Here is a 57671-nt window from a genome sequence, read left to right as displayed (position 1 = left end):
CGTACGGGCCGGAGTGCGCCGCACGCGCGGCCGACGCCGCTCAGGCCGTGGCGGCGGGCGCGCGCAGCAGCCGCAGCGAGCGCCCGGCCAGCAGCGTCGCGCCCTGCGGACAGGGCTCGCCGCCGCCCTCGACGGCGGTGTCGACCACCGTCTCGTACGCCTCCTCCGGCGCGGCCCAGGGCTCGCCGGGGAGGGTGAACAACACCGGTTCGTGACCGGCGTTGAGCAGCAGCAGGAAGCTGTCGTCCAGCGTCGGCCGCCCGGCCTCGTCCCGTTCGGACATCGCGGTGCCGGACAGCAGCATGCCCAGGCAGGCGGTCGGGGCGAACCAGTCGGCCTCGGTCATCTCCTTGCCCAGCGGCGTGAACCAGGCGAGGTCCGGCTGGCCGCCCGGAGCGGCGGCCCGGCCGGAGAAGAACGCCCGCTGCCGCAGCACCGGGTGGGCCCGGCGCAGCCGGATCAGCCGGGCGGTCAGCTCGCACAGCCCGCGCCAGCGGGGATCCGCCAGGAGCGACCAGTCCAGCCAGCCGAGCTCGTTGTCCTGGCAGTAGGCGTTGTTGTTGCCGCCCTGGGTGCGGCCCAGCTCGTCCCCGGCGGTGAGCATGGGGACGCCGGTGGAGAGCAGCAGCGTGGCCAGCAGGTTGCGCAGTTGGCGCAGCCGCAGGGCGTTCACCTCCGGGTCGGTGGTCTCGCCCTCGACGCCGTGGTTCCAGGACCGGTTGTCGTCGGTGCCGTCCCGGTTGGCCTCGCCGTTGGCCTCGTTGTGCTTGCGGTCGTAGCTGACCAGGTCGCGCAGCGTGAAACCGTCGTGCGCGGTCACGTAGTTGACGGAGGCGTACGGGCGGCGGCCGCCGCGCTGGTAGAGGTCGGAGGAGCCGGACAGCCGGTAGCCCAGCTCGCGCACGTCCGGGCGGGCGCCGCGCCAGAAGTCCCGCACGGTGTCCCGGTACTTGTCGTTCCACTCGGCCCACAGCGGGGGGAAGCCGCCGACCTGGTAGCCGCCCGGGCCGACGTCCCAGGGCTCGGCGATCAGCTTCACCCGGCTGAGCAGCGGGTCCTGGGAGACGGCAGCGAGGAAGGGGTGGTCCATGTCGACCCCGTCGGTGCCGCGGGCGAGGGCGGCGGCGAGGTCGAAGCGGAAGCCGTCCACGCCCATCTCGGTGACCCAGTACCGCAGCGAGTCGGTGACCAGCCGGACCACCTGCGGGCGGCGGGTGTCCAGGGTGTTGCCGCAGCCGGTGAAGTCGGCGTAGCCGCGCGGGCGGTGCGGGGCCGGGCGGTAGTAGGCGGTGTTGTCGATGCCGCGCAGCGAGAGCATCGGGCCGAGTTCGGCGCCCTCCGCGGTGTGGTTGAACACCACGTCGAGGATCACCTCGATCCCGGCGGCGTGCAGGGCGCGGACCATCCGCTTGAACTCGCCGACCTGGCCGCCGCGCGAGCCGGCCGCCGAGTAGCCGGCGTGCGGGGCGAAGTAGCCGATCGTGTTGTAGCCCCAGTAGTTGACCAGGCCGCGCGACTGGAGGTGGTCCTCGCTGGCGTACTGGTGCACCGGCAGCAGCTCGACGGCGGTCACGCCGAGGCGGGTCAGGTGGGCGACGGCGGCCGGGTGGGCCAGGCCCGCGTAGGTGCCGCGGAGCTCCGGCGGGACGTCGGGGTGGCGCATGGTGAAGCCGCGCACGTGCAGTTCGTAGAGCACCGTCTCGGCCCACGGGGTCTTCGGGCGGTGGTCGTCGTACCAGTCGTCGTCATCGTGGACGACCACGGATCTGGGCACATAGCGGGCGGAGTCGCGGTTGTCCCGGACGGTGTCGGCGACGTCCGCCTCCGGCCAGTTGCGGACGGCGGCGCAGACCGCGTCGTGGCTGGTGTAACAGCCGTCCACGGCACGGGCGTACGGGTCGAGCAGCAGCTTCGCCGGGTTCCAGCGGGCGCCGGTCCACGGGTCCCACCGGCCGTGCACGCGGAAGCCGTACCGGCTGCCGGGGCGGACGCCGGGCAGGAAGCCGTGCCAGGTCTGGAAGTCCTGCTCGGTGAGGCGGTGCCGGGCCTCCCGGCCGTCCTCGTCGAACAGGCAGAGGTCGACCGCCTCGGCGCCGGCCGCCCAGAGCGCGAAGTTGGTTCCCTGGCGGCCCTGTTGGTCGGTCCGGAAGCGGGCGCCGAGCGGCTGCCAGCTGCCGGGCCACGGTGGCTCGGCGGTGTCCCCGCCGGGCGGCCGCACTCCGGCTTCCAGCTCCTGCCCTGACGCCATGGCCGCACCCTCCCTGGACGGGGTGTCCCGGACCCCGTTCACTTCCTCTTTCCCGGATTGCGCAGATCGGAAGCGGCTGAACGGGGGCTTACCGGCGGATGGCGGCCGATGGATGGGGGGATTTCGCGCGGCTGCGCGTGTCCCCGCCGCGATTGCCCTCGTTGTTCCCGGTATCGGGCGTTCCCGCCACCGGACGTTCCTGGCATCGGGCGTCCCCGGTGGCGGAGGCTCCCGGTACCGGACCTTCCCGGTACCGGACGTGGACAGTGGGAGGCCCCGGAATGCGGCGCCGAGGACGGGTGTGGGCGCGGCGGGCGGCGGCGGTGGCCTGGGGCCTCGCCGTCCTGACGGGGTGCGGCGGCTCCCCGGCGGCCCCCGCGCAGGACGCCGCCGGGCCCGGGGCGCACACCCCGCCCCCGCCGCCGTCCCGGGCGGTCGTCACGGCGCTGCCCGCCGACGGCGCCCAGGACGTGCCGCCGGAGGGCCCGGTCCGGGTGACGGCGGCGCAGGGCCGGCTGGTCACCGTCCGGCTGGCCGACACCAAGGGCACCGAGGTTCCCGGCACGATCGCCCCGGACGGCGCCGCCTGGACGCCCGACGGCCCGCTGCCGCTGGGCACCGCGTACACCCTGGACGCCGTCGCCGAGGACGACCAGGGCCAACGGGCGGCCCAGCACTCGGCGTTCTCCACGATGGCCCGGGCGCACACCTTCGTCGCCTTCTTCACCCCGGAGGACGGCTCCACCGTCGGTGTCGGCATGCCGGTGTCGTTGCGCTTCAGCCGGCCGATTACGGACCGGGCGGCGGTGGAGAAGGCCGTCCAGGTGAGCGCCGACCCGCCCGTCCCGGTGGCCGCGCACTGGTTCGGCAACCAGCGGCTGGACGTCCGCCCGCAGCAGTACTGGGCGGCGGGCACCAAGGTGACGGTGGCGCTGCGGCTGAAGGACGTGCAGGGCGCGCCGGGCGAGTTCGGGACCCAGACCAAGGACCTGCACTTCACCGTCGGCCGGGCCCAGGTCTCCACCGTCGACCTGGACGCGCACACCCTGACCGTCCGGGCCGGGCAGGGCGGCAAGGTGGTGCGGGTGCTCAAGGTGTCCGGCGGCAGCCGTGACCACTCCACCTACCGGGGCGTCATGGTGGTGTCGGAGAAGTACAAGGTGACCCGGATGAACTCGCAGACCGTCGGGATGGGCGACGAGTACGACATCAAGGACGTGCCGCACGCGATGCGGCTGACCAACTCCGGCACCTTCGTGCACGGCAACTACTGGGCGGACCCCGGGGTGTTCGGCGCCGCCAACACCAGCCACGGCTGCATCGGCCTGGCCGACGCCAAGGGCGGAGCGAGCAAGGACTCCCCGGCGGGCTGGCTGTTCGAGCACACCATCCCGGGGGACGTGCTGGAGGCGAAGGCCTCCGCGGGGGACTTCGTGCCGCCACAGAACGGCCTCAACGGCTGGAACATGCCGTGGGAGCAGTGGGTGGCGGGCAGCGCCCTCGGGCCGGTTGCCGGGCCCACGGCCGGGCCCACGACCGGGCCCGCCTCCAGCCCCGTCGCGCAGTAGTCGATCTTCACCGCCGATTCACCCCCGATCCACCCACCTCCCCCCGGGACCCGCTCAGACGGCCCGGCTATCCTGCTCCGGCGTGCGCCCTGGTCCGGCGCGAAAGATCGGCGTCCGGTGCAACTCATGGGGGCACTCAACGCGTCGAGAGAGTGAATACCGGGAGGGGAGAAACCGTGAAGACGGGGAAGACGGCCGACGCCGCGATACGTACCACCAGCCGTTACGGGCGCAGGGGTGCGATGGCGTTGGTCATGGGCGGGGTGCTGCTGCTCACCGCGGCCTGCGGCGACGACAAGGGCGGAACGGGCGGCGGGGGCGACAACGCGGCGCCCGCGGCGACGGCGGGTGCGGGCGGGACGGCGGCCCCGGCGGGCGCGTCGGGCGAGCCGAAGGCCTCCGCCGCGGTGCTGGCCGTCGAGCCGAAGGACGGCGCCCAGGACGTCGCACCGAGCAACGCGTTGCAGGTGTCCGTCTCGAACGGCAAGCTCACCACGGTCGAGGTGACCGACAAGAACGGCAAGCCGGTCGACGGGGCGATCACTCCGGACGGCATCGGCTGGAAGCCCGCCGCCGCGCTCACCGTCGGCATGGCGTACAAGGTGAACGCGCAGGCCAAGGACGCCGACGGCCTGGTGACCGCGTCCACCACGACGTTCACCACGCTGACGCCGGACAAGAAGGTCTCCACCAACGACAACATCAGCGACGGCGCCACCTACGGCGTCGGCATGATCGTCTCGGTGAACTTCAGCAAGACCGTCAAGAACAAGGACGCCGTCCTCAAGGGCATCACCTTCGAGACGAACAACGGCACCGAGGTGAAGGGCCACTGGTTCGGCGACAACCGGCTGGACTTCCGCCCGGCCGAGTACTGGAAGCCGGACACCAAGGTCACCATCAAGTACCGGCTGAAGAGCGTCGAGGTCGCCCCGGGCGTCTACGGCGACGTGGACAAGGACGAGCCGTTCACCATCGGCCGCTCCCAGATCGCCACCGCCGACGCCAAGGCGCACCAGATGACGATCGAGCGGGGCGGCAAGAGCACCACCGTGCCGGTCACCATGGGCGCGGAGGCGACGCCGTCCTGGAGCGGGACGATGGTGATCATGTCCAAGGAGAAGGTCACCCGGATGAACTCGCAGACCGTCGGCCTCGGCGGCGAGTACGACATCCAGGACGTGCCGCACGCGATGCGGCTGACCACCTCCGGCACCTTCGTGCACGGCAACTACTGGTCCAACGCGACCAATCCGTTCGGCAGGACCAACGCCAGCCACGGCTGCGTCGCGATGGTGGACGAGAAGGGCGGCAGCGACACCTCCGTCGCGGGCAAGTTCTTCAACGACTCGATGATCGGCGACGTGGTCAAGGTCGTGAACAGCAAGGAGAAGACCGTCGCGCCCTCCAACGGGCTGGGCGGCTGGAACATCGCCTGGGCGAACTGGTAGATCCTGCCCGCCGACTGACCGGATAGTCCCGGTTCGTCGGCGCGGTGCGGACGAGCGGCCCGATCCTCACCCGTTGGGGTCGGGCCGTTCGCGTTCTCGGAGCGCACCGGGCCCCGAATGGCGCAACCTTTCCGGAGGCCGGCGCGTGTAGTGGTCGAGCCCGTCGTGTGCGCGGGGTTCTGTGCGGGGTTCCGGGTCGTGGGGTTCCGGGTCGTGGGGTTTCGGCCCGCGGGTTTCGGTTCGTGGGGTTCGGTTCGTGGGGTTTCTGAGGGAGGGATCGACGTTGAGGTCGATACGCAGAGTGGTGGCCGTCGGTCTGGTGGGCGGCGCGATGGCGCTGACGGCCGCGTGCGGCGGCGGGAGTGGCGGGAGCGGTAGCGGGGGCGGGAACGCGGCCAAGGCGGACCTGGGGGCCGGAGCGGCCGCCGGAACGGCCTCCCCGGGCGCCGCGGCGGCGAGCAGCGCGGCGCCGAAGGTGTCGCAGGCCGTGGTGAACATCGAGCCCAAGCCCGGCACGGTGGACGTCGCGCCCGACGCGCTCAAGGTCGGTGCGACCGGCGGCAAGCTCACCACCGTCAAGGTCAGTGACAAGACCGGCGCGGAGGTGCCCGGCACCATCGCCGCCGACGGCTCCAGCTGGACCCCGTCGGCGGGCCTCGCCGTGGGCAGCACCTACCAGGTCAGCGCGATGGCCGCGGACGCCAACGGCGTGGTCGCCAGCGCGGACAGCAACTTCTCCACGCTGACGCCGACGGCCCTCGCCAAGGCCGCCGACAACGTGGACAACAACGCGACGTACGGCGTCGGCATGATCGTCTCGGTGAACTTCAGCAAGGACGTCAAGAACAAGGACGTCGTCGCGAAGGGCATCACCTTCGAGACCGACAACGGCACCGTGGTCAAGGGCCACTGGTTCGGCAACCGCCGGCTGGACTTCCGCCCCGAGCAGTACTGGAAGTCCGGCACCAAGGTGACCGTGCACTACCGCCTCAAGAGCGTCGAGATCGCCCCTGGGGTGTACGGCACCGACCGGGACGAGCCCTTCACGATCGGGCGATCTCAGATTTCGACGGTTGACGCCGCCGCGCACAGGATGACCGTCGAACTCGACGGCAAACCGTCGGACATCGACATCACCTCCGGCTCGCCCGAACACCCGACCTGGAACGGCACGATGGTCGTCATGTCCAAGGAGGGCGTGGTGCGGATGCAGTCCAGCACCCTCCCCGGCATGAGCGGCTCCCCGTACGACCTCCAGGTGCCGCACTCGATGCGGCTCACCGACAGCGGCACCTACCTGCACGGCAATTACTGGAGCAAGCTCATCGGTGAGGACAACGTCAGCCACGGCTGCGTCGCCCTCAAGGACGTCGAGGGCGGCGGCGAATCCACCTCGATGGGCAAGTTCTACGCCGGCTCGCTCGTCGGCGACGTGGTGGTCGTGAAGAACTCCACCAAGAAGGAGACCCTCGACCCGGCGAACGGCCTGAGTGGCTGGAACGTGCCCTGGAGCGCCTGGTAGGCCGACCGGTAGCCGCCCTGGTCGGGGCGGTTCCGTGGCAACCCGGGATTGACAGCGGACGCGCCCCGGGTTGCCTGCTCCCCACCCTCTCCCCACCCTCTCCCGACCCCTTCCGGGCCCCCTCCAGGCCCCCGCCTGGCACTCTCCGCGGGGTCTCCTTGCACGCGGCATATGCCGACTCGGAGGAGATCGTTTGCTCATTGTCCGTACGCGGCCGCTTGCGTTCCGCAATGATGGACCGCATGGCGGGTTGGGGCGAAACAGATCAGTCATCAGTTCCCGGGGCCGGATTGGTCGCCGAGGCGTCGTGGATCGATGTCCAGGACGCGCTGGCGGCGCTGGAGCGGCTCAGCTCGGAGGAACTGGAGGAGATGTATTGCGGCAGGCTGAGCGATCAGTCCGTGCCGAACGAGGTGCGACTGCCGTCCCGGCCGGAGACCGGCCCGGTGGCCCGCCGACTGGTGCTGTCGGTCCTGGAGTCCTGGGACCTCCACCAGCACCTGGAGGCCGGTGAGTTACTCACCAGCGAGCTGGTCTCCAACGCCGTCCGGCACGCCGCCGGACGCACCATCGGACTCCAGGTGATCCGCAAGCCGGGCTGGCTCCGCGTCGAGGTCCGCGACTCCTCCCGGGCGCTGCCCTGCATGATCCTCGCCGAGCCGAAGCCGGTGACCGAGCGGGGGCGGGGCCTGCGGGTCATCGACGACCTGGCCGACCGCTGGGGCGCCGACCTGCTGCCGCGCGGCAAGGGCGTCTGGTTCGAGCTGAAGGTCCGCGAGCGACACTGACCGTTTCGGGCTTTCCCGGGTCTTTCTCGGTCTTCCGGGCTGTCCGGGTCTTTTCCGGCTGTCCGGGTCTTCCGGGTCTTCCCGGGAAAACGCGCAGGGCCCCCGAAGTCGCCGTGGTCCGGCGGATGGGGGCCCCTGCAAGTCATCGCGCCGACCAAGGGGGTGCGTGCCGTGCGATGGGCGTCGGCCGTGCCAGGTCGGGCCAGCCGAAGTCTCCACGCCCAGGCCGGCGTGCTGTGCCGCCCGCCGTTGGGCTGCTTCGACTATCGCACGGATCTCAGCATGTGGGCAAACCAGGTGACTTGGATTGAAAGGTTTGTAACCTAGTTCACCTTTGGATTTTGCATAGGTTCACGCTGTTGCCTGTGAATATTCACCATCCTTGCCGTCGGGCCTCCGGTGTTTCGTCGCCCGGCCGCCAATTCCTCCGTGCACCCCACCACGCCGGAACTGCCGGGTAGCATCAGGCCCGTGGACCTGTACTGGCACGTCGTACTGCCACCGCTCAGCGCCTGATCGGGCGCACACGCCGGTGGCTCGAGCCCCGCGCTCCCTGCTGCGGCCCCTTCGGCCGTCAGGGGGCCGCCGTGTGCGCCCGGTGCGAAACCAACTCCCCTGACGGTCTTCGACGACGGAAGTTCACGACTGTGCCGAACCGCACCTCCACGCCCGCGCCCACCCGGCCCACCACCACCCCCACCGCCCGCCGCACCAGCCCGCTCGGCGGGCCGGTCCCGATCCTGGTCGCCGCACTGCTGTGGGGCACCACCGGGACGGCCAGCTCCCTCGCACCCGACGGCGCCCCTTCGGCGGGCATCGGCGCCGCCGCGCTGGTCCTCGGCGGACTCCTCCTCTTCCTCTCCACCCGCAGCGCCCGCGCGCTGCCCCGGGCCTGCGGCCGCCGGGAGCGGTGGCAACTCGCCGTCGGCGCCGTCGCGGTGGTCGGCTACCCGGTCACCTTCTACCCGGCGGTGACCCGCGCCGGGGTGGCGGTGGCCACCGTGATCGCACTGGGCAGTGCCCCCGTCTTCGCCGGCCTGCTCGGCTGGCTCACCCGGCAGGGGCGGCCGAGCGGCCGGTGGGCCGGTGCCACGGTGACGGCGGTCGTCGGCTGCGCCGTCCTGGTGCTGGGCCCCGAACTCACCGGCGACGGCGCGGCGGTGGACGCCGTGGGGGTGGCGCTGGCCGCGCTCTCCGGCCTCTCGTACGCCGTGTACTCGCTCGTCGGCGGGAGGCTCATCTCGCGCGGGCACCCGTCCGCCGGGGTGATGGGGGCGATGTTCGGCGCGGCCGCGCTGCTCGTCCTGCCGGTGCTGTTCCTCGGCGACCTGCGGTGGCTCGCCTCGCCGCGCGGCGCGGCGGTGGTGCTCCACCTCGCGGTGATCACCACCTTCCTCGCCTACCGCCTCTTCGGCCACGGGCTGCGCCGCACCTCCGCCCAGACCGCCACCACCCTCACCCTCGCCGAACCCGCCGTCGCCGCCCTCCTCGGCGTCGCCGTCCTCGGCGAACGCCTCCCCGCCGCCTCCTGGTGCGGCCTCGCCATCCTCGCCGCGGGCCTCGCCGTCCTCACCGTGCCCGTGGGCACCCGCCGCCGCTGACCTGCGGGTGCCCCCACGCGCAGGAAGTCGGACGGGCCGACTTCCTGCGCGGGTGCCGCTGGTCGGCGGTGCCTAGTGACCGGCCACCCGGCCCTCCGGTGCGGCCCTCCGGCGCCGCCCTCTGATCGCCGATGCCGTTCGGCGGTCGGCGGGCCAGCACGCCGTGCTTCACCCGCTCTTGCGTCGAACCGCTTGCCGCCGGGCGCCCCGCTTGGTGGGCTTGACCGCGTGGAGGAGACCACGGACGGCCGACCGCAGGCGACGTACGACCGCAGGCGACGTACGACCGCATCGGGGTCGGCTACCGCGCCATCCGCCGGCCCGATCCCCGACTGCACGCCCCGATCGGTGCCGCCCTCCAGAGGGCCCGGTCGGTGGTGAACGTCGGTGCGGGCGCCGGATCCTACGAGCCCGAGGGCGCCACCGTCACCGCAGTCGACCCCTCCCAGGTCATGCTCGACCAGCACCCGGGGCACCGGAAGGTCAAGGCCGGAGCCGAGCGACTGCCCTTCCCGGACGGCTCCTTCGATGCGGCGATGGCCGTCATGACCGTCCACCACTGGCCGGATCCCGAACGGGGCCTCGCGGAGCCGCGGCGGGTCGCCCGGCGGCAGGTCGTCTTCACCTGGGACCCGGCCCACCGTCCGCAACTATGGCTGCTGGAGGAGTACCTGCCCGAGATCCGGGAGCTGGAGGAGAGCCGCTTCACGCCGCTGGCCCAGGTCGTCGACGCGCTGGACGCGCACACGGTGCTGCCCTTCCCCGTCCCGCACGATTTCACGGACGGTTACCAGATCGCCTACTGGCGGCGGCCCGAGTTCTACCTCGACCCGGTCGTCCGGCCGGCTCGACCTTCGCCCAGTTGCCGCTCGCAGTGGTGCGGCCGGCGATCGCCCGCTTGCGCGCCGACCTCGAATCCGGCGCCTGGCACCGCCGCCATGCCGAACTCCTCGACCAGGAGCACATGGACTACGGGTACCGGCTGCTCATCGTGGGGGTGCTCTCCTCGGAGTAGGAAGTCGGACGGGCCGACTTTCTGCGCGCGAGGCTGGATAGCGCGTTCGCGCGGGGCCGGAGAAAATATATCGACCGGTCTACATAGGGTGCGTTCGTGGAGGGTTGGGGCGCACAGGAAGTCGGCGGGGCCGACTTCCTGCGCAGGAGGTGCGTGGGGGTGCACCGAAGAGATAGACCGGTCTGCATATTCCGCACCTGGAATGTAGACCGGTCTACATAATTTCCTCCACCTGGGGGCCGGGTCGCGCTCGGATGCCCAGGCGCGCTCAGATGCCGAGGTGGGTGGCGATGCCGGTGAGGACGCAGTCGAGGCCGGTCTCGAACTGCCAGGTGGGGTCGTCCTTGCGGGTGGCCTCGTGGAGGTAGCGCTGGTAGGTGGGGTAGCGGCCGGTGTCCATCAGGAAGGACATCCGGGGGGCGAGGCCGGCGCGGGTCTCGTCACCGTCGGACCAGCCGTGCTCGCGCTGGAGGATGCGCAGGGCGAGCTCGGCGGCGACGGAGCCGTGGACGTAGCCGGTGACGGTGCGGAAGACCGCCATGGTGGTGTCGGCGTCCAGGCCGTGGTCGGCGAGGGCGGCGAAGGCGCGTTCGGGGATGGCGAGCTGGTTGGGGGTGAGGGGGACGGCGCCGGCGCGGACGACCCACGGGTGGGCCAGGTTCATGGCGCGCAGGTGGAGCGCCAGGGTGCGCATGGTGTCGCGCCAGCCGCTGGAGGGAGTGTCCAGGGAGAGTTCGCCGTAGACGAAGTCGACCATCAGGTCGATGAGTTCGTCCTTGCCGGAGACGTACCGGTAGGCGGCCATCGGGGCGACGCCGAGGGTGGTGGCGAGTCGGCGCATGGTGACGGCGTCGAGGCCTTCGGCGTCGGCGATCGCGATCGCGGCCTCGGCGATCCGCTGCGGGGTGAGGGTGGTGCGCGGCGCGGGGGCCGGGCGGGCGAGGCGCTCCCAGAGCGAGGCCTGGGGCTTGGTCTGGTCGTCGTCCCCGGTGGGGGCCTGCTGGGCGGGCATGACGGCGGGCTCCTTCCGGCTGGGGTTCCCACCGTACCACCGGCGTGTACGGCGTATCGGGAGTAGACGGCGTACGCGCCGATGTGTACGTTGCATCCGGAAGATACGTTGTACACATCGTCCCGGAGGGGGATGTTCATGGCCAAGGACGTTTCGGAGAAGAGCCTGAAGGTCGCGGTCGTCGTCGGCAGCACTCGGAGCGGCCGGTTCGCGCCCGTCGTCGCCGACTGGCTGCTCGGCCACCTCGGCGCGCGCGGCGACATGACCGCCGACCTGATCGATCTGGTCGAGACCCCGCTGCCGACCACCTTCCCGTCCTTCGGTGGTGAACTGGAGCCGGGCGCAGCCGAGTTGCTCGCTGCCGTCACGCCCCGGCTGGAGGCTGCCGACGCCTTCGTGGTCGTCACACCCGAGTACAACCACAGCTTCCCGGCCCCGCTGAAGAACGCCATCGACTGGCACAACAGCCAGTGGCACGGCAAGCCGGTCGGCTTCGTCTCCTACGGCGGCCTCTCCGGCGGTCTGCGCGCCGTCGAGCAACTGCGAGTGGTGCTCGCCGAGTTGAACGCCATGACGATTCGCAACACGGTCAGCTTCCACGGCGCCGCCCAGTGCTTCGGCGTCGACGGCAAGCCGCTCGACCCGGCCGCCGACGCCGCCGCCAAGGCCATGCTCGACCAACTCGCCTGGTGGGCGGAGGCGTTGCGGGACGCCCGGCGCGTCCGCCCGTTCGCGGCCTGAGCAGGCGCCTCGGGACGCCCCGGAACGCCGAGAGCCCCCGGACGGGTCCGGGGGCTCAGGCGACAGCGGGTGTGATCAGCACTCGATGACGTTGACGGCGAGGCCGCCGCGCGAGGTCTCCTTGTACTTGATCTTCATGTCGGCGCCGGTCTCCTTCATCGTCTTGATCGCCTTGTCGAGCGAGACGTGGTGCCGGCCGTCGCCGCGCAGGGCCATCCGGGCGGCGGTGACGGCCTTGACGGAGGCCATGCCGTTGCGCTCGATGCAGGGGATCTGGACGAGCCCGCCGACCGGGTCGCAGGTGAGGCCGAGGTTGTGCTCGATGCCGATCTCGGCGGCGTTCTCGACCTGTTCGGGGGTGCCGCCGAGGACCTCGGCGAGGCCGCCGGCGGCCATCGAGCAGGCGGAGCCGACCTCGCCCTGGCAGCCGACCTCGGCGCCGGAGATGGAGGCGTTCTCCTTGAAGAGCATGCCGATGGCGCCGGCCGCGAGGAGGAAGCGGACGATGCCGTCCTCGTCGGCGCCCGGGATGAAGTTCAGGTAGTAGTGCAGGACGGCGGGGATGATCCCGGCCGCGCCGTTGGTCGGAGCGGTGACCACCCGGCGGCCGGAGGCGTTCTCCTCGTTGACCGCCATCGCGTAGAGGGTCACCCACTCCATCGCGTTGGCCGGGCCGATGCCCTCGGCGCGCATCGCGCGGGCGGCGGCGGCGGCGCGGCGGCGGACCTTGAGGCCACCGGGCAGGATCCCCTCGCGGGACATGCCGGCCCGCACGCACTCCTGCATGACCTGCCAGATCTCCAGCAGCCCGGTCCGGATCTCCTCCTCGGAGCGCCAGGCCTTCTCGTTCTCCAGCATCAGGCCGGAGATCGACAGCCCGGTCTCCCGGGTGAGCCGCAGCAGCTCCTCGCCGGTGCGGAAGGGGTAGCGCAGCGCGGTGTCGTCGGGCTTGACCCGGTCCGCGCCGATGGCGTCCTCGTCGACGACGAAGCCGCCGCCGACCGAGTAGTAGGTCTTCTCCAGCAGCGTGGAGCCGTCCGCCGCGTACGCCCAGATGGTCATGCCGTTGGCGTGGTACGGCAGCGAGCGGCGGCGGTGCAGGACCACCTGGGTGCCCGGGTCGAAGTCGATGGGGTGGGTGCCGAGGAGGTTGAGCCGCTTCTCGGTGGTGATCCGCTCGACGTCCTTGTCCGCCTGGTCGACGTCGACCGTGCGGGGGGAGTTGTTCTCCAGGCCGAGCAGGACGGCCTTCGGGGTGCCGTGGCCGTGGCCGGTGGCGCCCAGCGAGCCGTACAGCTCGGCGCGCACGCTCGCCACCTCGGCGAGCAGGTCCTCGGACCGCAGGCGCCGGGCGAACATCCGGGCGGCACGCATCGGGCCGACGGTGTGGGAGCTCGACGGGCCGATGCCGATGGAGAAGAGGTCGAAGACGCTGAGGGCCACGGGGGACGTCCTTGTCTGTCTCGTGGAAGGACTGGCGGGCGGGGGACGACACGGGTCGGGGCACCGCGCGCACTGTCCAGTGTGCGCGGTCCCCCGGGATCCCAGGTGCCGTGGCGGGGTGAGGCCGGTCACCCCGCCCGAACGATCACCGCGGTGATCAGAGGTTCGGGTAGAGCGGGTACTTCTCGGCCAGCGCGGTGACGCGGGCCTTGAGCGCGGTGGCGGCGTCCTCGTCGAAGGCGGGCTTGAGCGCCTCGGCGATGATGTCGGCGACCTCGCGGAAGTCCTCGGCCTGGAAGCCGCGGGTGGCGAGCGCGGGGGTGCCGATGCGCAGGCCGGAGGTGACCATCGGCGGCCGCGGGTCGTTCGGGACGGCGTTGCGGTTGACCGTGATGCCGACCTCGTGCAGGCGGTCCTCGGCCTGCTGGCCGTCGAGCTGGCTGTTGCGCAGGTCGACCAGGACCAGGTGCACGTCGGTGCCGCCGGACAGCACCGAGGCGCCGGCCTCGGCGACGTCGGCCTGGAGCAGGCGCTCGGCGAGGATCTTGGCGCCCTCCAGGGTGCGCTGCTGGCGCTCCTTGAACTCCTCGGACGCGGCGACCTTGAAGGCGACGGCCTTGCCGGCGATCACGTGCTCCAGCGGGCCGCCCTGCTGGCCGGGGAACACCGCGGAGTTGATCTTCTTGGCGTACTCGGCCTTGGACAGGATGACACCGCCGCGCGGGCCGCCCAGGGTCTTGTGGGTGGTGGTGGTGACCACGTCCGCGTACGGCACCGGGTTGGGGTGCAGGCCGGCGGCGACCAGGCCGGCGAAGTGCGCCATGTCCACCATCAGCAGCGCGCCGACCTCGTCGGCGACCCGGCGGAACGCGGCGAAGTCCAGCTGGCGCGGGTAGGCGGACCAGCCGGCGATGATCAGCTTCGGCTGGTGCTCCTTGGCCAGGCGCTCGACCTCGGCCATGTCGACCTGGCCGGTCTTCTCGTCCACGTGGTACGCGGCCACGTTGTAGAGCTTGCCGGAGAAGTTGATCTTCATGCCGTGGGTCAGGTGACCGCCGTGGGCCAGGTCCAGGCCCAGGATGGTGTCGCCCGGCTTGATCAGCGCGAACATCGCGGCGGCGTTGGCCTGCGCGCCCGAGTGCGGCTGGACGTTGGCGTGCTCGGCGCCGAACAGGGCCTTGATGCGGTCGATCGCGATCTGCTCGACCACGTCGACGTGCTCGCAGCCGCCGTAGTAGCGGCGGCCGGGGTAGCCCTCGGCGTACTTGTTGGTGAGCACCGAGCCCTGGGCCTCCATGACCGCCACCGGGGCGAAGTTCTCGGAGGCGATCATCTCCAGGGTGGTCTGCTGGCGGTGCAGCTCGGCGTCGACCGCGGCGGCGATCTCCGGGTCGAGGGAGTGCAGGGACTGGTTCAGAACCGTCATGGTGTGGTCTTCCCGGGAGGAGAGAGACGGGAGCGGAGAAGGGGGGAGCCTGGCGGGGCGGCCGCCGCGCTGCGACCGCCCCGTCACGAGCGGGTCAGCCGCCGATGAAGGCGGTGTACTCGTCCGCGCTGAGCAGCTCGTCGGTGGACTCCACCTGGACCTTGAACAGCCAGCCGCCCTCGAACGGGGCGCTGTTGACCAGGCTGTTGTCGTCCAGGACGTCCTGGTTGATCTCGACGATCTTCCCGGTCACCGGGGAGAACAGGTCGCTGACCGACTTGGTGGACTCCAGCTCGCCACAGGACTCGCCCGCGGTCACGTCGGCGCCGACCTCGGGCAGCTGCACGTAGACGATGTCACCGAGCGCGTCGGCCGCGTGGGCGGTGATGCCGACCGTGGAGACACCGCCCTCGACGGCGGTCAGCCACTCGTGCTCCTTGGTGTACTGCAGGTGCTGGGGGTTGCTCATGGCGTCATTCTCCAGGATGGGAAGCGGGTACGACGAAGCGGGCCGCCGCACGGACGGCTTCGACGCGGATCAGGCGTGGTTCGGTCATGGGCCAGGCCTGGTTCGGGCATGGGCCAGGCCTGGATCAGGCGTGGCTCAAGCCCGGGTCGGGCATGGTGCAGGCCCGGGTCCACGGGGTCTACGGGGTCTACGGGGAGGGCGGGGCCTCAGCGGCCGCGCTTGTAGAACGGCAGCGCCACGACCTCGACCGGCTCGTGCTTGCCGCGCACGTCCACCGCGACGGCGGTGCCGGGGGCGGCGTGGGCCGCGTCCACGTAGGCGATCGCGATCGGCCGGCCCAGGGTCGGGGACGGGGCGCCCGAGGTGATCCGGCCGATCGGGGCGCCGTCGGCGGAGACCACGGTGTACTCGGCGCGCGGGACGCGCTTGCCCTCGGAGACCAGGCCGACCAGCACCCGCGGCGGGTTGGCCTCGGCCTCGGCGGCGGCCTTCTCCAGCGCCTTGCGGCCGACGAAGGTGCCCTCGTTGGTGGTCTTGTCGAAGCGCACGACCCGGCCCAGGCCCGCGTCGAACGGGGTCAGGTCGGTGGAGAGCTCGTGCCCGTACAGCGGCATGCCGGCCTCCAGGCGCAGCGTGTCGCGGCACGACAGGCCGCACGGGACCAGGCCGCGGCCCTCGCCGGCGGCGGTCAGCGCCTGCCAGACCCCCTCGGCGTCGCCCGGGTTGCAGAAGATCTCGAAGCCGTCCTCGCCGGTGTAGCCGGTCCGGGCGAGCAGCACGTCGCGGCCGGCGACCTGGGCCGGGAGGATCGCGTAGTACTTCAGGCCGGGCAGGTCGGCGTCGGTGGTCCCGGCCAGGATCGCGGTGGCCTCCGGGCCCTGGACGGCGATCAGCGCGTAGGTGTCGCGGTCGTCCGTGACGACGGCGTCGAAGCCCTTGGCGCGGGCGATCAGCTCGTCCAGCACCAGCTGGGCGTTGGAGGCGTTGGCGACGACCAGGAAGGCGTCCTCGCGCAGGCGGTAGACGATCAGGTCGTCCAGGATGCCGCCGTCCTCGGCGCAGATCATGGTGTAGCGGGCGCGCAGCACGCCCAGCGCGGAGACGAAGCCGACCAGCGCGTGGTCCAGCATCTCGCCGGCCTGCTGGCCGGTGACGGTGATCTCGCCCATGTGGGAGAGGTCGAACAGTCCGGCCCGGGTGCGGACGGCGAGGTGTTCCTCGCGCTCGCTGCCGTAGCGCAGCGGCATGTCCCAGCCGGCGAAGTCGGTCATGGTCGCGCCGAGGGCGCGGTGCAGCGCGTCGAGCGCGGTGAGGCGGAGGGACGACATGGCCTGGAACTCCTCGGTCTGGGCACTCATGGGTGCACGCGCCGGAACCGGACCCGCTCGGGGGCCGACCCTGCGCGCGGGCATGCGGCGGCGTGGGTCTCCCCATCTGTCGTCGAACCTGAGAGCTTCACCGCCCACCTGCCCGCAGCTGTTTCCAGCATCCAGGACAGCATGGTGGCTTGCACCGTGGGTGGGCGCGCGACAGGGCCGTGCGCCACTTTCCAGATGTGCCTAACCCGTGCGGTAAGGGGGCCTGAGAGATTCCGGGGAGGAGTTGCTCCTTCGGCGCCGGCTGTGCCGCCTGACGGGGCACTCCGGGCTCTCCCGCGCGGGTTCGAGCGGCCGGTATGGAGTTGTCGGTCCGCCGGCGCGCCGCGCCGTCGAACGCGCACATCATGGCACGTCCGCGCCGACGACGGGAGAGGGGACCCGGTCACACCGCGCCACCGCGAACCGGCGCCCCCGGGGCGTGCGCCCTAGACTGCTGCGCGTCGGCGCAGCAGAGGGCGGCCGACCGGCAGAGGGCGGATCAGGCGCGCATGGGGTACCCGGTGGAGCAGCAGCAGGGGTGGGGCGGGCCGGAGTCGGCGCCGCCGGGCGGCGGGTGGCCGGCCAACGAGCTGGAGCAGGTGCTGACCGCCGCGCTGGGCGATCCGGGTGCGACGCCGCGGGTGATCGAGGTGCTGGCCCGCAGCCAGGTGTGGATCCCGCTGCCGGCCGGCGGCGACCCGCGGGGGCCCGCGCTGGACCTGCCGACCATCGAGCTGGCCGGCGAGCCGTACGTGCCGGTGTTCTCCTCGCAGGAGGTGTTCCTGCGGCAGGCGCCGGGGATGGCCTTCGCGGTGGCGCCGGTCTGGGAGTTCGCCCGCGGGCTGCCGCTGGGCGTGGGCATCGCGGTCAACCCGGAGGCGGCGGTGGGCATCCCGGTGCCGCCGCAGGGTGTGGCGGAGCTGCGGCGCGGCCCGCGCGAGGAGCGCCTGGCCGACCAGGAGCAGAGCCAGAGTCAGAACCAGAACCAGAACCAGAACCAGGGACAGGGCCCGGAGGCGCCGACCGGTGGCCGGGTGGCGCTGCGCGAGCCGGTGCCGGGGGAGGACCCGGAGCACTTCCTGGCCGCCTGCCGGGCCGAACTGTCCGCCCTGCCCGGAGTGTTGACCGCGCGCCGGGCGCTCGCCAGCATCGAGGGCGAGCCGACCGTGATGTTCGTGGGCGTCCAGCTGGACCAGACGGCCCCGGCCGACCCGGGTGCGGTGAACGAGGCGCTCGGCCGCGCGCTGGGAACCGCGCCGCTGCCGGGGGGCGTCCACCTCGTACTGCTCGATCTCGCCGATGACCCGGTGGTCGAGTGGCTGCTCACCCGGGTACTCCCTTTCTACGCGCGGGGTTGAGCGGGGTTCGTATCGGAGGCACGTCGCCGTGGCGGTGGCCGGTGCCGCGCCATAGGGTGCGTGCAGACGGCCGACGGGTCGGCAGGCTTGAGGAAAGAGGCGCGGCGAGGTGGGCGCATGAGTGCGGGAGCGGTAGCGGGCGGTGCACCGGGGCCCTGGGGCCAGGCACCCGCCGGGCGCCCCGGAGCGGATCCGGGCGCGCTGGAGCGCGCCCTGCGCGAGGTCGCGCCGGAGCGCTACGAGGCGTACGAGCAACTGCTGCACGCACTGGCCGACGGCCAGGTCTGGATGCTGCTGTGGCACGGTGCGCCGGGCAGCGCTGACGCCCAGTACGGGAACATGGAGATCAGCGGCCACGGCTACGCGCCGGCCGTCACCTCGTCCGAGCAGTTGGCGTCGTCCGGCTGGGCGCGGGCCCACGAGGTCATCTCCGGGCGGGAGATCGCCGCTTCGCTGTACCGGACCCGCTGGGGCCTGTGGCTCAACCCGCACGCGCCCGGCGGCGGGGTCGGGGTGCCCTGGGCGGACCTGCGGCGGATCGCCGCGGGCCTGGAGCGGCTGCCGGCCGGGCCGTTGAAGCTGAGCGAGCCGCAGCTGAACGCCCAGCCGTTCTTCGCGCTGCTGGAGCGGCAGGCCGGTGAGGTGCGCGCGGTGCGGGCGCTGCGCCGGGCCTGGGTGCAGCCGGCCGTGGGGGAGCCGTACCTGGCGATCGGCCTGGAGCTGTACGAGAGTTCACCGCCGGCGGTGGAGGCCGTGCGGGCGCTGATGCAGCGGGCGATCGCGGTGGCCCCGGAGGGGCTGGCGGTGTCCACGGTGGCGATGGCGGACGAGTACGACCCGGTGGCGCTGTGGATGCGGGCCCATTCGCGCCCGTTCTTCGACCGGGAGGCGGGGCGGCCGCCGACCGGCCCGTACCCGCCGGTGCCGCCTCCGCCGTACCCCGCGCAGCAGGGGCCGGGCTACGGCTACGGCACGCAGCAGCCCGCGCAGGGCTGGACCGGGCAGCCGCAGCAGCCGTGGCTCGGATACCCGGGGCGCTGACAACCAAAACCTTTTTCCAGAAGCCGACTTGATCTTGCATCAGGTCGGCTTCGGTGCTTTCCGGACGAACTTCCGGCCGTTACCGTCGATCATCTTGACATGCCAGTTACAGCCGTGTGAAGAGGGATATGCCGAAGACGGAGGAGGTGCATGCGCACAGATCACAGTTGGGCATCTGTCGGTTGTCAGGGCTGGCGCAAGCCAGTTCGGATGGCAGAGAGTTCTGCGCAACGCACCGCGCGTACTGGGAACCCCACGAAGGTGAACGCGCACGCCGACCGCCAGAACCACGCGAAGCCCATCCCGCGTTGGGGCAGTACCCGTGCACGACGTACTGCCGCGAACACCCGTTCCAAGCACCTCCGCACGTCCGCAGCCGTACCGCCGAACCGGTGACCGGCGCCCGTGGGCCGGCCACCGTCGGCGAGGGGACCAACTGACCATGACCGCACCCATCGCAACCACCGGGAACGAACCGGAGGCACCCGCCCCCGCGAGCCCGGCCAAGAAGATCGAGGGCCGCTCCCTCGGCCAGATCGCCTGGACCCGCTTCAAGCGCGACAAACTCGCCGTCGCCGGCGGCGTCGTGGTGATCCTGCTGATCCTGCTGGCCGTACTGGCCAAGCCCATCGAGGCCCTGTTCGGCCTCGACCCCGACGCCCTGAACCAGGACCTGCTCGACGCCAACCTGGGCGGCATCCCGCTCGGTGACTGGGGCGGGATGAGCTGGGACCACCCGCTCGGCGTCGACCCGCTCCAGGGCCGCGACCTGCTCTCCCGCGTGATCGAGGGCTCCTGGGTCTCCCTGCTGGTCGCCTTCGGCGCGACCCTGTTGTCGAACACGATCGGCACCGTGCTCGGTGTCATGGCCGGCTACTACGGCGGCTGGGTGGACACCGTGATCAGCCGCGTCATGGACGTCTTCCTCGCCTTCCCGCTGCTGCTCTTCGCCATCGCGATCTCGACCTCGCTGCAGGGCGGCGCGTTCGGCCTGCACGGCCTCCCGCTGCACATCATGGTGCTGATCTTCGTGATCGGCTTCTTCAACTGGCCCTACATGGGCCGGATCGTGCGCGGACAGACGCTGTCGCTGCGCGAGCGGGAGTTCGTCCACGCGGCCCGCAGCCTGGGCGCCCGCGGCCCGTTCATCCTGTTCAAGGAACTGCTGCCGAACCTGGTCGGTCCGATCCTGGTCTACTCGACCCTGCTGATCCCGACCAACATCCTCTTCGAGGCGGGCCTCAGCTTCCTCGGCGTCGGCATCCAGCCGCCGCAGGCCTCCTGGGGCGGGATCCTCCAGGACGCGATCAAGTACTACCAGGTGGACCCCCAGTACATGGTGGTCCCCGGTCTGGCGATCTTCCTCACCGTGCTCGCCTTCAACCTGCTCGGCGACGGGCTGCGTGACGCCCTCGATCCCAAGAGCAACTGACGCAACGTCAGGCCCTCCCTCCTTCCCATCCTCAAGGGGTTGATCTCACCCATGCGCAGGTCCCGTACCGTCGCCCTGACCGCGGCGGCAGCCGCCGCGGTCCTGATCGTGACCGGCTGCACCTCCGGCAGCAAGGGCTCCGGCTCGTCCTCCTCCGCCAGCGGCAGCAGCGCCGGTGGCGGCGGTGCCGACGCCGCCACCAAGGGCATCGTCAACGCCTCGGACAAGAAGGGCGGGACGGTCACCTACGAGATGAAGGGCGCCCCGGACTCCTTCGACCCGGGCAACACGTACTACGCCTACATCTACAACTTCTCGCGCCTGTACGGGCGTCCGCTGACCACCTTCGCCCCGGGCGCCGGCTCGAACGGCAACAAGCTGGTCCCGGACCTCGCCGAGAGCCTGGGCAAGGTCAGCGCGGACGGCCTGACCTGGACGTACAAGCTGCGCGCGGGCCTGAAGTTCGACGACGGCACCCCGATCAGCTCGAAGGACGTCAAGTACGCCGTCGAGCGCTCCAACTTCGCGCCGGACGTGAACTCCAACGGCCCCACCTACTTCCACGACCTGCTGGTCGACAACGAGACCCCGTACCAGGGCCCGTACAAGGACAAGACCGGCGGCCTGAACTCGATCGAGACGCCGGACGACCAGACCATCGTCTTCCACCTGAAGCAGCCGTTCGCGGACTTCGACTACCTGGTCGGCTCCCCGCAGACCGTCCCGGTCCCGCAGGCCAAGGACGACGGCGCCGGCTACGTGAAGCACGTGGTCGCCTCGGGTGCCTACAAGTTCGAGTCCTACGAGGACGGCAAGCAGCTCACCCTGGTGCCGAACACCAACTGGGACCCGAGCACCGACCCGATCCGCAAGCAGCTCGCGGACAAGATCGTGGTCCGGATGGGCATGGAGCAGTCCACCATCGACAAGGACCTGATCGCGGGCAACGCCCAGGTGGACCTGGTCGGCAGCGGCGTCGACCCGCAGACCCAGGCGCAGATCCTGCAGAACCAGAAGCTCAAGGCGAACACCGACAACGCCTACGGCGGCCGCCTGGCGTACGTCGCGATCAACACCAAGGTCGCGCCGTTCGACAACCTGGAGTGCCGCAAGGCCGTCCAGTACGCGATCGACAAGGTCTCCGTGCAGACCACGCTCGGCGGCCCGATCCGCGGCCAGATCGCCAACACGGTGATCCCGCCGGACGTCCCGGGCCACCAGGACTTCAACACCTGGGCGACCAACGGCAACAAGGGTGACGAGGCCAAGGCCAAGGACGCCCTCAAGGCCTGCGGCAAGCCCGACGGGTTCAGCACGGTGATCACCGCCCGCACCGAGCGCGACCCGGAGGTCCAGGCCGCGACCGCGATCCAGGCCGCGCTGAAGAAGATCAACATCAACGTCGAGATCCAGAAGTACGCGCAGGGCAAGTACTTCTCGGACGCCGCCGGTGTCCCGCAGTTCACCCAGGACCACAACATCGGTCTGATGATGATGCAGTGGAGCGCCGACTGGCCGACCGGCTACGGCTTCCTGCAGCAGATCTCCGACGGCCGCGCCATCAAGGCCTCCGGCAACAGCAACCTGGCCCAGCTCAACGACCCCGAGGTCAACAAGCTGCTCGACGACGCCATCACCAACACCGACCAGTCGGCGCGCGAGAAGATCTACGGCCAGATCGACAAGAAGATCATGGACCAGGCGGTCTACGTCCCGCTGACCTACTTCAAGGTCTTCCTGTACCGCCCGGACAGCGCCACCAACCTGGCGTCCACCTCGGGCTTCTCGGGTGAGTACGACTACCTGAACATCGGCACCACCAAGTAAAGAGCCTGGCTCCACATCCCTGAAGGCAGGTGAAGGCAGCGGCCGCCCGCCGCCGTCCGGAAGACCCCGGACGGCGGCGGGCCGCCGGAGCCGCCCAACTGTGTTTGCCTACATCATCCGCAGGATCTTCGCGGCCGTCGTGCTGCTGCTGGTGGTCAGCGCTGTCACCTTCGCGATCTTCTTCCTGCTCCCGCGCATCGCCGGCGAGACCACCGACCAACTGGCCACGCAGTACGTCGGGAAGAACCCCTCCCCCGAGGCGATCGCCGCGGTCAAGAAGAACCTCGGGTTCGACCAGCCGCTGTACACCCAGTACTGGAACTTCCTCAAGGGCCTGGTCAGCGGCGCCGAGTACAAGTTCGGCCCGGACCCGGTCACCTGCCACGTACCGTGCTTCGGCTACTCCTTCAAGAACCACCTGGAGGTCTGGCCCGAGCTGATCAAGCGCGTCCCGATCACCCTCTCGCTCGCCGTCGGCGCGGCCGTGCTCTGGCTGGTCTCCGGCGTCGCCACCGGCGTCGTCTCCGCGCTCAAGCCGCGCTCGGTCTTCGACCGGATCGCCATGGGCATCTCCCTCGCCGGCGTCTCGCTGCCGGTCTTCTTCACCGGCGCGGTGCTGCTCGCCCTGTTCAGCTACGAGTGGCCGATCCTGGACAACCTCCAGTACGTCGACTTCGCCGACGACCCGCTGATGTGGGCCCGCAACCTGATCCTCCCGTGGATCTCGCTGGCCTTCCTCTACTCCGCGCTCTACGCCCGGCTCACCCGCGCCGGAATGCTGGAGACCATGAGCGAGGACTACATCCGCACCGCCCGGGCCAAGGGCCTGGTCGAGCGCAAGGTCGTCGCCCGGCACGGACTGCGCGCCGCGCTGACACCCGTCATCACCATCTTCGGCATGGACCTCGGCCTGCTCCTCGGCGGCGCCCTCATCACCGAGCAGGTCTTCTCGCTCCAGGGCGTCGGCGCCTTCGCCGTCCAGGCGATCGCCGACAACGACCTGCCCAAGATCCTCGGCGTCACCCTGCTCGCCGCCTTCTTCATCGTCGCCTGCAACCTCGTGGTCGACCTCCTGTACGCACTCGTCGACCCCCGGGTGAGGCTCTCGTGACCGAGCTCCAGAAGACCGAGGCGGTCGCCGCCCAGGCCCCGTCCGGCGACCCCTTCCTCTCCGTCCGCGACCTGCGGATCCACTTCGACACCGACGACGGCCTGGTCCGCTCGGTGGACGGGGTCAGCTTCGACCTGCACAAGGGCCGCACCCTCGGCATCGTCGGCGAGTCCGGCTCCGGCAAGTCCGTCACCTCGCTCGGCATCATGGGCCTGCACCGCACCAAGCGGGCCCGGATCACCGGCGAGATCCGGCTGGACGGCGAGGACCTGATCGCGGCGGGCCCCGAACGGGTGCGCCAACTGCGCGGCCGCGAGATGGCGATGATCTTCCAGGACCCGCTGACCGCGATGCACCCCTACTACACCGTCGGCGCGCAGATCGTCGAGGCGTACCGGGTGCACCACCCCCAGGCATCCAAGAAGCAGGCCCGGGCCCGCGCGGTCGAGATGCTCGACCGGGTCGGCATCCCGCAGCCCGACCGCCGGGTGGACGACTACCCGCACCAGTTCTCCGGCGGCATGCGCCAGCGCGCCATGATCGCCATGGCGCTGGTCAACGACCCCTCGCTGCTGATCGCCGACGAGCCCACCACCGCCCTGGACGTCACCGTCCAGGCGCAGATCCTGGACCTCATCCGCGACCTCCAGGACGAGTTCGGCTCGGCCGTCATCATCATCACCCACGACCTCGGGGTGGTCGCCGAACTGGCCGACGACATCCTGGTCATGTACGGCGGCAAGTGCATCGAGCGCGGCCCCGCCGAGACCCTCTTCGACGCGCCCGAACACCCCTACACCTGGGGCCTGCTGGGCTCCATGCCGCGCCTGGACCGCGAACTCCAGGACCGCCTCGTCCCGGTCAAGGGCACCCCGCCCAGCCTGATCAACGTGCCGTCCGGCTGCGCCTTCCACCCGCGCTGCCCGTACGCCGACCGGACCGGCGGGCGCTCCGCGAGCGAGCTCCCGGTGCTGGCCGAAGCCTCGCCCGGCCACTACGCGGCCTGCCACCTCCCGGCCGCCGAACGGCACCGCATCTTCGCCGAAGAGATCGCGCCCCGGCTGTGAGCCCGGCCTCGTACCACCTTTCTGGAGAGAACCGATGACGGACACTCAGGCAGCCACGGCCACCGCGCCCGCGCCCGCCCCCGACCGCGAGCCGCTGCTCCGGGTGACCGGCCTGACCCGGCACTTCCCGATCCGAGGCGGACTGCTGCGCCGCCAGACCGGTGCGGTGCGGGCCGTCGACGGCATCGACTTCACCGTCAACGCCGGTGAGACGCTCGGGGTCGTCGGCGAGTCCGGCTGCGGCAAGTCGACGATGGGCCGACTGGTCACCCGGCTCGACGAACCGACCGGCGGGAAGGTCGAGTTCGAGGGCACCGACATCACCCACCTGGGCGTCGGCGCGATGCGGCCGCTGCGCCGCGACATCCAGATGATCTTCCAGGACCCGTACTCCTCGCTCAACCCGCGGCACACCGTCGGCACCATCGTCGGCGCGCCGTTCCGGTTGCAGAAGGTGGAGCCCGAGGGTGGCACCAAGAAGGCCGTCCAGGAACTGCTGGAACTGTGCGGGCTCAGCCCCGAGCACTACAACCGCTACCCGCACGAGTTCTCCGGCGGCCAGCGCCAGCGCATCGGCATCGCCCGGGCACTCGCCCTCCGGCCGAAGATGATCATCGCGGACGAGCCGGTCTCCGCCCTGGACGTCTCCATCCAGGCCCAGGTGGTCAACCTGCTGGACGACCTCCAGCGCGAACTCGGCCTGACCTACCTGATCATCGCGCACGACCTCTCGGTGGTCCGGCACGTCTCGGACCGGGTCGCGGTGATGTACCTCGGCAAGATCGTCGAGATCGCCGACCGCGACTCCCTCTACGCGAGCCCGCTGCACCCGTACACCAACGCGCTGATGTCCGCGGTGCCGGTGCCCGACCCGCGCCGGCGCCAGCGGGCCGGCCGCGAGCGGATCCTGCTCACGGGCGACGTCCCCTCGCCGATCAACCCGCCCAGCGGCTGCCGCTTCCGCACCCGCTGCTGGAAGGCCCAGGACGTCTGCGCCGGCCAGGAGCCGCCGCTGACGGCGCTGAAGACCGGGCACGAGGTGGCGTGCCACTTCCCCGAGCTGGGCGAGGGGAAGTAGGGCGTGGGCCCACGCGAACGATGCGCCGCACCGGAACACCGGCTTTGATCAGCCGGTCGTTCCGGTGCGGCGCATCGTGGCGTCCGGGGCCCTCATCCCGGTTGGGGCGGTGCGGTGTTGATCACGCGTCAGGGTCGGGGCCCTTGCCGGTGGGCAGCCGGGTCGCCGCAGGCATCGCGAGCCCGGCCGCGAGGAAGACGGCCGCCAGCGCCACCCACCCGTACTGACCGGCCCCGACGACCGCGACCAGGGCGACCGGCGCGGCCACATTGGCGGCTCCGCGGCCGATGGCCAGGACGCCCTGGTACTGGCCGGTGGCGTGCTCGGGAGCGAGCTGGAAGCTGAGCCCCCACTCGCCGGAGACCTGGTACATCTCCCCCCACGTGTGGGCGATCATCCCCAGGCCGAGGATGCCGGTCGCGACCAGGGCGTTCCCCCAGCCTGCGACGCCGTACAGCAGGCAGGCGCAGCCGAGGAAGAACCCGCCGAGGCGGGAGATCCGCCCCCACAGGCCCGGGGTGGTGTCGTTGCCCTTGGAGCTCACCTGGACCTGGAAGATCACCACCAGGACCGTGTTCAGGACGATCAGGGCGCTGAACAGCCAGGCGGGTGCCTTGGTGTGGGTGACCAGCCACAGCGGAATGGCGATCTCCATGAGGGCGCCGTTCAGCGACAGTACGGCGTTCAGCCCGGTGAACCGCAGGTACCGGAGGTCCTTGAACGCTGTTCCCAGCGGCTGCTTCTCGATGTGCGCGGGAGGCGGATGCCGTACGGGCATCCGGTTCAGCACGAGGGCCGACCCCGCGTAGGCCAGCGCCGCGACGACCACCATCGCCTCGTACGCGGCCCGGGTGTCCAGGTACAGGGCCAGGCCGGCGGCTCCCGCGCCGAGTGAGATCCCGATGTTGCTCACGACCTGCTGGTGCGCGCGCGCGGTCACCCGCTCCTCGGCCGAGGCGATCAGGGACACCAGGGCGGGCAGGACCGTGCGGCAGCCCCGCTGCACGACGCCCACCGCGCACGCCGTGACGGCGAACGGCCAGAAGGAGCCGACGGCCAGGTAGCACAGCACCGCCGGCCCCGCGGCGACGGTGAGGACGAGCAGGACCCGCCGCGGCCCGATGCGGTCGGAGAGGTGTCCGATCGGCAGGGCCGCCAGCAGGCCGGCCAGGCTGGCAACCGTGAGCCCGATGCCCACGTCCACCATCCGCAGACCCACCACCCGGGTGAAGAACAGAACGCTGACGGTGGCGAACAGCCCGTCCCCGAGGGTGGTCAGGAACGTGGACAGCGTCAGTCCGCGCACCGGCCCGGCCGGCGGGACCGCCCTGGCGAGGGCCAGCCGGGCAGCGCTCGTCCGGGTCGGGGGAGCCGTCGTATCCGTTTTCGTCACGTGGCGGCAGCCGCCTGGAAGGTGACCGGCAACGTCGCCAGGTAGCGCATGGTCGCGGTGCGCTGGCGCAGTGGCTCCCCGGTCATCCGCAGGCGTGTGGGGCGCCTCAGAATGGCCTTGATCAGCGCCTGCAGCGTCACCTGGGTGAACAGGTTTCCGACGCAGGTGTGCGGGCCCCGGCCGAATGCCATGTGCTGATTCGGTGTCCGGTCCAGAATGATTTCGTCGGGACGGGTGAATTTTTCGGGATCGCGGTTTGCCGCGCCGAAAAGCACCACGACGACGTCTCCGCGCTTGAGCTGGACGGATCCGACGACGACGGGCTCGGTGACGATGCGGCTGGTCCCCTGAACCGACGCGTCGTAGCGCATGAGTTCGTCGAAACCACTCGACAGCAGCGCCGGGTCGCGCATCGCCTCGAATTTGTCGGGGTTCTCCAGCAGCGCCAGCATGGCATTTCCGGCACCGGCGACGATCGAGCTGTAGCCGGACTGGAAGACGACCCGCACCGTGTTCCGGACGAAGGAATCGGCGACATCCACCTCGGCACGGTTGCCGGCGACATGGGCCAGCAGTCCGGGGCGCGGATTGGCCGTGAACCAGGACTCGACCATTTCGCTCAGTCGGCCGCGCGCCTCGATGCCGAGTTTCCTGAGTTCCGTACCGGTCTCGATTCCGTCCCCGGCGGTTTCGGGCGCCAATCCGGCGTCCATGCTCCGCACGATGGCATCCGATATCGCGGCGAAGGTCCTGACGTCCGGCTGCTCGATGCCCATGAGCTCCGAGATGGTCGCCAGGGCGAGCGGCTCGACGACCTCCGACATGAGATCGAACTCCACCCTGCCCTCCAGGCCGTCGAGCAGCGACCCGACGAGGGCCTCGCCCTGCTCGCCGACGGCCTCCAGGTCCTGGGCGCGCAGGGCGTTCATGAAGAGGCTGCGGAGCGGGCCGTGGTCCGGCGGGTCGAGGGTCTGGAGGCTCAGCCACGGCTCGGAGACCGACTCGCCGGCACGCCGCCAGTCCGTCGCGAACACCGCGGGGTCCTGCAGCACCATCTGGCAGTCGCGGTACCGGGTCAGCACCCAGCTCTGCATCTTCTCGTGCCAGTGCACAGGCTCCGACGCGCGCAGCTCCGCGTAGACCGAATAGGGATCGGCGAGAGTGGAGCTGTCGAGGGGGTCATAGCGGACCGGGAGTTTCATGGACAATTCCTAGGATTCTTGAACGGCCTATGAGGCCCATGTTCCCGCTGGGCCACGAGCGTGCGCCGGACCCGGACGCATCCGGGTCCGGCGCCAATTCTCGCCGACGATACCGGGCTCTGCCGCGGTTCGGGCAATATAATTAGTCGTTGTAACGCATGGAAATTCACCTACCCGAGCTAAATGTCCCGGCCATTGGCGCGGACTGTCGACGTTCGGACATCGGGGATGCCGGTGCAATCGGCATCAGGGATTTCAGTCGTTGTAGCGCACGGAAGTCTCCTCTCCGGTTGTTCATGTTCGAAGCCCCAGTGCTTCTCTCGATGGAAATGAAACTACCACCGGCATTCGGCCCCGTCCATGAGTTATTTCCGGGATCAATTTCCCAAACCAGCCAACCCGGGCAAAGGGTGCATCGAATTCGGGAGGGAAATGCGAATTGTATTCTCCATACCGTACGACCCGCAGTATTTCGCGAATATGTCGAAATTTGGTGTTCACGTCAACTCTGCGCAGAGTGTCCGGACCGGCGGCGGTCGTCGCCCGGGCCCGCGCGTCCGAGGCGGGGCCACGGACCGCGGCCGTACGCGGAGGGGGGAAGGGTTTCGTACGGGGCATAGTTGTTCGGTGACCTCGCAGATCTTCCCCTCCGACGTGCAGCAGTCGCTGGACCTCGTCGGCATCTTCGTCTTCGCCCTCTCCGGGGGGCTGCTCGCCGTCCGCAAGAACATGGACATCTTCGGCATCGCGGTGCTGGCCGAGGTCACCGCGCTCGGGGGCGGCGTGATCCGGGACCTGGTGATCGGGGCGACGCCCGTCGCGGCGTTCAGCAACCTCGGGTACTTCATCACCCCGCTGGTCGCCGCGCTGGTGGTGTTCTTCCTGCACCCCGAGGTCGAGCGGATCAACCGGGCGGTGCAGACCCTGGACGCCCTCGGCCTCGGCCTGTTCTGCGTCACCGGCACCGCCAAGGCGCACGACTACGGGCTCGGCGCGGTGTCGGCCGTCGCACTCGGCATGGTCACCGCGGCCGGCGGCGGGGTGATCCGCGACGTGCTGGCCGGCGAGATCCCCTCGCTGCTGCGCTGGGACCGGGAGATCTACGCCGTCCCGGCCCTGGTCGGCGCCGCCCTGGTGGCGGTGCTGATCGGCGTCGACCGGCTGACCGGCGCCACCGGCACCGCCGCCGCGCTCACCGCCTTCGGGCTGCGGATGCTCGCGCTGAAGTACGGCTGGCGCGCCCCGAGGGCCTGGCACCGCAACGGTTCTCGCACCAGCGAGGAGTAGGCGAGCCGCCGTACGCGAGCGAGATCGCCTCCGCCGTGCAGAGCAGTTCCGGCACCATCCGGGCGAGTTCGGCCGGCGGCACCTGGCTCGCCGGGGCGCTCAGCGCGCAGGCCGCGACCGTCCGGCCGCCGCTGCCCGCCACCGGCGCGGCCACGCACGTCACCGGCTCCCGGTGCTCGGCCGACTCCGCCGCCCAGCCCCGCAGCCGCACCGCCGCCAGTTCGGCCGGCAACTCCTCGTCGGGGGTGCCGTCCTCGGGCAGCCCGGCCAGCAGCACCCGGCCGATCGCCGTCCCGCCGGCCGGCGCCCGCCGCCCGATCCGGGACGCCCGGGCGGTGCCCGGCCCGGCCCAGCTCCCGGCCACCTCGTCCAGGTACAGCACCTCGCCGTCCTGGAGCACGGCCAGCTGGACGGTGTAGCCGCAGCGCGCGTTGAGCGCCGCCAGGTACGGCGCGGCGACCTGCCGGACGTCGATCTCCTCCAGCGCCCGGTGGGCCAGTGAGAGCACCCGGCCGCCGAGGCGGTAGCGCAGATCGGGCTGGCGCTGCGCGAAGCCGTGCTCCTCCAGGGTGCGCAGCAGCCGCAGCGCGGTGGACTTGTGCACCCCGATGCTGGTCGCGGCCTGCTCCAGGGTGACCGGCCCGTCGCCGAGCGACCCGAGCAGGGTCAGGGCGCGGTCGACCGACTGCGACATGGCGCACCGCTCCTGTCCGCGCCGATGGGAAGTGAGAGTGGGACGTGATCCCGGGCCGTGCCCGCGGGCCGGGCCGGGGCCCGTCCGCGGGAAGCGTTCGTCAGGCTAACCGCTCGCCCGCGCGGTGGGTCAAACGGGTGCCGGACACCGGTGTCCGGTGGGCGCGCGGTCCGGGAACCGCCCGGGCGACACCCGGGAGTCGTCCGGTGGACGTCCGGTGGCCGGATCGGTGCGCACACCGGGACGGGGCCCGGGGAGTGCCCTCTACAATCGGATGGTTATGCCATACCTGGACCATGCGGCGACCACGCCGATGCTGCCCGAGGCGATCGCCGCGATGTCGGCGCACCTGGGGGTGGTCGGCAACGCCTCGTCCCTGCACGCGGCCGGCCGCCGGGCCCGCCGGGTGGTCGAGGAGGCCCGCGAGTCGCTGGCCGACTCGCTGGGCGCCCGCCCGAGCGAGATCGTGCTCACCGGCGGGGGCACCGAGTCCGACAACCTCGCCGTCAAGGGCCTGTACTGGGCCCGCCGGGACGCCGACCCGGCCCGCACCCGGGTGCTGTGCAGCCCGGTCGAGCACCACGCGGTGCTGGACGCGGTGCACTGGCTTTCCGAGCACGAGGGCGCCGACGTCGAGTACCTGCCGGTCGACCTGCTCGGCCGGGTGCACCCGCAGGCGCTGCGCGAGGCGATCGAGCGGGACCCGTACTCGGTCGCGCTGGTCACCGTGATGTGGGCCAACAACGAGGTCGGCACCGTCCAGCCGGTGCGCGAACTCGCCGCCGTCGCGGCCGAGTACGGCATCCCGATGCACGCCGACGCGGTGCAGGCGCTCGGGCAGGTCCCGGTCTCCTTCGCCGAGTCGGGGCTCACCGCGCTCACCGTCACCGGACACAAGATCGGCGGACCGTTCGGCATCGGCGCGCTGCTGCTCTCGCGCGGCGCCGCGCCCGTCCCGCTGCTGCACGGCGGCGGCCAGGAACGCGACGTCCGCTCCGGCACCCTGGACGCGCCCGCCGCCGCCGGCTTCGCCGCCGCCGCGGCCCTCGCGGTCGAGCGCCAGCCGGAGCACGCGGTCGTGCTCGGCGCGCTGCGCGACGAGCTGATCGCCGCCGTGCTGGCCACCGTCCCCGCCGCGGTGCTCAACGGCGACCCGGCCGCCGAGGGGCGGCTGCCCGCCAACGCGCACTTCTCCTTCCCCGGCTGCGAGGGCGACGCGCTGCTGATGCTGCTCGACGCCCAGGGCATCGAGTGCTCCACCGGCTCGGCCTGCTCGGCCGGGGTGCCGCAGCCCAGCCACGTACTGCTCGCGATGGGCGTCGACCCGGCGCTGGCCCGGGCCTCGCTGCGGTTCTCGCTCGGGCACACCTCGGTGCGCGAGGACGTGACGGCGCTGGTCGAGGCGCTCGCCCCGGCCGTCCAGCGGGCCCACAATGCGGGGCTGGCCTCGGTGCGGCGGTAGTTCCTCCGGGCGGCCGGGCATGGACGGCGGCCCCGTACTCTTGTAGTCACCATGACTGACTTCCCGGGTGCCCCGACCGCTCCGTCCACCGGCCGTCTGCGCGTGCTCGCGGCGATGTCCGGCGGCGTCGACTCCGCCGTCGCCGCCGCCCGCGCCGTCGAAGCGGGGCACGAGGTGACGGGCGTCCACCTGGCGCTGTCCGCCAATCCGCAGTCCTTCCGCACCGGGGCCCGCGGCTGCTGCACCATCGAGGACTCCCGGGACGCGTGGCGGGCGGCCGACGTGATCGGCATCCCGTTCTACGTCTGGGACCTCGCCGAGCGCTTCCGCGAGGACGTCATCGACGACTTCGTCGCCGAGTACGCGGCCGGCCGCACTCCCAATCCCTGCCTGCGCTGCAACGAGAAGATCAAGTTCGCCGCGCTGCTCGACAAGGCGATCGCGCTCGGCTTCGACGCGGTCTGCACCGGCCACTACGCCCGGATCGTCGACCTGCCGTCCGGGGAGCGCCAGCTGCACCGCGCCGTCGACGCGGCGAAGGACCAGTCGTACGTCCTCGGCGTGCTCGACGCCGACCAGCTCGCCCACTCGCTGTTCCCGCTCGGCGACACCACCAAGGACGTCATCCGCGAGGAGGCCGAGCGCCGCGGCCTGGCCGTCGCCAAGAAGCCGGACAGCCACGACATCTGCTTCATCGCCGACGGCGACACCCAGGGTTTCCTGGCCAAGCACCTCGGCACCGCCACCGGCGACATCCTCGACGCCGACGGCACCAAGCTCGGCGAGCACGACGGCGCGTACGGCTTCACCATCGGCCAGCGCAAGGGCCTGCGGATCGGCCGCCCGGCGGCGGACGGCAAGCCCCGCTACGTGCTGGACATCTCGCCGGTGAACAACACCGTCACCGTCGGCCCGATCGAGGGCCTGGACGTCACCGGGCTCACCGCGATCCGGCCGCGCTGGTGCGGCACCGAGCCGCTCGCCGACGGCCGGTACACCGCCCAACTGCGCGCCCACGGCGAGGAGGTGCCGGTCTCCGCCTCCGTCGTGGACGGCGAGCTGCGGGTGAAGTTGGACAGCCCGGTGCGCGGCATCGCCCCCGGCCAGGCCGTGGTGCTGTACGACGGCACCCGCGTCGTCGGCTCCGCCACCATCGCCGGCACCGAGCGCCCGGCAGTCCGGGCGTAGTCCGGCTCCGAGTGCCCGGCCGTCCGGTGCGGACGGCCGGGCTCGCTCAGTGCTGCGGGACGGGGTTGCCCGGGGAGTCCAGCCAGACGTGCTGGCCCTCCAAGGTGACCGTCAGGCCGAACCGCTCGTACCCGGGGCGGCCCTGGTCCGCCCACCACCGGTAGGCCGCTTCCAGCTCATCCCAGAGGTTCCGGGGGCCGGACTGGTACACCTCGTACCTCGTGCGGTCGCGCTCGTAGTCGGCGGAGGCCCAGGAGAGGGTGTCGCGGCTGTAGAGCCACAGTGTGTAGGCGTCGTTGTCGTAGCGCTCTGTCCGCCAGAACGTACCGGGTACGCCGGATCCGATGACGAACTGCTCGAACCACCCGCCCGTGGCCCGAGGGGACAGACTGGTGGTGCTCCGCACCCCGTGTGCTGGCCACTCCTTCCCGTGCAGGTAGGCGTCGAACGACGGCCGGTCCGTGCGCTGGTGGCGGAGTCGCATGAACGCGGAGCCTCGGGTGAACTTGCCGCTCGCGCTGGTCCCGTCGTCGTTCACGGTCAGACGGATGATCTGCTCGCCGCCGTACTCGGTGCCGAACGGGGCGACGATGATTCCGCCGGGGGCCGTCTGTTCCAGCCATGCGGGAGGGATCTCCAGCAGGGAGCAGGTGGCGATGATCCGGCTGTAGGGGGTGTCGTCCGGCCAGCCGTGGCGTCCGTCGCCCTCGATCACGGTCGGTGCGAGTCCGGCCCGGTGCAGGTTCTCGCGGGCGCCGCGTGCGACGTGAGGGTCGTACTCGACGGTCACCACGTTGTGGTTGCCCAGGCGGTGGGCGAGGAGGCCCGCGTTCCAGCCGGTGCCGGCTCCGACCTCCAACACCTTGTGGCCCGGGCGGACGTCGAGGTCCTGGAGCATCGAGAACACCATGGTCGGCATGGAGTTGGAGGAACTCGGGGTGGTGCCGAGCCCGTCGCCCTGGTGGTTGCCGTCGTCCCACTGGGTGGTCAGCGGGATGTCCGAGTAGACGGCCCTGCGCCACGCCTCGGGGTCCTGTGACCGGTACAGCACGGGGTTCTGGCGGGTGCCGTCCGCGATGCCCGGCCAGATGCGGTCCGGGACGAACAGCTCGCGGGGTACCGCGTTGAAGGAGGGGAGCCAGTCTGAGGAGAGTGCGCCGCCGGCCACCAGCGCGGAGGCGAGCCCCTGGGGGCCCGCCTCCTGGTGCGTTTCGCCGGTCACTCCGCCGGGGCCTTGCCGTCGCTGCTGTTGCCGCCTTCGTCGGAGCCCCCGCCGCCGTGTCCGGCGCCCTTGTTGGAGTCATCCTGCTGCTTGCCGCCCTGGCCGTCGCCGGAGCCGCCGCTGCGCTTACCCATCTCTGTACCTCCGTGTGCTGGTTGGTTGCGACAGGCGGATGCCTGCCGGGTGATGCTCAGCCGCCTCGGGTATACCGGGCGGCAGCTCCCCGAGGGCGCGCGACCGCCCTCGGGGATGCCTCCGCTGTCGACCGTGGATTGCCACTTCGCCGGACGGCGGGAGCCGGTGGGGTTACTGCCTGCCGCCCGTGCCGCTGGCCCGGCGGCACGGGCGGGGGTTTCAGTGGGCGCGGTTGATCAGAATCAGGGCCGCAACGACGATGTGCAGCCCGGCAGCGGCGGACACCCCCAGGGCAGCCCAGACTCGGTCGGGATCGGGATCGGGATCGGGATCGGGATCGGGATCGGGGTCGGAAACGGACGGCGGCGCGTCTTCGGGATCGAAACCGTCGTCCGGCGGCTGCCGGCTCACGGAGAGGTCGGCTTGGGCGTCGGGAGGTCGGCGTGCACGACCTTCCCGAACGGGCGGGGGCTGGCGCCCCAACGGCCCTGGGTGAGCCGGTGGACCATCGCCAAGCCTCGACCCGACGTGGCGTCGGGCCCGGCCTGGATCATCACGGGCATCGAGCAAGAGCCGTCACCGACGAGGATGCGGATGATTCGGTCGCTCGGGCGGCGCACGGCGACAATCATGCGTGTCTGACAGCCGGTCCTGACGGCGTTGGTGGCCAACTCGCTGGCGATCAGGGAGGCATCGTCCACCAGATCGTCCAACCCCCACTCCCGAAGCTTCGCCACGACGAACCGACGCGCGGCGCCCACCGACTCGGCCTGGTACGGCAGGCGGATGGTCGCCGGTGTGGTGAAGCGAGCGGTATCCGGTGTAGCGACGGCAGTCAGCAGCGTTTCCCCAGTGCAGCCGATCACGTTGGTCGGCAAAGCGGTGAGTGGAGACATCAAGATTCGCTCCCGTGGATGGATCAGGGCGGCTGATGCTCATTCAACGGTCACGTTGCGGTCGCAGGAGACTCCGATCCGGTGACTCCAAATCGGAGTCAGGGCTGGCACCGTGGACCTACGATCAGTACACGCTGTAAGGGGAGCGAGACCATGGGTGTTCAGCCAAGTGTGCGTGAAGTGGCCGCTGGGCTACTCCAGGACGAGCGTCTGCTGCGAGCGTGTGCGACCCGCGACATGGGCGCCGTATTCCGGCTCCTCAACGCGCGCGGCATCAGTACCCGGCGGATTGCAGCCGCTGTGGAGATCAGCCAGGGACGGCTTTACGACTACATGAACGGCAAGACCAGGGTCGAGAAGTTGGCGTTGTTCGAGCAGATCGCCGACGCCTTCCACATTCCGGGGCAACTGCTCGGTCTTGCCCGCAGGTCATGGGAGCCGGACGCCACTCCTGGACCCTCGCCCCTTGCGCAGGCTTTACCGGAAGCCGACGGCGACGACCTGGCCACCGTGGATGCCTTTCGCCGTGCGGATCGGCAGGCGGGAGGTGGACGCCTGTACTCGGCTGTGGTTCACCATCTCTCCGGCAAGGTTGCGCCGCGTCTGGTCGATGTTGCGAGCGGCCCGCAGGTGTTCGCTGCCGCCGCTGCGCTCACTGAGATGGCCGGCTGGATGGCCCACGACTCCGGCCGTGACGACCTGGCTGCCCGGCACTTCGCTCGCGCGCTCCCTCTCGCCCGCGCCTCCGGCGATCTGCCGTTGATGGCACACGTAGCAGCCAGCACCAGCCACCTTTCCCTCCAGGCCGGCGATTCGGCGGAGGCCGTGCACTGGGCTACCGTCGGCATCGAAATGGCCTGCCAGGGCCCGCATCTGCCAGGCCTCATGGCTCGGCTGAACGCCATGATGGCCCGAGCGTTGGCAGCCTCTCGGCAGCACGGTCCGGCGGCGCGGGCACTCGACCACGCTCACACCGCACTTGCGGTTGGAGCTGATGATGAGCATCCGTGGTTGAGCCCTTTCGACGACGCTACCCTCGCCAGCGAGTCCGCGTTGGCGTTCAGCGACCTGGGCCGCTCCAAGCTTGCCCTTCGATGCGGTGAGCAGGCTGTGGTCCTACGGGAAGAAGGCCGCGCGCGTTCGCTCACATTCAGCCGCATCACCCTCGCACGCATCCACGCCGATTGCGGAGACTTGGACGCCGCAATCGGCGTCGGAACAGAACTTCTGACCACCAGCCCGACCCTCGGGTCCGTCCGAGTCGTCCATCAGATGGATGGCCTCGGTGAACTCTTCGGGCGGTACCGCGAGTACGGCCCGGTGCGTGAATACCTGGCACGATTCGATGAGGCGCGCAGAGCCCGGCTGCTCCTGCTCGCCGACATCATCCCGTCGCCTCGGGGAGGTTCAACGTGAGACCCGCACCCACCGACACCGATGCCTGGCACGCCTACCTCGCCGAGGGCAATGCCCGGCAGGCTCGCAAGCGCGTCTCTGCGGACGTGATCCTGCGCGACCAGGCTGGTCGCATCCTGACCGTCAACCCGACCTACAAGGAGGGTTGGGACCTGCCCGGAGGGATGGCTGAGGCCAATGAGTCGCCGGACGAGGCCGCAGTGCGGGAACTGCGCGAGGAACTGGGCCTGGAGATCACGGTCCACCGCCTGCTGGTCGTGGACTGGGTTGCCCCGCACGGCCCGTGGGACGACCAGATCGCGTTCATCTTCGACGCGGGCACCCTCTCGTCCGACCTGGCCGCGCGGGTGCGGCCGCACGACGACGAACTGTCCGAGGCCGTCTTCCTGTCCGCGCCGGAGGCCGCCGACCGGCTGCGAACCCGCCAGCGGAACCGGCTGAACGCGGCTGTGAGAGCGATCGCGGATGGCGGCTCACGGTATCTGCGGGACGGGGTGGAGACGTGGTGATGGATCCGGGACAGGAGAAGGACGGCCATGGTTGAGAACGGCAGGCAAAGGGCGCGGCGGGTACCTCTTCGAGGCGGGGATGCTCAAGCGGGCGAAGCGGTCGGGCTGGTGGATCGCCGGGGTGAAGGATCCCGAGACCATCGCGGAGCACTCCTGTGGATCGACAGCAGTCTCGGCAGCCTCAAGACCGAGTCCGCCCGCCAACTCGCCGAGGCGGCACTGTCGATGACCTCGCTGGAGTGGCAGCAGGCCTACCTCGCGTAGCGTGCATCCCGAACTCATGCGCGAGCACTCGCCGCAGTGAATTCATGACTGTCCGTCAAATCCGCTGATCTGTCGGAGTAAACTGCAATGGCCACCGCCCAGTTGGGCGGTGGCCATTCCCGCGTACGCCCGTAAACTTGGCGGTTCCGGCGCACGCGCATAACACCTCGGCCAGTATGCCAGCCCGGACGCGCTCCGGCTCGCATATCGGCCACGAAAGGCCGAACGTGCCCGTCGCCGTCACCACCGAAGCCCTCGCCCTCTCCCGCCCCACCGGCACCCCGCCCGCCAACGAGTTCCGGGTCCGCATCGGGCAGTGGATGCAGAGCGTCCCGACCGGTGGGCCCTGGAAGTCCCTCGGGCCGTCCTTCGTCCTCTTCCTCATGCACGCCGCGCAGAAGGCCGACGCGGACGGGACCAACCTCCACTGCCCGCCGTCCAACCTCTGGTTCTCCCGGGCCTGCCGGGTCTCCAAGGACTCCGTCCCCGGCTTCTACCGGGCCGCCGAGGCGGCCGGGGTCATGGCCCTCGTCCACGGCCCCTCCGGCATCCGGGTTCGCGGCTACGCCGTCACCGTGCCCCTGGGCGGCGTCCCCGACTGGGACGCCGCCCTCGCCGTCCTGCGCGCCGACGCCCGGCGCGTCAAGCAGGAGCAACTCCGCTGCGCCGCCGGTAAGTCCGCACGTGCGGAGTCGGTGAAGTCCGCACCTGCGGCGCTGCCGAGGCCGCGCTGCGGCGAACGGAAGTCCGCACGTGCGGAGCCGGACAAATCCGCACGTGCGGGCTCGTCGCTCCGCACGTGCGGACGCAACCAGGAAGTCCCTTACCAGGACAAGAAGATGGTTGCTGTTGTAGTGACGGGTACCACTCCGCGCGCGAGCGAACAGCCCGCACCGGCACCGCTGCCGCCGCCGCCCGACCCCACGGGCTGGGAGCGGATGACCGAGCACCTGCCGCCCGACCTCCAGGAGCCCGCCCGCGCCGTCCCGGAGGACGACCTGCTGCGCCGGTTCACCACCATGGCCGTCCGGGCGGGCTGGGCGTCCCCGGGTTGTCTGGCCGCCCGCCTGGCGTCCCACCGGCCCGAGAACACGCCCGGCGCCGACCCCGCGGACCGTCTCGCTGCCGCTCTGGTCGCCGTCCTGGGTGTCCTCTCGGACCGACACGCCCACCCGGGCCGGGGGCTCCTGCCCTCCTGCGCGTGAGCAGCAGTGCCGGCCAAGGGGGACGATCACCCTGTCGACCCGGCCGGATCGAACGCTCCTGGCATACTCGCAGTGCCGGCTGCGCGGCTTCCTCGCACGGGACAACGTGACTGCCCGGGCCCGGGAGGTGGACTGCTACCAGCTCTCAGCAGCCCGAAGGCCGAATCGGCAACTCGCCGCGGCCGCCGGCACACCCTCCGGAGAGGACGGCATGATGCTCGGAGGGAGGCTGGCCGAGGCCTAAAGCCGGTGAGTGAGTGCGCCGGGGCGTGATAGACCAGATGGCACTATGAACATCACAGTCTTCTGCTCCGCGTACTCGCTCGACGACCGCTACACCGCTCCCGCCGCCGAATTCGCCCGGCTCCTCGGCGAGGGCGGGCACACCCTGGTGTGGGGCGGCTCGAACGCCGGGCTGATGGGGCTGCTGGCCGACGAGGTGAAGGCGGCGGGCGGCAGGCTGGTCGGGGTGCTCGTCGAGATGCTGAAGCACAAGGGGTACGTCGGTGCCGACGAGCTGGTCATGACCCGTGACCTGGCCGAGCGGAAGGCGGAGCTGGCGTCCCGGGCGGACGCGATCGTCGTGCTCGTGGGCGGGCTGGGCACCCTCGACGAGGTGACCGAGGTGCTGGAGCTCAAGAAGCACGGCATGTTCGACAAGCCGGTGGTCGTCCTGGACACCGAGGGCTTCTACACGGGCCTGCGCACGCAGATGGAGCGGATGGACGCCGAGGGCTTCCTGCCCCGCCCGCTCGCCGAGCTGATCCGGTTCGCCGACACCCCGGCCGAGGTCTTCGCGCAGCTCAAGGCCTGAGAGGATCACCACCATGGCCACTCATCTGATCACCGGCGCCGGCTCCGGCATCGGCGCCGTCCTCGCCGAACGCCTCGCCGAGCGCGGGGACGACCTCTGGCTGCTGGCCCGCGACGCCCGCCGCGCCGCCGAGCTGCGCGAGCGCTTCCCCGGGGCGAAGACCCTGGTCGGGGACCTCGGCGACCCGGCCAAGCTCTCCTGGGCCTTCGGCCACCAGGCGCTGCCCGTCGAGCTGGACTCCGTGCTGCACGTCGCGGGCATGGTCGAGCTGGGCACGGTCGGCGACCTGTCGGTCAAGGCCTGGCAGGAGACGCTGAACGTCAACCTGGTCGCCCCCGCCGAGCTGACCCGGCTCCTGCTGCCCTCGCTGCGCCTGGTCAAGGGGCACGTGGTGTTCGTCAACTCCGGTGCCGGGCTGTCCGCCCATGCCGAGTGGTCGGCCTACGCGGCGAGCAAGCACGGCCTCAAGGCGCTGGCCGACGCGCTGCGCCAGGAGGAGCACCCGAACGGCGTCCGGGTCACCTCGGTCTACCCGGGCCGCACCGCCACCGCGATGCAGGCCAAGGTGCACCAGCAGGAGGGCAAGGCCTACGACGAGGACCGCTGGATCGCCCCCGAGTCGGTGGCCAAGGCGATCCTCGCCGCCCTCGACGCCTCCCGTGACGCGGAGCTCACCGACATCACCGTCCGCCCGGGGCGCTGAAACGCGCGCGGCGCCGCGCACTAGGCTCGGGCGGGTGAGCACCCCACAGCCCTTCCCCGACCTGCGCGGCGCCGCCACCGGCGTCGGTTCGCTGCCCGGCACCGACGCCCGGGAGGCCGCCAAGACCTCCACCGGGGCGTTGGAGCAGTTGCCGTTCCTGCCCGAACTGCCCGCCCGCGGGCCGGGTGCCGACATGATCGGCCGTGGCGCCGGCCTGCTGGTCGAGCTGTTCGCGCAGACCGAGCCGAGCGGCTGGCGCTTCGCCGACCGCCCCGGCCGGGACACCCGGCGCGCCCACTCCTGGCTGCGCGAGGACCTGGACGCGCTGGAGGAGTTCACCCAGGGCTACCAGGGCGCGCTCAAGCTGCAGGCCGTCGGGCCGTGGACGCTGGCCGCCTCGATCGAGCTCAAGTACGGCGAGAAGGCGCTCTCCGACCCCGGCGCCTGCCGGGACATCGCCGGTTCGCTCACCGAGGGCCTGCGCCGCCACCTCGCCGACGTCCGCAGTCGGGTCCCGGGCGCCCAACTGGTCCTCCAGCTCGACGAGCCCTCGCTGCCCGCCGTGCTGGCCGGTTCGGTGAAGACCGCCAGCGGCTTCCAGCGGCTGCGCTCGGTGGACCGGCAGGTCGCCGAGGAGGTGCTGCGCGAGGCCATCCGGGGCCTGGACGTGCCCGTCGTCGTGCACTGCTGCGCGCCGGACGTGCCGATCCCGCTGCTGCGCTGGGCCGGTGTGGCCGGGGTCTCGCTGGACTTCTCACTGCTGACCGAGCGGGACGACGACGACCTGGGCGAGGCGGTCGAGGCGGGCACGGCGATCCTCGCTGGTGTCGTGCCCTCCACTGACCAGGCGGTGTCCGACCCGGCCGGTAGTGTCCAGGGTGTCAGGACCTTGTGGCGCAGGCTCGGGTTCGCCCCGGAGCTGCTGGGCCGCCGCGTGCTGGTGACGCCGACCTGCGGGCTGGCCGGGGCGTCCCCGGCGTACGCGCGCAAGGCGCTGTCGCTTGCGGCGCGGGCGGCGCAGAGCCTGGTGGACAACCCGGAATGAGAACGTAGGAGGGCTTGCGGTGGTGGCTGTCGAGGGCTGGGAGGACGTCCCTGCGGAGGTGCGCAGGCGGCACGCCGAGCTGGTCGTGGAGATCACCGAGCACCGCGCCCGGTACTACGTGCAGGACGCCCCGGTCGTCAGCGACGCCGAGTTCGACGTCCTGATGCGCGAGCTGGAGGCGGTCGAGGCCGCGCACCCGGCCCTGGTGACGCCGGACTCGCCGACGCAGGAGGTCGGCGGCGACGTCGCGGAGGGCTTCACCAAGGTCGAGCACCGCGAGCGGCTGCTCAGCCTCGACAACGCCATGGACGACGAGGAGCTGGCGGCCTGGGCGGACCGGGTCGCCCGCGAGCTGGACGGCATCGACTACCACTACCTGTGCGAGCTCAAGGTGGACGGCCTGGCCGTCAACCTCACCTACGAGCGCGGCCAGTTGGTCCTCGCCGCGACCCGGGGCACCGGCCGGGTCGGCGAGGACATCACCGCCAACGTCCGCACCATCAAGGAGATCCCGCAGCAGCTCACCGGCGACGACCTGCCCGAGCTGGTCGAGATCCGCGGCGAGGTCTACCTGCCGACCGAGGCCTTCGAGGAGCTGAACGCCTCGCTGGCGGCGGAGAACGAGCGCCGCCGGGCGGAGAACGAGGAGCGCGCCAAGGAGGGCAGGCGTCCGCAGGCGCTGGTCCACCTGTTCGCCAACCCCCGCAACGCCGCCGCCGGTTCGCTGCGCCAGAAGGACCCGCTGGTCACCGCGTCCCGTCCGCTGCACATGGTGGTGCACGGCATCGGCGCCCGGGTCGGCTTCGACATCGACTGCCAGTCGCACGCCTACGACCTGCTGCGCGCGTGGGGCCTGCCGACGGCCCGGCACAACAAGGTGGTCGGGACGCTCGACGAGGTGCGGGCGTTCATCGAGCACTTCGGCGAGCAGCGGCACTCGGTCGAGCACGAGATCGACGGCGTCGTGGTCAAGGTGGACGAGATCGCCCTGCAAGGGCGGCTCGGTTCCACCTCCAAGTCCCCGCGCTGGGCGATCGCCTGGAAGTACCCGCCGGAGGAAGTCACCGGCAAGCTGGCCGCGATCAAGGTCGGCATCGGCCGCACCGGCCGGGCCACCCCGTACGCGGTGCTGGCCGAGCCGGTGAAGGTGGCCGGCTCGATGGTGCAGTACGCGACGCTGCACAACCAGCAGGTCGTCAAGGCCAAGGGCGTGCTGCTCGGCGACACCATCGTGCTGCGCAAGGCCGGTGACGTCATCCCGGAGATCCTCGGCCCGGTGGAGAGCCTGCGGGACGGCACCGAGCAGGAGTTCGTGATGCCCTCGCACTGCCACGAGTGCGGGGCCGAGCTGCGCCCGATGTCCGAGGGGGACATCGATCTGCGCTGCCCCAACGCGCAGTTCTGCCCGGCGCAGATCCGCGAGCGGATCGCATTCCTGGGCGGCCGTTCCTCGCTGGACATCGAGGGCCTGGGCTATGTCGCGGCGACCGCGCTGACCCAGCCGCTGGAGCCGGCAGAGGCGCCGGTGCGGGACGAGGGCGACATCTTCGGCCTGACGATGGAGCAGTTGCTGCCGATCGAGGTGCTGGTCCGCGACCAGAAGACGGGCATGCCCAAGCTGGACGACCGCACCGGCAAGGAGAAGAAGGCCACCTTCTTCGCGAACCAGAAGGGCGAGCCCAAGAAGACGGCGGGCGTGCTGCTGGAGAATCTGGAGAGGGTGAAGGAACGTCCGCTGTGGCGCTTCCTCAACGGCCTCTCGATCCGGCACGTCGGGCCGGTCGCGGCGCAGGAGCTGGCACGGGAGTTCCGGGACCTCGACCGGATCTTCTCGGCCACCGAGGAGGAGCTGGCCGCCGTCGAGGGGGTCGGGCCGATCATCGCCCGCTCCGTCGTCGAGTGGTACCAGGAGGAGTGGCACCGGGGGATCCTGGAGAAGTGGCGCGCGGCCGGCGTCCGCTTCACCGAGGAGCCCGCCGACGAGGAGGAGGCGGAGCGCCCGCTGGAGGGCCTGACCGTCGTGGTCACCGGCACCCTGGCCGGGCACACCCGGGACGGGGCCAAGGAGGCGCTGACCTCGCGCGGCGCGAAGGTGACCGGTTCGGTATCGAAGAAGACAGATTTTGTTGTGGCCGGTGACAACCCCGGGTCCAAGTACGACAAGGCCGTTCAGCTCGGACTGCCGGTCCTGGACGACGCCGGCTTCGCCGTGCTGCTCGCCGACGGAGCGGCCGCGGCCCGTGCCCACCTCGGCCTGCCCGAGGTCGGGGAGGCCCCCGCCGAGGCCGCTCCGGAGGCCGACCCGAGCGGAGCGTGACCGAGCCCGTCTTGTTATCGTCCTGATGCAACGTCACCGGGTGTCGCGCCGTGGAAGCGGGCATTGTGTCACTGTGCGACACCCGGGCGCGGTGGCGCGTTTCCGGTTGTCCGAAAGTCTGCCCACCGGGTGGACCCCGGCATACCCTGGAGCGCAACAGAGTGTCAGCAGGGGTGGGGGCACCGGCTGAGCCGGTGCTCCGCGGGGTCGCTCCATGCCCGGCAGCTGTCGGTACCGGCACGGTGCCTCACCGTAAGGCGGCCTGACGGGGCGGGCCCGACGGAGGACAGGGCTTATGGATCGTACGACCGGCGGTGCGCCCACACGCCCGCCGCAGGGGGTGGCAGGTGCGGTCCTGCTGCTCGGCGTGCTGCTGGCCGGCGCCGCGCCGCTCATCCCGCTGGCCGTCCTGGTCTACCGGTACGAGCCCGAACTGCTGCCGCTGTTCGCGGTGCCGCTGGCGGTGCTGGTCGCCGCCTGGCGGATCGCCCGCGACCGCGCCCGTGACCAGCTGACCGACCCGCTGACGGATCTGCCCAACCGTCAGGCCCTGTTGATGGCCGCCCAGGAGGCGATCGCGGAGCGCGCGGAAGGTTACAGCGTCGGTCTCATCCTGCTCGATCTCGATCGCTTCCGATCGCTCAACGACACCCTCGGTCACACCGCCGGCGACCGGCTGCTGGTGCACATCGCCCGCCGGCTGCACCGCGCGCTGCGCTCCGGAGGCCCGGCCGGCAGCGCCACCCGGGAGTCCATCGACGACGTCTTCGCCGGCCTGCCCCGGAACTACCGGCGCGGCCGTCCGATGGTGGCCCGGATGGGCGGCGACGAGTTCGCCGTGCTGCTGCCCGGCATCAACTGCCCGGACAGCCTGGAGCGGGTCGCCAAGGCGCTGATCGCCGAACTCGCCGCGCCGATCCGGCTGGACGGGCTGCTGCTCGTGCTGGAGGCCAGCGCCGGCGTCTGCGTCTACCCGCAGCACGCCCAGGACGCCGAGGCGCTGCTGCGCCGCGCCGACGTGGCGATGGGCCACGCCCAGCGCGGTTGCAGCGGCGTCGCGCAGTACGACGAGACCCAGGACGCCGACACGCCGTACCGGATAGGGCTGCTCGGCGACCTGCGGCGGGCCCTGGAGACCGGCGAGGTGCAACTGCACTACCAGCCCAAGGTCGCCTTCGACGGCCGGGTGGTCGGCCTGGAGGCGCTGCTGCGCTGGGAGCGCCCCGGCCAGGGCCGGGTCTCGCCGGACGAGTTCGTCGGGCTCGCCGAGTCCAGCGGCCTGATGCCCCGGCTCACCGACTACGTGCTGGAGGCCGCCGTCGGGCAGCTCGCCTACTGGCGGGAACAGGGCCTCCAGGTGCAGGTCGCGGTCAACGTCTCCCCGCGCGACGTGCTCAACCCCGGCTTCGCCCAGCGCGTCGCAGGCCACCTCGTCCGCCACCAGGTGCCGGCCCACGCGCTCCAGCTGGAGATCACCGAACGGCTGCTGCTGGACGACTCCCGCCGGGCCGCCGACACCCTCGCCGAACTGCGCGGCTACGGCGTCGGGATGTCCCTGGACGACTTCGGCACCGGCCACTCCTCGCTGGTGCGGCTGCGCAGCCTGCCGGTCGGCGAGCTGAAGATCGACCGTTCCTTCGTCTCCCGGATGGTCGCCGACGACCACGACGCGGCGGTGGTGCGCTGCTCGGTGGAGCTCGCCCACTCGCTGGGCCTGACCGTGGTCGCCGAGGGTGTCGAGGACGACGAGACCTGGGAGCGGCTGCACTGCATGGGGGTGGACGCCGTCCAGGGCTGGCTGGTGTCGGCGGCGCTGCCGGCCGAGCAGGCCACCGCCTGGCTGCGGGTGCACCGCACCGGCGCCCCGCCGGTGGAGCGGCTGGTCCCCCCGCCGGGCCGGCTGCCGTCGGCCCTCCACGCGGTGCAGGGGGGCCAGGGCCTGCCGGTCCAGCCGGTGCTGCCGCAGGCCGTCCAGCCGGTGGTCCAGCAGGCCATCGCGCCGGTGCTGCCCCCGACCCTCCCGTCGGTGCTGCCCCCCGTGCTGCCCCCGACCCTCCCGCAGGCCGTGCAGGCCGTGCAGGCCGTTCAGACGGTCCAGGCCGTGCCCGCGCCCCAGCCCGTGTCGGCCGCGCAGATCGAGATCAAGGCGCCGGGCGCGCAGAGTTGGGCCCGCACCAGGCCGCAGTGACGGGCGCGCTCGCTCACTCGTTGGCCGGTGGCCGGGCCGGGCCCCATAGGATGGGGTCCAAAGACCACGAGGACGGAGCACCGGACCGGTTGCTCCTGCCCGGGCCCGGCACCGCCTGCGCGCGGCGCCGGGCCTCACCAGAACTCACCCTGAGGATCGCTGCATGCCTGGCATCACGCGCGAGGAGGTCGCCCACCTCGCCCGGCTGTCGCGTCTTGAGCTGAAGCCCGAAGAGCTGGACCACTTCGCCGAGCAGCTCGACGTGATCATCGGCGCGGTCGCCCGCGTTTCCGAGGTCGCCGGACAGGACGTCCCGCCGACCTCCCACCCGCTCCCGCTGACCAACGTGATGCGCGCGGACGAGGTGCGGCCGTCGCTCACCCCGGAGCAGGCGCTGTCCGGCGCCCCCGCCGCCGAGGAGCAGCGTTTCCGTGTGCCGCAGATCCTCGGGGAGGACTGACCGAGATGACCGAGTTGATCAAGTACACCGCCGCTGAGACGGCCTCCGCCATCGCCAAGGGCGAGGTGTCCGCCGTCGAGGTGGCGCAGGCGCACCTGGACCGCATCGGCGCCGTCGACAAGAAGGTCAACGCCTTCCTGCACGTCGACACCGAGGGCGCGCTGAACGCCGCCAGGGCCGTCGACGAGAAGCGTGCCAAGGGCGAGGAGCTGGGCCCGCTGGCCGGCGTCCCGCTCGCGCTGAAGGACGTCTTCACCACCAAGGGTGTGCCGACCACCTGCGGCTCCAAGATCCTCGAAGGCTGGATCCCGCCGTACGACGCCACGCTGACCACCCGTCTCAAGGACGCCGGCGTGGTCATCCTCGGCAAGACCAACATGGACGAGTTCGCGATGGGCTCCTCCACCGAGAACTCCGCCTACGGCACGACCGGCAACCCGTGGGACCTCTCCCGCATCCCCGGCGGCTCCGGCGGCGGTTCGGCCGCCGCGCTGGCCGCCTTCGAGGCCCCGCTGGCGATCGGCACCGACACCGGCGGCTCGATCCGCCAGCCCGGCGCCGTCACCGGCACCGTCGGCGTCAAGCCGACCTACGGCTCGGTCTCCCGCTACGGCCTGGTCGCCTTCTCGTCCTCGCTGGACCAGGGCGGCCCGTGCGCCCGCACCGTACTGGACGCGGCGCTGCTGCACGAGGCCATCGCCGGGCACGACCCGCTGGACTCCACCTCGATCGACGCGCCCGTTCCGGCCGTGGTCGAGGCCGCCAAGCTGCGCGACGTGCGCGGCATGCGGATCGGCGTGGTCAAGGAGTTCGCCGGCGAGGGCTACCAGGCCGGCGTGATGGAGCGCTTCAACGAGTCGGTGGAGCTGCTGCGCGAGCTGGGCGCCGAGGTCGTCGAGGTCTCCTGCCCGTCCTTCACCCTGGCGCTGCCCGCGTACTACCTGATCGCGCCCAGCGAGGCCTCGTCCAACCTGGCCCGCTTCGACGCGATGCGCTACGGCCTGCGGGTCGGTGACGACGGCTCCCGCTCGGCCGAGGACGTCACCGCCCTGACCCGCGAGGCCGGCTTCGGCCCCGAGGTCAAGCGCCGCATCATCCTCGGCACCTACGCCCTCTCCTCGGGCTACTACGACGCCTACTACGGCTCGGCCCAGAAGGTCCGCACGCTCATCTCGCGCGACTTCGACGCCGCCTTCGCGGGCGTGGACGTGCTGGTCTCGCCGACCACGCCGACCACCGCCTTCCCGATCGGCGAGCGCGCCGACGACCCGATGGCGATGTACCTGGCCGACCTCTGCACGATTCCGTCGAACCTCGCGGGCAACGCGGCCATGTCGCTGCCCTGCGGTCTGGCCCCGGAGGACAATCTCCCGGTCGGCCTGCAGATCATCGCACCCGCGATGGCGGACGACCGCCTGTACCGGGTGGGCGGCGCCGTCGAGGCCGCACTCAACGACAAGTGGGGGCACACCCTGCTGGAGGAGGCACCGGCACTGTGAGCAGGATCGAGAAGGCCAAGGCCCCGTCGTCCCTCAAGGCACCGTCGTCCCTGAAGGGCTTCAAGCACAGCAAGCCGGGCCTGTGGCTGTCCATCGGCACCAGCGCCTTCGGCGCGGTCTCGGTCGTCAAGGACGTCCGGAAGGCCCGCGAGGAGAGCGACACCCTCAAGCTGGTCAACGCCCTGGTCGGCGCCGCCGCGCTGATCACCGGGACCGCCCTGCTGGTGCGCGAGCTGCGCCAGCTCGGCTCCGACGACGTCCTGCTGGGCTGAGCTGAGCGCCCCGGCCCGGCCCCGCGCGAGCGGCGGCCGGGCCCGTACCTCCCAAGTCTTTTAGTGAAGGGGACGCTGTGAGCGTCATGAACCTGGTCTCCTACGAGGACGCTCTCGCGTCGTACGACCCGGTGATGGGCCTTGAGGTCCACGTCGAGCTGGGCACCAAGACCAAGATGTTCTGCGGTTGCTCGACCGAGCTGGGTGCCGAGCCGAACAGCCAGACCTGTCCGACCTGCCTGGGCCTGCCCGGCTCGCTGCCGGTGGTCAACGAGATCGGCGTGGAGTCGGCCGTCAAGATCGGCCTGGCGCTGAACTGCGAGATCGCCGAGTGGTGCCGGTTCGCGCGGAAGAACTACTTCTACCCGGACATGCCCAAGAACTTCCAGACCTCGCAGTACGACGAGCCGATCGCCTTCAACGGCTACCTCGACGTGCAGCTGGAGGACGGCTCGACCTTCCGCGTGGAGATCGAGCGCGCCCACATGGAGGAGGACACCGGCAAGTCCAGCCACGTCGGTGGCGCCACCGGCCGCATCCACGGGGCCACCCACTCGCTGCTCGACTACAACCGGGCCGGCATCCCGCTGATCGAGATCGTCACCAAGCCGATCGTCGGGGCCGGCGAGCGCGCCCCCGAGGTCGCCAAGGCGTACGTCGCCGAGCTGCGCGAGCTGATCAAGGCGCTGGGCGTCTCCGAGGCGCGGATGGACAAGGGCCAGATGCGCTGCGACGTCAACCTGTCGCTGCGCCCCAACGGCACCGAGACCTTCGGCACCCGTTCGGAGACCAAGAACGTCAACTCGCTGCGCAGCGTGGAGCGGGCCGCCCGGTTCGAGATCCAGCGGCACGCCACGGTGCTGACCGACGGCGGCACGATCATCCAGGAGACCCGGCACTTCCACGAGGAGGACGGCAGCACCACCTCGGGCCGGATCAAGGACAACGCCGAGGACTACCGCTACTTCCCCGAGCCGGACCTGGTGCCGATCGCCCCCGCCCGCGCCTGGGTCGAGGAGCTGCGCGCAGGCCTGCCCGAGCTGCCGCGGGTGCGCCGGGCCCGGCTGCAGGCCGAATGGGGCCTGTCCGACAAGGACATGCAGTCGGTGCTGAACGCCGGCGCCGTCGAGCCGATCCAGGAGACCATCGCCGCCGGCGCCCCGGCCGACCAGGCCCGCAAGTGGTGGATGGGCGAGCTGGCCCGCCGGGCCAACGAGACCGGCACCGAGCTGAGCGAGCAGCCGATCACCCCGGCGCAGGTCGCCCGGGTCACCGCGCTGGTCGCCGAGGGCAAGCTGAACGACAAGCTGGCCCGCCAGGTCATCGAGGCCGTGCTGGCCGGCGAGGGCGAGCCGGACGAGGTCGTCGAGAAGCGCGGCCTGGCCGTCGTCTCGGACGACTCCGCGCTCGGTGCGGCCGTCGACCAGGCCATCGCCGAGAACGAGGCGATCGCCGCCAAGATCCGTGACGGCAAGGTCGCCGCGGTCGGCGCGCTGGTCGGTGCGGTCATGAAGGCCACCCGCGGCCAGGCCGACGCGGCCCGCGTCAAGGACCTGATCCTGGAGCGGCTCGCCGTCGAGGGGCAGTAAGCACAACCCAGAGAATCTGGGCGTCTTTGCCTGAGGTCCTAAGGCGCCTAAGGCGTCTAAGGCACTCTAAGTAAGGCCTAAGGCCCGGTCTCACCTCTAAAACGAGGTAAGACCGGGCCTTTGTCGTTCCCGGGGCCCCGATCTAAGGCATCCGGGGCCCGGAAGATCGGTAGGGCTTCCGATGCGGCACCCCCCGCTGGGAGAGGAAGCTCTTACTCGACAGCGAAACGCAGTGAAACCCACAGGGGGAACCGAAAGTGATCGAGTACGAGCTCATCCAGCAGCACGCCCACGAGCTGGCCGTCCGTGCCGAGCACGAGCGCCTGGTCCGGGAGGCCAAGGAGGGACGCCGCCTGCGGCAGCGTCCGGTGGCCGCCCGCTTCCAGCGGCGCCCCGCGCGCCAGCGCGAATGCTGACGGACCGGCACCACGACGGTGCCGAGGGAGTTTCGGAGGGGGAGGCGCAGCAGGGGAGCGCCTCCCCCTCCGGGCGTTCGCCAGGGGAGATAACCCCTCGGCCCGCCACCTCCGGCTATGGCATGCTCGCCTCCATGCAGCAGATATCGGTGAGTCCCGTCTTCGTCGGCCGCGGCAGCGAGATCACCGAACTGACCGACGCGCTGCGCCGGGCGGGCTCCGGCAGCCCGCAGGCCGTGCTGATCGGCGGCGAGGCGGGCGTCGGCAAGACCCGGCTGCTGGAGGAGTTCCTGCAGCGGGCCGCCGCCGGGGGAGCGGTCACCACGCTCGGCGGCTGCCTGGAGATCGGCGCCGAGGGCCTGCCGTACGCCCCGCTGGCCGCGGCGCTGCGCCGGCTGCACCGCTCGCTGGGCGCCGAGCTGGAGGCCGCGGCGGCCGGCAGCGAGGGGCACCTGGCCCGGCTGCTGCCCGAGTTCGGCGAGGCCGACGGCGAACCCAACGACGAGTACGGCCGGGCCCGGCTGTTCGAGCACACCGCGAGGCTGTTCGAGCGGCTCGGCGCGGAGCGTACCCTCGTGTTCGCCGTCGAGGACCTGCACTGGTCCGACCGCTCCACCCGCGAACTGCTCGCCTTCCTGGTCCGCACCCTGCACCGGTCCCGGGTGCTGCTGGTCGCCACCTACCGCTCCGACGACCTGCACCGCCGCCACCCGCTGCGCCCCTTCCTGGCCGAGCTCGAACGACTGCGCACCGTCCAGCGGCTGGAGCTGGAGCGGTTCGGCCGCGGCGAGGTCGCCGCCCAGCTGGCCGGCATCCTCGGCACCGCCGACCCCGACCGGAAGCTGGTGGACCGCATCCACCGCCGCTCCGAGGGGAATCCGTTCTTCGTCGAGGAGCTGGCCACCGCCTTCGAGGACGGCTGCGGCGCCGGGCTCACCGACTCGCTGCGCGACATCCTGCTGGTCCGGGTGGAGAGCCTGGACGAGGAGGCCCAGCGAGTGGTGCGGATCGCCGCCGAGGGGGGCTCGCACGTCGAGCACGCCCTGCTGGCGGCCGTCCTGCACGACGACGAGGAGGCGCTGATCGAGGCGCTGCGGGCGGCCGTCGGCGCCAACATCCTGCGCCCGGACGGCGAGGGCGAGGGCTACCGCTTCCGGCACGCGCTGGTCCGCGAGGCGGTCTCGGACGACCTGCTGCCCGGTGAACGGCACCGGATCAACCGCAAGTTCGCGCTCGCCGTGGAGGCGAAGCCGCAGCTGGTCTCCTGCGACGCCCTGCCCGCCCGGCTGGCCAACTACTGGTACCACGCGCACGACCCGGCCCGCGCCCTGCCGACCGCCCTGGACGCCGCCCGGGCGGCCCGCCGCCGCAACGCCTTCGCCGAGCAACTGGGCATGCTGGAACGGGCCCTGGAGCTGTGGGACATGGTCTCCGAGGAGGTGCTGGCGCACACCCTGCGCCCGTACGACTGGGCCGAGACCTATCCGCCCGGCTCCTGCGACCACAGCACCGCCGACGGGGACTGCGACCGGATCCAGCTGGTCGACGTGCTGGCCGAGGCAGTGGTCGCGGCCCGGCGCTGCGGCGACCGCGAGCGCGGCCTGAGCCTCGCCAGGCGGGGGCTGCGGCTGGTCGACGAGGCCGTGCACCCGGTGCGCGCGGCCTGGTTCCGGATCAACCGGGCCCGGATGCTGGGCAATCTGCGCCGCTCCGGTGACGACGAGGAGATCCTCCACGCGCACCGGCTGGTCGACCACCTGCCGCCGTCCGCCGTCCAGGCCGAGGTGTTCGCGCTCGGCGCCGGGGTGGCGATGCTCAAGAAGCCCGGCCCCGAGCACATCGAGCTGGCCGAGCGGGCGATCCGGATCGCCCAGGAGGTCGGCGCGCACTCCGTCGAGGTGCACGCCCGGATGACGCTCGGCGGCCTGCGCTACGACGTGCACGGCGACGCCGACGGCGGGCTGGCCGAACTGGCCGGGGCGGTCGAGGCGGCCCGCCGGCTGGGCGTGCCCGACCTGCTGCTGCGCGGCGTCAACAACCTGGCCAGCATGCAGCGCGGGGTGGGCCGGGCCGAGGAGGCGGTGGTGCTGGCCCGCGAGGGCCTGGTCTACGCGGACGGCAACGGCCTGCTGCGCAACATCGGCACCATCCTGACCGGCAACCTGGCCGAGGCGCTGACCGACCTGGGGCGGATCCGGGAGGCCGCCGAGGTGCTCGACGCCTGCGAGCTGACCAGCCTGACCGGCACCCACGCCGAGTTCCTGGACCGGATGCGCGGCGACCTCGCGCTGCTGCGCGGGGACCTGGCCGGCGCGGCGACCATGCTGGCGCAGGCCCGGTCGGCCAACCGGGTCGGCCAGCTCCAGCACAGCGTGCCGATCAGTCGGCTGGCGGTGCGGATCGCCGCGCTCGCCGGCCGGCCGATGGAGGCCCGGGAGGAACTGCTCGCCGCGCTGGCGGAGGAGGGGCGGCTCGGCCACGAGTCCGACGTGTACCCGCTGCTGGTCGAGGCCGCCACGGTGGAGGCGGACAGCCGGGGCCTGCCGGAGGCCGCGGCGGGCCGGGCCGAGGCGCTGGCCGCGATCGCCGCGCGGGCGGCCCGGCTGCGGCCGCGGGCGCCGGTGCACCACGGCTGGGCCCGGCTGCTGGAGGGCGAACTGGCCCGCGCCGAGGCCGCCGACACCCCGGAGCAGTGGGCCGCCGCGGTCGCCGCGCTGCGCCCGACCGGGCTGCCGTACCCGCTGGCGGTCGCCCTGCTGCGGGCCGGCGAGGCCGAGGTGCTGGCCGGGCGGCGCGAGGCCGGGGCCGAACTGCTGCGCGAGGCGCGGGAACTGGCCACCGTCCGGGGCGACCGTCCGCTGCTGGCGGAGGTCGCGGGCCTGGCCGACCGGGCCGGGCTGACGCTGACCCCGGTGGCGGCCGCGCGCCCGGCCGCCGGGCCGGCCGCGACCCCGCCCGTCGGGGAGTCCTTCGGCCTCACCCCCCGTGAGCGGGACGTGCTCCGGTTGCTGGCGCGCGGCTGGAGCAACCGGCAGATCGCGGAGGAGCTGTACATCTCTCCGAAGACCGCGAGCGTGCACGTTTCCAACATCCTGGGCAAGCTCGCGGTCACCGGCCGGGGTGAGGCGGCGGCGCTGGCGCACCGGTTGCGGCTGTTCCCGGACGATCCGGCTTAGGCCGGACAGGACCTGGGCCGTGTCCGGCCCGGGCCTCCCGATGACCCGTGCGCCCGGCGCCGGGCCCCCGACCGTCTCCGGTCCGGGTGGCCCGGGGCCGGGCGCCGTCGCGTGCTCCCGTGCGCGCCGCGTGAGCCCCCGGCCGCGCGCCGCCGCCAACCGGGCCGATCCGCCGGAATCGGGTGCATTTCCCCACCCCGTCGCCATTACTCTAAGTTGAGTGCATGTGTCATTGAGTGACGGATTTGGTGTAGGGTCCCGATCGGGAACATCGGTGCGGTGTGGTGACCGGAAGGCCGCCCACCCCCTGGGCCTCCGTCCTGACGGGGCGCCAGGCCACCGCGTACGGCCAAGAGGCGCGCGGCCGGTGGCCCGTGGCCGGGGCGCCAGGCCCCGGGCCGGAGGGGGAGAGGCCGAGTGAGCTCCACCGATACGGTGCTGCCCGGGGCCGGACGGCCGGGCGTGCCACCCGCCGACGCGTCCGAGCCCGACGCGTCCACGCCCGGCGCAGCCGCAGCCGGCGCGTCCGCCCCCGGCCGGCGCGGCCCGCTGTGCCGGCTCCGGGAGAGCCGGACGCTGCCCGGCCTCGTCCTCGGCGCGCTCTGCCTGGCCTACGCCCTGGGTGCCGCCACCGGCTGGGGCTCTTTCCAACTCTCCATCTTCATGGGCGACTTCGGCCTGGCCGCGGCGGCGCTCGCGGCCGCGCTGTCCTGCCTGGTGTACGGCTGCACGGCCGGCGGGCGCGCCCGCCCGGCCTGGCTGCTGTTCGGCCTCTCCTCGCTCATGGTGGCCTGCGGCAACGGCACCTGGGGCTGGTACGAACTGGTCGCCCGCAGCCCGCTGCCGCAGGACTCGCTCGCCGAGTACGCCTTCCTGCTGTTCTCCCCGCTCGCCATCACCGGTGTGCTGGTGCTCGCCCAGCGCCCGCGCTCGGCCGCCGGCTGGCTCTGCCTGCTGCTCGACGGCTGGCTGATCGCCGGCTCGCTGTTCACCCTCAGCTGGAGCCTGGCGCTCGGCCGGATCGCCGCCGGCGAGGCCGGCTCGCCGCTGCGGCTGGCCCTCAACCTGGCCTACCCGGTCCTGGACATCCTGCTGGTCAGCCTGGTCGTCGGGCTGCGCTTCGGCGGCCGGGACGGCAACCGGGCGGCCGTGCACACCGCGATGGTGGCGCTGGCCGTCACCGTCCTGTGCGACGCCCTGTTCACCTCCCCGGAGCTGCGCAGCAGCTACCGCTCGGGCGAACTGCTGGACGCCGGCTGGTTCTCCGGCAGCCTGCTGCTGGCCTGGGCGCCGTGGTCGCCGCGCTGGCGCCGCCCGCTGCGCGAGCACCCCTCGGCCGGAGGCCTGCCGCGCCGCCGGGTGGCCACCACCTTCAGCGCGCTCACCCCGTACGCGGCCGCCGCGGTGTGCACCGCCGGGATCCTCTACAACGCCCTCGGCGGGCGGGAGTTGGACCGGGTGGTGGCCGCGGCGGCCTGCACCGTCGGCCTGGCGCTCATCCTGCGCCAGGGCGTGATGCTGCTCGACAACCTCTCGCTCGCCCAGGAACTCGCCCACAAGGAGGCGCACTTCCGCTCCCTGGTGCAGGGCTCCAGCGACGTCATCATGATCGCCGGTGCCAACGGCGTGCTCTCCTACGTCTCCCCGGCCGCGCTCGGCGTCTACGGGCGGGACCCGGAGGAACTGGTCGGCGGCAACCTGCTGGACCTGGTCCACCCGGAGGACGTGGACCGGGTGCTCGCCGAGGTCCGCCGCTACCTGGCGAGGGTCCGGCTCACCGCCCACCGCTCCCCGGGCACCGCCGAGCCGTCCGCCCGGGTGGAGTGCCGGATCAGCTCCGGCGGCGGCGAGTGGCTGCACGTCGAGTCGACGGTCAGCCGGCACCGCGACGGCCTCATCCTCAACAGCCGGGACGTGACCGAACGCGTGATACTCCAGGCCCAGTTGCAGCACAACGCCTTCCACGACCCGCTCACCGACCTGCCCAACCGGGCGCTGTTCGCCCAGCGGCTGCGGGCCGCCCTCGGCGCCCGCGGCCAGCAGGGCGAGGGCGGCGCCGGGGTCGCGGTGCTCTTCCTCGACCTGGACGGCTTCAAGGCGGTCAACGACACGGCCGGCCACCAGGTGGGCGACGAACTGCTGGTGCAGGCGGCCCGCCGGCTCCAGGGGGCCGTCCGCTGCGGGGACACCGTCGCCCGGTTCGGCGGCGACGAGTTCGCCGCGCTGGTCTGCGGCCCGCTCGGCCGGCTCCAGGTCCAGGAGCTCGCCGAGCGGCTGCGGGTCGCGCTCTCCGAGCCGTACTGGATCGGCGGCGCCGAACTCGGTGTCGCCGCCAGCATCGGCATCGCCTTCGGCACCCCCGAACGCGGCCCGGCCGCCGACCCGAGGGCGGCCACCGACGAGCTGATGCGCAACGCCGACCTCGCGATGTACCGGGCCAAGTCCGAGGGCAAGGGCCGGGTGGTGCTCTACAACCCCGCGATGCGGGCCGATCTGGAGCGCCGCACCGAACTGGAGGAGCGGCTGCGGGCCGCCGTCCGCGAGGGCGGCTTCACCCTGCTCCACCAGCCCGTGGTGGACCTCGCCAGCGGCGCGGTGACCGGCGTCGAGGCGCAGGCCCGCTGGCGCTCGGCGGGCGGCCTGCTGCTCACCCCGGCCGAGTTCCTGCGCTCGGCCGACCACGGCGACGCGGCCACCCGGTTCTCCCGCTGGCTGGTCCAGGAGGCGGTGACGGCCGCGGCCAACCGGCGCGGCCAGTCCGGCCGCAGCCGCAGCGGCCCCGCGCCCGTCCCGGTCGCGGTCCGGCTCTCCACCGAGCGGCTGTGCTCGCCCGGTCTGTACGAGACGGTGGCCGCGGCTCTGCGCGACAGCCGACTGCCGGCCGGCGAGCTGGTGATCGAGGTGGCCCGGATGGGCCCGGACTCGCTCGCCGACGAACTCGGCCGCCGGCTGGCCGCGTTGCGCCGGCTCGGGGTGACCACCGTGCTGGCCGGCTACGGCGCCGGCAGCGGCTCGCTCGGCGAGCTGGCCCGGCTGCCCCTGGACGGCCTCAAGCTGGACCGCACACTGGTGCAGGACCTCGGGGAGTCCGCGCTCAGCCGCACGCTCGCCGGGCACGCCCTGCGGCTCGGCCACGACCTCGGTCTGGTCACCGGCGCCGAGGGGGTGGACCTGCCCCGCCAGGTCGCCGCGCTCCAGGAGCTGGGCTGCCGGCAGGGCCAGGGTTCGGCCTTCGCGCCGCCGCTGGACGAGACCCGGCTGCGCCGGGCGCTGGTGCGCCGGGGCTACCCGCTGCCCAGGCCGCTCGGCTCGGTCTCGGCCCGGCGCGCGTACCTGGCCGCGGAGGCCCGGACGGGTGGCCGCGGGGAGGGCGGCGGGGGGCGTGTCGTGCATCACCACGGTGCCCCCGACCTGCCCGAACGCCGCGCGGTGACCGGTCCAGGGCCGGGTCCGCATGGCGAGACGGTCATCCCACCTGCTTGACACACGCCCCCGGACAGGAGGAGGGTCGTTGCCATGCGCACCCGAATTCTCGTACTTGGCGGGCGCGTCGGCTGAGCGGGCTCACACGCCCCGCTTGTGACAGACCGACGCGCCACCCCTCGCATGCCCTTGGCACGAGGGGTTTTTTGTTGCACTGACGCTGTTCCACCACCGCAAGACCCCTGGCTCCGACCGCCCGATCCGCCCCGATTCCCGGGGAGGAAGCGGGACGATTGGGGCAGAGCCGGCGATCGGCCCGCAACCGGGACCCCACCCTCGCACCACCGGGGCCCGCAACCACCGGGCCGGCACATTCCGAGAAGAGACAGGCAGATGACTGAGCACGCCGCATCCCCCCGCCGCGGGGACACCACGGCCGCCCACGCTCCCGCTCCCCAGCACGTCGTCGAAACCATGACCGGCGCCCAGTCGCTCATCCGCTCGCTGGAGGCCGTGGGCGCGGACACCGTCTTCGGCATCCCGGGCGGGGCCATCCTTCCCGCGTACGACCCGCTGATGGACTCGGCCAAGGTGCGCCACATCCTGGTCCGGCACGAGCAGGGCGCCGGCCACGCCGCCACCGGCTACGCCCAGGCCACCGGCCGGGTCGGGGTCTGCATGGCCACCTCCGGCCCGGGCGCGACCAACCTGGTGACCCCGATCGCCGACGCCTACATGGACTCCGTGCCGATGGTCGCGATCACCGGCCAGGTCTCCTCCAAGGCGATCGGCACCGACGCCTTCCAGGAGGCGGACATCTGCGGCATCACGATGCCGATCACCAAGCACAACTACCTGGTCACCGACCCCTCCGAGATCCCCCGGGTGATCGCCGAGGCGTTCCACATCGCCGCCACCGGCCGCCCCGGCCCCGTCCTCGTCGACATCGCCAAGGACGCGCTCCAGGCCACCACCACGTTCCGCTGGCCGGTCGAGCTCTCGCTGCCCGGCTACCGGCCGGTCACCAAGCCGCACGCCAAGCAGATCCGCGAGGCCGCGAAGATGCTGGTGGGCGCCAAGCGCCCGGTGCTGTACGTCGGCGGCGGCGTGATCAAGGCACAGGCCACCGCCGAGCTGCGGATCCTCGCCGAGCTGACCGGCGCCCCCGTGGTCACCACCCTGATGGCGCTCGGTGCCTTCCCCGACAGCCACCCGCAGCACCTGGGCATGCCCGGCATGCACGGTTCCGTCCCGGCCGTCACCGCACTCCAGAAGACCGACCTGCTCTTCACCCTCGGCGCCCGCTTCGACGACCGCGTCACCGGCAAGCTGGACAGCTT

General features: G+C 71.9%; 44 protein-coding genes, 3 pseudogenes and 1 riboswitch. Of the genes and pseudogenes, 34 read left to right on the top strand and 13 right to left on the bottom strand.

The features are described from left to right. Nucleotides 1-40 precede the first annotated feature (40 nt). Nucleotides 41-2248: a glycogen debranching protein GlgX gene (gene glgX, locus AC07BF_RS06905; RefSeq protein ID WP_363582069.1), complete on the bottom strand. Its 2208-nt coding sequence runs from the start codon at nt 2246-2248 to the stop codon at nt 41-43. A gap of 281 nt (nt 2249-2529) precedes the next feature. Here glgX and AC07BF_RS06900 point away from each other — a divergent pair, with 281 nt between their 5' ends. From AC07BF_RS06900 to AC07BF_RS06875, 6 genes and pseudogenes are all read left to right on the top strand, one after another. Then, the gene (locus AC07BF_RS06900; protein ID WP_400989266.1) at nt 2530-3816 is read left to right on the top strand and encodes a L,D-transpeptidase; all 1287 of its coding nucleotides are present in this window, start codon (nt 2530-2532) and stop codon (nt 3814-3816) included. A 176-nt stretch (nt 3817-3992) separates the two neighbouring features. Further along, nucleotides 3993-5267, top strand: coding sequence for a L,D-transpeptidase (locus tag AC07BF_RS06895; RefSeq protein ID WP_363582073.1), 1275 nt, complete (start codon nt 3993-3995; stop codon nt 5265-5267). Nucleotides 5268-5550: 283 nt separating this feature from the next. Then, nucleotides 5551-6789, top strand: a complete 1239-nt coding sequence (locus AC07BF_RS06890; RefSeq protein ID WP_400989264.1) for a L,D-transpeptidase — start codon at nt 5551-5553, stop codon at nt 6787-6789. 290 nt (nt 6790-7079) lie between these two features. After that, on the top strand, nt 7080-7577 hold the full coding sequence (locus AC07BF_RS06885; protein WP_478333050.1) for an ATP-binding protein: 498 nt from the start codon (nt 7080-7082) through the stop codon (nt 7575-7577). A gap of 647 nt (nt 7578-8224) precedes the next feature. Beyond that, nucleotides 8225-9178, top strand: a complete 954-nt coding sequence (locus AC07BF_RS06880) for a DMT family transporter (protein ID WP_363582077.1) — start codon at nt 8225-8227, stop codon at nt 9176-9178. Between the two features lie 311 nt (nt 9179-9489). Further along, nucleotides 9490-10193 (top strand): annotated as a pseudogene (locus AC07BF_RS06875) (class I SAM-dependent methyltransferase). Nucleotides 10194-10461: 268 nt separating this feature from the next. On the opposite strand, the gene AC07BF_RS06870 reads toward AC07BF_RS06875, so the two are convergent. Then, nucleotides 10462-11205 carry a TetR/AcrR family transcriptional regulator C-terminal domain-containing protein gene (locus AC07BF_RS06870; RefSeq protein ID WP_400989262.1) on the bottom strand — a complete coding sequence of 248 codons (744 nt, stop codon included), beginning with the start codon at nt 11203-11205 and terminating at the stop codon, nt 10462-10464. A gap of 138 nt (nt 11206-11343) precedes the next feature. Here AC07BF_RS06870 and AC07BF_RS06865 point away from each other — a divergent pair, with 138 nt between their 5' ends. Beyond that, nucleotides 11344-11946, top strand: coding sequence for an NADPH-dependent FMN reductase (locus AC07BF_RS06865; RefSeq protein ID WP_363582081.1), 603 nt, complete (start codon nt 11344-11346; stop codon nt 11944-11946). Nucleotides 11947-12021: 75 nt separating this feature from the next. On the opposite strand, the gene AC07BF_RS06860 is transcribed toward AC07BF_RS06865, so the two are convergent. The 4 genes from AC07BF_RS06860 to gcvT all read right to left on the bottom strand — a co-directional run bounded on the left by AC07BF_RS06860 (nt 12022) and on the right by gcvT (nt 16642). Beyond that, nucleotides 12022-13389, bottom strand: a complete 1368-nt coding sequence (locus tag AC07BF_RS06860; RefSeq protein ID WP_363582083.1) for an L-serine ammonia-lyase — start codon at nt 13387-13389, stop codon at nt 12022-12024. A gap of 157 nt (nt 13390-13546) precedes the next feature. Beyond that, the gene (glyA, locus tag AC07BF_RS06855) at nt 13547-14815 is read right to left on the bottom strand and encodes a serine hydroxymethyltransferase (RefSeq protein WP_363582085.1); all 1269 of its coding nucleotides are present in this window, start codon (nt 14813-14815) and stop codon (nt 13547-13549) included. Between the two features lie 94 nt (nt 14816-14909). Beyond that, on the bottom strand, nt 14910-15284 hold the full coding sequence (gene gcvH, locus AC07BF_RS06850; RefSeq protein ID WP_350884663.1) for a glycine cleavage system protein GcvH: 375 nt from the start codon (nt 15282-15284) through the stop codon (nt 14910-14912). 206 nt (nt 15285-15490) lie between these two features. Beyond that, a complete protein-coding gene (gene gcvT / locus AC07BF_RS06845; protein WP_400806309.1) occupies nt 15491-16642 on the bottom strand; it encodes a glycine cleavage system aminomethyltransferase GcvT in 1152 nt (383 codons plus the stop codon). Between the two features lie 201 nt (nt 16643-16843). Continuing rightward, a riboswitch (glycine riboswitch) is annotated at nt 16844-16949 on the bottom strand. Nucleotides 16950-17151: 202 nt separating this feature from the next. Between gcvT and AC07BF_RS06840 the strand changes: the two genes are divergently transcribed. The 7 genes from AC07BF_RS06840 to AC07BF_RS06810 all read left to right on the top strand — a co-directional run bounded on the left by AC07BF_RS06840 (nt 17152) and on the right by AC07BF_RS06810 (nt 25556). After that, nucleotides 17152-18000, top strand: a complete 849-nt coding sequence (locus AC07BF_RS06840; RefSeq protein ID WP_478317264.1) for an enhanced serine sensitivity protein SseB C-terminal domain-containing protein — start codon at nt 17152-17154, stop codon at nt 17998-18000. A 117-nt stretch (nt 18001-18117) separates the two neighbouring features. Then, the gene (locus tag AC07BF_RS06835) at nt 18118-19041 is read left to right on the top strand and encodes an enhanced serine sensitivity protein SseB C-terminal domain-containing protein (protein WP_478333049.1); all 924 of its coding nucleotides are present in this window, start codon (nt 18118-18120) and stop codon (nt 19039-19041) included. Nucleotides 19042-19483: 442 nt separating this feature from the next. Further along, on the top strand, nt 19484-20473 hold the full coding sequence (locus AC07BF_RS06830) for an ABC transporter permease (protein ID WP_363582092.1): 990 nt from the start codon (nt 19484-19486) through the stop codon (nt 20471-20473). Nucleotides 20474-20524: 51 nt separating this feature from the next. Beyond that, nucleotides 20525-22300 carry an ABC transporter substrate-binding protein gene (locus AC07BF_RS06825; protein WP_400331148.1) on the top strand — a complete coding sequence of 592 codons (1776 nt, stop codon included), beginning with the start codon at nt 20525-20527 and terminating at the stop codon, nt 22298-22300. 100 nt (nt 22301-22400) lie between these two features. Next, nucleotides 22401-23411: an ABC transporter permease gene (locus AC07BF_RS06820; protein ID WP_363582096.1), complete on the top strand. Its 1011-nt coding sequence runs from the start codon at nt 22401-22403 to the stop codon at nt 23409-23411. Beyond that, on the top strand, nt 23408-24478 hold the full coding sequence (locus tag AC07BF_RS06815) for an ABC transporter ATP-binding protein (RefSeq protein ID WP_363582098.1): 1071 nt from the start codon (nt 23408-23410) through the stop codon (nt 24476-24478). The genes AC07BF_RS06820 and AC07BF_RS06815 overlap by 4 nt, the downstream gene beginning before the upstream one ends. 34 nt (nt 24479-24512) lie before the next feature. After that, nucleotides 24513-25556: an ABC transporter ATP-binding protein gene (locus tag AC07BF_RS06810; RefSeq protein ID WP_363619267.1), complete on the top strand. Its 1044-nt coding sequence runs from the start codon at nt 24513-24515 to the stop codon at nt 25554-25556. Nucleotides 25557-25677: 121 nt separating this feature from the next. Here AC07BF_RS06810 and AC07BF_RS06805 read toward each other — a convergent pair whose 3' ends face one another. Together AC07BF_RS06805 and AC07BF_RS06800 are read right to left on the bottom strand one after the other, a co-directional pair. After that, nucleotides 25678-26949 carry an MFS transporter gene (locus tag AC07BF_RS06805; RefSeq protein WP_478333048.1) on the bottom strand — a complete coding sequence of 424 codons (1272 nt, stop codon included), beginning with the start codon at nt 26947-26949 and terminating at the stop codon, nt 25678-25680. Then, on the bottom strand, nt 26946-28151 hold the full coding sequence (locus AC07BF_RS06800; RefSeq protein ID WP_478333047.1) for a cytochrome P450: 1206 nt from the start codon (nt 28149-28151) through the stop codon (nt 26946-26948). Before AC07BF_RS06800 ends, AC07BF_RS06805 begins: the two co-directional genes overlap by 4 nt. Nucleotides 28152-28778: 627 nt before the next feature. Between AC07BF_RS06800 and AC07BF_RS06795 the strand changes: the two genes are divergently transcribed. Next, nucleotides 28779-29438 (top strand): trimeric intracellular cation channel family protein, encoded by a 660-nt coding sequence (locus AC07BF_RS06795; RefSeq protein ID WP_363582106.1) that lies wholly within the window; start codon nt 28779-28781, stop codon nt 29436-29438. Here AC07BF_RS06795 and AC07BF_RS06790 read toward each other — a convergent pair. Further along, complete coding sequence (locus tag AC07BF_RS06790) at nt 29344-30132, bottom strand: IclR family transcriptional regulator (protein WP_478333046.1); 789 nt, start codon at nt 30130-30132, stop codon at nt 29344-29346. The genes AC07BF_RS06795 and AC07BF_RS06790 overlap by 95 nt on opposite strands. Before the next feature lie 280 nt (nt 30133-30412). On the opposite strand from AC07BF_RS06790, the gene AC07BF_RS06785 reads away from it, so the two are divergent. Together AC07BF_RS06785 and mnmA are read left to right on the top strand one after the other, a co-directional pair. Then, nucleotides 30413-31594 (top strand): cysteine desulfurase family protein, encoded by a 1182-nt coding sequence (locus tag AC07BF_RS06785; RefSeq protein ID WP_363582110.1) that lies wholly within the window; start codon nt 30413-30415, stop codon nt 31592-31594. A gap of 51 nt (nt 31595-31645) precedes the next feature. Next, on the top strand, nt 31646-32782 hold the full coding sequence (gene mnmA, locus AC07BF_RS06780; RefSeq protein WP_478333045.1) for a tRNA 2-thiouridine(34) synthase MnmA: 1137 nt from the start codon (nt 31646-31648) through the stop codon (nt 32780-32782). Between the two features lie 46 nt (nt 32783-32828). Here mnmA and AC07BF_RS06775 read toward each other — a convergent pair whose 3' ends face one another. The 4 genes from AC07BF_RS06775 to AC07BF_RS06760 all read right to left on the bottom strand — a co-directional run bounded on the left by AC07BF_RS06775 (nt 32829) and on the right by AC07BF_RS06760 (nt 35035). Beyond that, nucleotides 32829-34004 (bottom strand): methyltransferase domain-containing protein, encoded by a 1176-nt coding sequence (locus tag AC07BF_RS06775; RefSeq protein WP_478333044.1) that lies wholly within the window; start codon nt 34002-34004, stop codon nt 32829-32831. Further along, nucleotides 34001-34138, bottom strand: coding sequence for a hypothetical protein (locus tag AC07BF_RS06770; protein WP_400471434.1), 138 nt, complete (start codon nt 34136-34138; stop codon nt 34001-34003). Before AC07BF_RS06770 ends, AC07BF_RS06775 begins: the two co-directional genes overlap by 4 nt. Before the next feature lie 220 nt (nt 34139-34358). Then, a complete protein-coding gene (locus tag AC07BF_RS06765; protein WP_478333043.1) occupies nt 34359-34550 on the bottom strand; it encodes a hypothetical protein in 192 nt (63 codons plus the stop codon). Beyond that, a complete protein-coding gene (locus tag AC07BF_RS06760; protein WP_400806285.1) occupies nt 34547-35035 on the bottom strand; it encodes an ATP-binding protein in 489 nt (162 codons plus the stop codon). Before AC07BF_RS06760 ends, AC07BF_RS06765 begins: the two co-directional genes overlap by 4 nt. 153 nt (nt 35036-35188) lie before the next feature. On the opposite strand from AC07BF_RS06760, the gene AC07BF_RS06755 reads away from it, so the two are divergent. The 17 genes and pseudogenes from AC07BF_RS06755 to AC07BF_RS06675 all read left to right on the top strand — a co-directional run. Further along, nucleotides 35189-36451 carry a helix-turn-helix domain-containing protein gene (locus AC07BF_RS06755; protein WP_478333042.1) on the top strand — a complete coding sequence of 421 codons (1263 nt, stop codon included), beginning with the start codon at nt 35189-35191 and terminating at the stop codon, nt 36449-36451. Further along, the gene (locus AC07BF_RS06750) at nt 36448-36960 is read left to right on the top strand and encodes an NUDIX hydrolase (RefSeq protein ID WP_363633237.1); all 513 of its coding nucleotides are present in this window, start codon (nt 36448-36450) and stop codon (nt 36958-36960) included. Before AC07BF_RS06755 ends, AC07BF_RS06750 begins: the two co-directional genes overlap by 4 nt. Before the next feature lie 79 nt (nt 36961-37039). After that, nucleotides 37040-37114 (top strand): annotated as a pseudogene (locus AC07BF_RS06745) (HD domain-containing protein); the annotation flags it as partial. A 337-nt stretch (nt 37115-37451) separates the two neighbouring features. Then, on the top strand, nt 37452-38429 hold the full coding sequence (locus tag AC07BF_RS06740) for a hypothetical protein (protein ID WP_478333041.1): 978 nt from the start codon (nt 37452-37454) through the stop codon (nt 38427-38429). A gap of 289 nt (nt 38430-38718) precedes the next feature. Beyond that, complete coding sequence (locus tag AC07BF_RS06735) at nt 38719-39243, top strand: LOG family protein (protein ID WP_400331119.1); 525 nt, start codon at nt 38719-38721, stop codon at nt 39241-39243. Between the two features lie 13 nt (nt 39244-39256). Beyond that, entirely contained in the window at nt 39257-39946 is a 690-nt protein-coding gene (locus tag AC07BF_RS06730) for an SDR family oxidoreductase (RefSeq protein ID WP_363582130.1), read from the top strand. Nucleotides 39947-39980: 34 nt separating this feature from the next. Next, entirely contained in the window at nt 39981-40991 is a 1011-nt protein-coding gene (locus tag AC07BF_RS06725; protein WP_478333040.1) for a methionine synthase, read from the top strand. A gap of 22 nt (nt 40992-41013) precedes the next feature. Beyond that, a complete protein-coding gene (gene ligA / locus AC07BF_RS06720) occupies nt 41014-43308 on the top strand; it encodes an NAD-dependent DNA ligase LigA (RefSeq protein ID WP_478333057.1) in 2295 nt (764 codons plus the stop codon). A gap of 358 nt (nt 43309-43666) precedes the next feature. Next, nucleotides 43667-45154 (top strand): annotated as a pseudogene (locus tag AC07BF_RS06715) (putative bifunctional diguanylate cyclase/phosphodiesterase); the annotation flags it as partial. 505 nt (nt 45155-45659) lie between these two features. Beyond that, nucleotides 45660-45956 (top strand): Asp-tRNA(Asn)/Glu-tRNA(Gln) amidotransferase subunit GatC, encoded by a 297-nt coding sequence (gatC, locus tag AC07BF_RS06710; protein WP_030057414.1) that lies wholly within the window; start codon nt 45660-45662, stop codon nt 45954-45956. Nucleotides 45957-45961: 5 nt separating this feature from the next. Continuing rightward, nucleotides 45962-47455, top strand: a complete 1494-nt coding sequence (gene gatA, locus AC07BF_RS06705) for an Asp-tRNA(Asn)/Glu-tRNA(Gln) amidotransferase subunit GatA (protein ID WP_363582136.1) — start codon at nt 45962-45964, stop codon at nt 47453-47455. Next, nucleotides 47452-47727, top strand: a complete 276-nt coding sequence (locus AC07BF_RS06700; RefSeq protein ID WP_363582138.1) for a hypothetical protein — start codon at nt 47452-47454, stop codon at nt 47725-47727. The genes gatA and AC07BF_RS06700 overlap by 4 nt, the downstream gene beginning before the upstream one ends. 77 nt (nt 47728-47804) lie before the next feature. Next, on the top strand, nt 47805-49316 hold the full coding sequence (gene gatB, locus AC07BF_RS06695; RefSeq protein ID WP_363582140.1) for an Asp-tRNA(Asn)/Glu-tRNA(Gln) amidotransferase subunit GatB: 1512 nt from the start codon (nt 47805-47807) through the stop codon (nt 49314-49316). Between the two features lie 257 nt (nt 49317-49573). Continuing rightward, nucleotides 49574-49732 carry a hypothetical protein gene (locus AC07BF_RS06690; protein ID WP_159398431.1) on the top strand — a complete coding sequence of 53 codons (159 nt, stop codon included), beginning with the start codon at nt 49574-49576 and terminating at the stop codon, nt 49730-49732. A gap of 134 nt (nt 49733-49866) precedes the next feature. Beyond that, the gene (locus AC07BF_RS06685) at nt 49867-52908 is read left to right on the top strand and encodes a helix-turn-helix transcriptional regulator (protein WP_363582142.1); all 3042 of its coding nucleotides are present in this window, start codon (nt 49867-49869) and stop codon (nt 52906-52908) included. Nucleotides 52909-53457: 549 nt separating this feature from the next. Continuing rightward, nucleotides 53458-56391, top strand: a complete 2934-nt coding sequence (locus tag AC07BF_RS06680; protein ID WP_363633249.1) for a putative bifunctional diguanylate cyclase/phosphodiesterase — start codon at nt 53458-53460, stop codon at nt 56389-56391. Between the two features lie 333 nt (nt 56392-56724). After that, the coding region (locus AC07BF_RS06675) for a thiamine pyrophosphate-binding protein (protein ID WP_363582144.1) at nt 56725-57671 on the top strand (947 nt) is incomplete at its 3' end.

The organism is Kitasatospora sp. NPDC043950, from assembly GCF_056435345.1.
This window is presented reverse-complemented; position numbering and strand designations above follow the sequence as displayed.

What these genes read in the sequence shown, in the direction of transcription:
- AC07BF_RS06785 (WP_363582110.1), top strand. Translation starts at nt 30,413, where the DNA reads ATGCCATACCTGGACCATGCGGCGACCACGCCGATGCTGCCCGAGGCG.
- AC07BF_RS06760 (WP_400806285.1), bottom strand. Translation starts at nt 35,035, where the DNA reads ATGTCTCCACTCACCGCTTTGCCGACCAACGTGATCGGCTGCACTGGG.
- AC07BF_RS06865 (WP_363582081.1), top strand. Translation starts at nt 11,344, where the DNA reads ATGGCCAAGGACGTTTCGGAGAAGAGCCTGAAGGTCGCGGTCGTCGTC.
- AC07BF_RS06770 (WP_400471434.1), bottom strand. Translation starts at nt 34,138, where the DNA reads ATGGGTAAGCGCAGCGGCGGCTCCGGCGACGGCCAGGGCGGCAAGCAG.
- AC07BF_RS06685 (WP_363582142.1), top strand. Translation starts at nt 49,867, where the DNA reads ATGCAGCAGATATCGGTGAGTCCCGTCTTCGTCGGCCGCGGCAGCGAG.
- gcvH (WP_350884663.1), bottom strand. Translation starts at nt 15,284, where the DNA reads ATGAGCAACCCCCAGCACCTGCAGTACACCAAGGAGCACGAGTGGCTG.
- glyA (WP_363582085.1), bottom strand. Translation starts at nt 14,815, where the DNA reads ATGACGGTTCTGAACCAGTCCCTGCACTCCCTCGACCCGGAGATCGCC.
- AC07BF_RS06790 (WP_478333046.1), bottom strand. Translation starts at nt 30,132, where the DNA reads ATGTCGCAGTCGGTCGACCGCGCCCTGACCCTGCTCGGGTCGCTCGGC.
- AC07BF_RS06830 (WP_363582092.1), top strand. Translation starts at nt 19,484, where the DNA reads ATGACCGCACCCATCGCAACCACCGGGAACGAACCGGAGGCACCCGCC.
- AC07BF_RS06900 (WP_400989266.1), top strand. Translation starts at nt 2,530, where the DNA reads ATGCGGCGCCGAGGACGGGTGTGGGCGCGGCGGGCGGCGGCGGTGGCC.
- AC07BF_RS06735 (WP_400331119.1), top strand. Translation starts at nt 38,719, where the DNA reads ATGAACATCACAGTCTTCTGCTCCGCGTACTCGCTCGACGACCGCTAC.
- AC07BF_RS06870 (WP_400989262.1), bottom strand. Translation starts at nt 11,205, where the DNA reads ATGCCCGCCCAGCAGGCCCCCACCGGGGACGACGACCAGACCAAGCCC.
- AC07BF_RS06800 (WP_478333047.1), bottom strand. Translation starts at nt 28,151, where the DNA reads ATGAAACTCCCGGTCCGCTATGACCCCCTCGACAGCTCCACTCTCGCC.
- gatC (WP_030057414.1), top strand. Translation starts at nt 45,660, where the DNA reads ATGCCTGGCATCACGCGCGAGGAGGTCGCCCACCTCGCCCGGCTGTCG.
- glgX (WP_363582069.1), bottom strand. Translation starts at nt 2,248, where the DNA reads ATGGCGTCAGGGCAGGAGCTGGAAGCCGGAGTGCGGCCGCCCGGCGGG.
- AC07BF_RS06755 (WP_478333042.1), top strand. Translation starts at nt 35,189, where the DNA reads ATGGGTGTTCAGCCAAGTGTGCGTGAAGTGGCCGCTGGGCTACTCCAG.
- gatA (WP_363582136.1), top strand. Translation starts at nt 45,962, where the DNA reads ATGACCGAGTTGATCAAGTACACCGCCGCTGAGACGGCCTCCGCCATC.
- AC07BF_RS06840 (WP_478317264.1), top strand. Translation starts at nt 17,152, where the DNA reads ATGGGGTACCCGGTGGAGCAGCAGCAGGGGTGGGGCGGGCCGGAGTCG.
- AC07BF_RS06730 (WP_363582130.1), top strand. Translation starts at nt 39,257, where the DNA reads ATGGCCACTCATCTGATCACCGGCGCCGGCTCCGGCATCGGCGCCGTC.
- gcvT (WP_400806309.1), bottom strand. Translation starts at nt 16,642, where the DNA reads ATGAGTGCCCAGACCGAGGAGTTCCAGGCCATGTCGTCCCTCCGCCTC.
- AC07BF_RS06825 (WP_400331148.1), top strand. Translation starts at nt 20,525, where the DNA reads ATGCGCAGGTCCCGTACCGTCGCCCTGACCGCGGCGGCAGCCGCCGCG.
- AC07BF_RS06810 (WP_363619267.1), top strand. Translation starts at nt 24,513, where the DNA reads ATGACGGACACTCAGGCAGCCACGGCCACCGCGCCCGCGCCCGCCCCC.
- AC07BF_RS06835 (WP_478333049.1), top strand. Translation starts at nt 18,118, where the DNA reads ATGAGTGCGGGAGCGGTAGCGGGCGGTGCACCGGGGCCCTGGGGCCAG.
- mnmA (WP_478333045.1), top strand. Translation starts at nt 31,646, where the DNA reads ATGACTGACTTCCCGGGTGCCCCGACCGCTCCGTCCACCGGCCGTCTG.